The sequence below is a fragment of the Paeniglutamicibacter sp. ORCA_105 genome (assembly GCF_045798545.1).
In the GTDB taxonomy this organism is placed as follows: domain Bacteria; phylum Actinomycetota; class Actinomycetes; order Actinomycetales; family Micrococcaceae; genus Paeniglutamicibacter; species Paeniglutamicibacter sulfureus.
The window spans coordinates 1-47,062 of sequence record NZ_JBIXLM010000035.1 but is presented as its reverse complement, the minus strand read 5'-3'; the positions used below and the strand labels follow the sequence as shown (position 1 = coordinate 47,062).

The following is a 47,062-nucleotide window of genomic DNA, read 5'->3' as shown; positions in this document are numbered from 1 at the left end:
GAGGTCAAGGCAGCTGTCGACGCCGCCTTCGAGCAGGTCCGTGCCTTTGCCAAGGAATTCAACCCGGACTTGGTCGTCAACTTCGGCCCCGACCACTACAACGGGTTCTTCTACGACCTGATGCCCCCGTTCTGCGTGGGCTACGAGGCCCATGGCACCGGCGACTACGACTCCTGGTCCGGACCGATCAACGTCCCGACCAATGAGGCCGAGAAGCTGGCCCAGTACATCATCGACCAGGACATCGACACCGCGATCTCCCGCAAGATGGAGGTCGACCACGGGGCCGTGCAGCCCATGGAAATCATCTTCGGCGGCCTGGACACCGTCCCGGTGATCCCCATTTTCGTCAACTCCGTGGCCCGCCCCTTCACCAAGGTCTCGCGCGTGCGCAAGTTCGGCCAGGCCGTCGGCGAATACTTCAAGGACTCGGACAAGAAGGTCCTGTTCATCGGTTCCGGCGGCCTGTCCCACGATCCGCCGGTCCCGCAGATCGCCACCGCCACCGAAGCGCAGCGCGCCATGCTGACCAACGGCCGCAACCCCACCCCGGAGGCGCGGGCGGCCCGCCAAGCCAACACCATCAACACGGCCATCAAGTTCGCCGCGGGCGAGGCCGACATCATGGACCTAAACCCCGAATGGGATCGTGCCTTCCTGGATGTCTGCAGGTCAGGGAACGTCGAGGGCTTCGACGCCTACACGGCGGACGAGATGGATGCGGTCGCAGGGCACTCCTCGCATGAGGTCCGCACCTGGGTAGCCGCCTACTCTGCGCTACGTGCCTGCGGCGAATACGAGGTCAGCTACGAGTTCTACAAGCCGATCAAGGAATACATTGCCGGCTTTGGCGTCACCACCGCGGTACTGAAGAAATGAGCGAAACCATCATGAGCACCGAACGCAGACGGATACCTTCGGTTGGAAATTGGATCTTCTGATTTTCTGCCGGATTAACCCCAGAAGCGCATTCGTTAATGTAGCGCGAACCGCATGGAACAGGCCCCGGAAGAATTTTCCAGGGCCTGTTCCATGCGGTCAAATACGAGCTGGACCGCCATTTGCAACAACGCAAAACGCGGTCCGGATCGCAGTTGTTGAAAGAAAATCGGCCAGTTCCCTCAAGCGTGAAACGCGTGGCACCCCGAGTTCCGCTGAGGGCTATACCTTTCCATTGACGGCCCCGGGGGCCAGGACGATGTCGAAGCGTGCCTTCGACCATGTCTGGCCATCGAGCATGCGTCCGTCCGGTGTCTGCATTTCGTGCGGCTGCTTCTGGAAGTCCTTGATCAGCGATTGCTTGACGCCAAACACGGTGTCGTATTTCAGCAGCTCGTCATCCTCCACGAAGATGTGCGTGACGAGGGACCGCAGTCCTGGTGCCGTGACCATAAAGTGCAGGTGCGAGGCACGCATGGGCGAGCGGCCCACGGATTCAAGCATTTTGCCAACAGGACCGTCGTGCGGGATCGGATATGGCGTGGGGGTCAGGCCCCAAAAGGAGTAGTTGCCGTTCGAATCGGAGAACAGGTGTGCCCGCCCGGAGACCCGGTCATCTGTGTACTGCACGTCGTAGAAGCCGTCCTCGTCCGCTTCCCAGACTTCGATCCGGGCCCCGGGGACGGGGTTCCCCTCGGTGTCGCGCACGCTGCCTTCGACCCAACAGGGCTCGCCCGGCGCTCCGCCGGCGATGTCTCCACCGATCGGGATCTCGGGTGCATCATCAACGAAGAACGGGCCGAAGACAGTGGCCTCGGTGGCGTCCTTGTAGGCTGCGTTGTTCACGTTGATGGTTTGCATCGAGGCGCCGAGCACATCGGATAGCAGGATGAATTCCTGGCGCCGGTCATCGGTGATGTGGCCCACCGCGGTGAGGAACTCGATGGCTTTGTTCCACTCCGCTTCGGTCAACCGCACGTCGAGGATGAAGGCGTGCAGGTGCTTGACCAGCGACTGCATCACGTCCTTGAGCCGCGGGTCCTGGCAATCCTCGAAGGACTGCAGCACGTTCTCGATGAGACGTTCTTCCACATCGGCTTGTGCCGTGCCGGCGTGGGTATCCAGCGATCTGTTTCTCGTCGTCTCGCTCATCGGGATTCTCCTTCCAGCACCATCTCCGATGCGACCGCCGGGTCTTCCCCGCGCAATGCCGCCTGAAGCAGGCGGGTCAAGTTTTCCTCGGTCACCTGGCGCGGATTCGACGCCGGGATCAGCGGCAGGAGAACCGCTGCGGCCTCGGCGATGCCGTCGGCGGTGAATCCGTAGTCCGCCAGTGCTTTCGGCGCGTCCAGTCTCTCACGCAACTCTTGCAGCCCTTCAAGGGCAGTGCGCGAACCAAAGGCCGCCGCTATGCGTACTTCCGCTTCCGGGGCGGCCGCGGCGTTGAACGCCAATACGTAGGGCAGTACCGTGGCGTGGGTCTCTGCGTGTGGAAGGTTGAACGTCCCGCCCAAGACGTGGCAGATCTTGTGGTGCATTCCCGAACCGGCCGAGGCAAAGGCGACGGCCGAGAGGTAGGCGCCGTAGAGCGCCTGTTCGCGCCCGGCCAGGCCCTGCGGCTCGGCCACGATGGCAGGAAGCCCGGCTGCCAGGGCCCGGATCCCCTCGGCGGCCAGGGCCGAATTGATGGGATCCACGCGTGGTCCCCAGAGCGAGTCGATGCAGTGGGCCATGCCGTTGAGCCCCGAGGCCACGGACATCTCCACCGGAAGGCTTAGGGTCAACTCGGCATCGTAGATCACGGTGACCGGCAGGACCCGGTCATCGACCCCGGTGCTCTTGCGGGACGCTTCGGTCAGGCCCCACACGTTGGTGGCTTCCGAGCCGGCATACGTGGTTGGCACGGCAATAATCGGCAGCCCGCTGGTCATCGCAATGGCCTTGGCAAGCCCGGTCGTCGAGCCGCCGCCGACGCACACCAGCAGGTCTGCCTCGTGGGTCAGTGCGGCGGCCCGGGCACGTTCAGCCACCTCGAGTGGCACGTGCATCACCACTTCATCGTGGTTCAGAGCGATCTCGATCTTTTCGGTAACCTTTTTAGCGATTTCGGCTTCGAAGGGCGCGGCAATGACCATCACCCGGCGCGCATCCAGTCTTTCGACTTCTGCCGCCAGATTGGTGGCAGCCTGACCGGTGCCAAAGAGCACTCGCTGGCCCAACGTGATGTGTTCAAAAGTCAGCATTACGCTTCCACCTTTTCCAGTTCCACTACTACATCCGGGTCATACGAATAGATCCAACCGGCATTCACCAGCGCATCACCTTGTGCCAGTGACGCGTCCCGTTCGCGCTGTTCCGGTCCATCGGGCAAGTGGTTGATGTCCTTGCGTGCGTGGCTCATTTCCTGCAGCTTGGTGGCGCGTTCTATGCGCAGAGACTCGTAGGTAACCAGAGCGGCCTGCGGGTTCTCGGGGCGACGAGTTAGGCACGCCGACAATGTTGCAGCGTCCTCGATTGATTGGGCGGCGCCTTGGGCGAAGAACGGGAACATCGGGTGGGCGGCGTCGCCCATCAGGGCAATTCTGCCGTCGGTCCACTTTTTCAGCGGCGCACGGTCCAGCAGTGCCCACCGTCCTGGGCGTTCGGCAGCCTTAATCAACTCCTCGAGTCGAGGATCCCAGCCGGCAAACTCGGCGAGCAATTCGCTCAGGTCAGTTGTTGACGACCATGATTCGCGGGTGAATTCCCCGGCCGGGGCGAAGGCCACCAAGTTGATGAATTTACCGCCGGAAATCGGGTAATGAACTAGGTGGTGGTCCGGGCCGATCCACAACGTCTGCACCGGGCGCTTGGCAAATTCGGGTGCCTTCGCGGCTGGAACCAGCGAACGGAAAGCGCACATCCCCGAGTATTCAGCGGGCCCGGGCTCAGCGATCGTTTCACGCACCAGCGAATGCACACCATCGGCGCCAATCAAGATATCGGCGCGGTTTACGCTGCCGTCGGCCAACGTGAACTCAACCCCATCGTTGTCCTGTCGCACAGAGGTGAGCTTGCTACCCAGTCGAAGCAGGTCCGCTGGTACGACCGACTGGATAGCAGCCAGAAGTTCTGCACGGTGCAGAACGTAGGTGTCTTCGCCGTACAGTTCGGCACAACGCGTGTCGAGGTTTTCAACAGACAACACGGTTCCATCCGACCACCGGCGGAATTCCCAGCCGGCCTCCAGACGAACCGCCTTTTCCTGCATCTTGTCCAACGCGCCAATGCGACGAAGCAACCGGACGGCGTTGGGTGCCACGACCAGGCCGGCACCTACCTCGCCCAGTTCGGGTGCCTGTTCATAGACGGTGACCTGGTGCCCTGCCTGGTTCAGGAACGCCGCGGCCGAGAGGCCACCGATGCCACCGCCAATAATTGCAATGTTGAGGTTGGATTTCACGGTTGTCATGTCGAAACAGCCTTTCGTGTTGTTCATAATGAGTGATTGCTTTCCCGGGATTGATATCCATCATTCGTTGTCTCCCGTGGCCACAGGCACTAATGTTCATTGAGTGAACATCCATTTTTTGGTTAGTGCTGACCGATGAAACAGGGCAATAGCGAGAAGCGCAGTGTCATTCAGAAGACGGCGGACGTTCTTGGCAGTTTTCGTGCCGGCAGCGCCGAGCTGACGCTTGCCGAGCTCACCCGGCGCAGCAACCTTCCCCATGCCACGGCCCGAAGAATCAGCAGGGAACTGGTCGCGGCCGGATTCCTAGAACAGACTGATGATGGCGCATTCGTGGTTGGCTTAAAAATGTGGGAAACCGGATCACTGGCACCGCGCAGCCTGCCCTTACGACAAGCAGCGATGCCGTTCATGAGCGTGCTAAATGAGTCCCTACGCCAGCACGTCCAGCTGGCTGTCCGCGAAGCTGAGGAAGCAGTAGTGATCGAACGGCTTTCCGCCAAGGACGCGGTTGATGTTATCTCCCACGTAGCCGGACGGCTGCCCCTGCATGCCAGCGGGGTGGGCAAGGTCCTGCTGGCGTTTGCTCCGGAAGCACTCATCGCAAGCCTCCTTCAGGGGACCTTGCCAGCGGAAACATCTCGTACGATTATGGATCCGAGGATCTTGGCCCAGGAACTAGGGCAAGTCCGTGCCCATGGTTTTGCCATGGTCCGCGGGGAAACCAGTATTGGTGCCGACTCCGTGGCCGCACGCATCACCGCCCCCGACGGAACAGTGGTTGCCGCGCTTTCTGTCGTTGTGCCGAGCGGCACGGTGTCCCTGCCCAGCCTTGCCCCAGCCGTTGTATCCGCAGCGAAGGGCATTTCTGAGTCTCTGCGCCAACGCTCGTGAACGCCTGGAGCTAATCATTTTCGGCTCCAAGGTCGTATCCGCGCTTACCTTCGGTGAGAGACGACAAAGGCCCGGTTTCCTCAAAAGGAAACCGGGCCAAGATTCGGCTCAGAAACGTGTCTACTGGCCGGAAACGGAATCAGACATTTCCGACTCAGTGGATTCCTGCTGGCTCAGCTGTTGCGCACGTTCCTTGGCACCCCAAGCACCGGGAAGGGCAATGACCGACAGCACCGATATCAGTGAGGCGACCACCATGTAGATAACAATCGAGTTGCTGGACCCTGTCGAGGCCCACAGTGCTGTGGCGATCATCGGAGCGAAAGCTGCTCCGCACAGTTGGGAGATGGTGTAGCCGACGGAGGCTCCCGTGTAGCGCACCTGGGGACTGAAAGCCATGGCAAACAACGTACCCGTTACGCCAGCAGCCGGAGCCATAGAGATGCCGTAGGCAAGGATGATAGCGAGCGTGAAGTTCCACGGGTTGCCGGTGTTGATCAGCATAAAGGCTGGACCGATAGATATTCCCATGGCTGCCGCGCCCATGAGGTAAACAGTTTTGCGTCCTATTCGGTCAGAGAGAGCCCCGAAGAGTGGGCACAGCACCATTTGGATCAGCGCGCCGATAAACACGCCCAAAAGCGCATGGGTACGGTTGATTTGAACCACTGTTGTACCGTAGTTCACCAGGTAGGACATCGTGATGTAGGCAAAGATACCTTGGCTGAGGTAAATGCCAGCGGTGATGAAAATTTCTTTGGAATGAAGCCGAAAGGCCTCAACGACTGGTACTTTCACCAGAACTTGTTTCTTGCGGGCGGCCACGAAAGTTGGGCTTTCTGCCACCGAAAGTCGGATGAACATGCCAATGGCTACCAGCACGATGCTGACCAGGAACGGCACCCGCCAGCCCCACGAGAGGAAGGCCTCTTCGGGAAGCTGCGCGACCGCCAGAAAAACCACAGTGGCCAAGGCAACCCCAGCCGGCGCTCCAGTCTGCGGAAACGATCCGTAAAAGCCACGCTTGTTGGCAGGTGCGTGCTCGACCGCCATCAGTGTGGCACCACCCCATTCGCCACCAACCATGAAGCCCTGCAGCAGTCGAAGCAATGTGAGCAGAATCGGCGCGGCGACTCCAATTTGTGCGTGTGTAGGCAGGAGCCCCATCAGGAATGTGGCAAGGCCCATGCCGGACAACGAGATGATCAGCATCTGCTTTCGCCCGATCTTGTCACCGAAATGCCCGAAGACCACGCTGCCCAGTGGACGAGCGAGGAATCCGACACCGAGGGTGGCAAAAGCAAGTAAGGTCCCGGCCACCGGAGTGGAGGTTGGGAAGAACAACTGAGGAAAGACCAGAGCGGCAGCGGTACCGAAAATGAAGAAGTCGTAGTATTCGACAGTGGTTCCGATCAGGCTAGCCACGGCCGCCTTCCGATGATTTTGTGTTTTCATAACTTTTCCCTTGGATTGGTTCCAAGGCATATCGCCAAAATGGCATAGGCGTAGCCATGGATCTGTGAAGGCGCTTAATCTACGGACGTAATTTGGGGTGTCTGGGAGACGGGTTCAGGGGTTTGCAAGAAAGTCGGAATGCCATCTGGCACCCCGACTTCCCAGTGTTCAGTCCATGGTGCGTTGCCTCTGGCATTTCACGAATGCGGACTGTCGGCGACCTTGAGCTAGCGTGTGAAGGCGCTCAGTCCCGTGATGGCGCGCCCGACGATCAGAGTATTGATCTCGCGGGTCCCTTCGTAGGTATAAATGGATTCTGCATCGGCGAAGAATCGTGCCACATCGGTGTCCAGCAGGACGCCGTTGCCTCCAACGACCTCACGGGCGAATGCGACGGTTTCACGCATGCGTGAGCAGGTCCAAGCCTTCGCCATGGCCGAGTCCTGGTCTCGGTAAATCCCAGCGTCCTGCTGCTGTGAAAGCTGCACAACCATGCCCATCGAGGCGATAACGTTGCCCAACATGCCCACCAATTTGTCCTGGATCATCTGGAAACCGGCGATCGGTCGGCCAAATTGTTCCCGTCCGGTGGTGTATTTCAGCGCTGCCTCGTAGGCACCGGCCTGCACACCCACAGCAAACCAAGCGACTCCTGAGCGCATGGAGCGCAGTAGCTCGGCAACGTCCGCGAAGGAGTTAATGCGCTGCAGCCGGAATTCCTCGGAAACCTCCACATTGTCTAGGTAGATGTCCGAGTTCTGTACCATCCGCATCGAGATTTTGCCGCGGATGGTTTCCAGTTTCATGCCGGGGGCATCGGTTTTCACCAAGAAGGCCTTGATCTGCCCGTCCTCGGTGTCGCGGGCAAGCACAGCCTGGTAGTCGGCGAACTTGGAGCTGCCGATCCAGCGCTTCTCGCCGTTGAGGATCCAGCGGTCACCGTCCCTTCGCGCAGAAGTCTTCAGACCACCGGCGATGTCCGATCCGTGGTTTGCCTCCGTCAGAGCAAAGGCTCCGGTCATCTCGAAGGAATCCACCAGCGGCAGCCACTTCGCTACCTGCTCCGGGCTGCCGCCGCGCAGGATGGTGGTGCGGAAGAGACCTGATTGGCCGTTGAAGTAGGTGGCGATCGACGCATCGGCGCGTGCCAGTTCGAAGTTGCGGAAACCTTCGTAGAGGGAGCGTGGCCGGGTGCCGTTGGCCGTGAGTTCTGGCGGAGAAATCAGGTCCAGAGCAGCCATTTGCTTGATCAGGTGGGCCGGAAATTCTCCACGATCCCAATAGTCGTTCACGATCGGTTTGACGTGTTCTTCCAGGAATGCACGCAACTTGGACAGTTGCGTCTTTTCTTCGGGGGTCAGCAACTTCTCGTAGCCGAAGGGGTCACTGGTGCCATACAGCCGTTCGTCCACGGTCTGTGCTGTTGTTTCGGTCTCGATCGTATTCATCTCTTTTTCCTTCCTCAACGCCCGCAGGCGGTTTTCAGCGTTGTTCCCGGGGAATAGCTTGTAGTTCTCGGCGCAGCAGCTTGCCCACTGGGTTCCGCGGCAACTCTGCACGCATCTCCAACCGGCGCGGGAGCTTGAAGCGTGCCAAATGTGGCTTCAAGAATTCCTGCAAGTCCGAGAGCTGCAGTTCGTTTTCAGCGACGATCACCGCTGTGATCACTTCTCCCCAGACCGGATCGGGTCTGCCCACAACTGCGGCCTCGATGATGCCGGGGAACTGCGCTATCAGGTGCTCAACCTCGGCAGGATCCACATTTTCGCCACCGGTGATGATGATTTCCTTGGATCTCCCGGTGACGCATAGGTCCCCGTCTTTGTCGATGTATCCGCGATCCCCGGTTGCCAGCCAGCCATTGCGAAAGGTGTCGTTGGTGGCATTTTCGTTGCGCCAATAACCGGTCGCGATATGCGGTCCTCGCACTTGAATTTCCCCGGTTTCACCACCGGGCAGTTCCTCGCCGAGAAGGTCGACGATCCTGATGTCCGTCAGAAGTGCCGGGCTACCCGAGGAATCAGACTTTCCTGCGGCGTCGCCTCGCCGCCGGAAACTGATCGAGGGGCCACCTTCTGTCATCCCGTAGGAGGCAAGCACCGGAACGTTGCGGCCCGACCAGAGTGCGACCAGATCCGGGGGCATGGGGGCTCCCCCGCCCAGGATCCATCGCAGCGAGCTGGTGTCGGCCTGGTCGAATCCAGGTGATTGAATGAAGAGGGTCAGCATTGAGGGCACAGCAAACATTGTGGTGATGCTGTAGCGGCTGATCAGTTCCAAGCAATGTGCTGCGTCGAATCTAGGTTCGAGCACGACTTTGCCACCCTTGGCCAAAGTGGCGTAGGCAATCGTGTTCAGTGCCGCAATGTGGCTTAAGGGGGTGCTGACCAAGGTGGTGTCATAGCTGTCGATATCCAGTCCCAACAGCGTGTTGACGGTGTTATAGAAGAGCGCTCCGTGGCTGAGCACGACGCCTTTGGGATGCCCAGAGGTGCCGGAAGTATAAACAATCAGCGCGGGATCTTCTGCCTGCACCGGATGGGGCAAGACCGTAGCCGGCGCTGCCGGAGAATCCTTTCCAGCCTGTTGGGCGAGCGGCAGAATCTTGCACGCCGACCCCACTCCTAGTGCTTCGCTGGCCACAGCGGAAGCCGTCTCCGAGACCAGCAGCACCTTTGCCGATAGGTCATTAACTACGTACCTGACTTCCTTAGCCGGTGCGCTGATACCGACGGGGGTGAAAATCGCTCCGATGCGGGCGCAGGCATAGAGGCTCGTGAGTATCTCCGGACGGTTCTCACTCAGGCAGACGATCCGGTCGCCGGCCTGAACTCCCTGATCGAGCAGAAATCCTGCCGTGTGCTGTATTTGTTCATACAGCTCTCCGTAGGTAATTTCGTGCTCGTTGTAAAGTATCGCCGTAGCCTGGGGCTGGCGGAGCGCCCTGCGTTCGATTAATTCTCCATAGCGCAGTCCAGTGAACGGTTCGGTACCCGTCCCCTGCGTGGAGGCGCTGTCGAATGCTCCAGAAATACTCACGAGTCTCTCCATGTCTAGATTGGGTAGTGGCGTTCCTGCGTGGAAATGGTGATCCAGCGCAGTTCGGTAAATTCCTCGAGCGAGGCGGTCGACCCAAAACGTCCGTAGCCGCTGGATTTGACGCCTCCGAAGGGCATCTGGGCCTCGTCGTGGACGGTGGCGCCATTGATGTGCAAGATTCCGGAATGAATGCGACGTGCGATTTGCATGCCAAGAGATACATCCCTGGTGAACAACGCGGCGGAGAGACCGTACTCGGAGTCGTTGGCCACCTCAATGGCTTCCTCGACGCTATCGACCACAATGATCGGGGCCAGCGGCCCGAAGGACTCTTCGGTGTAAAGGCGTGCCTGTTTGTTCAGTCCGGAGATCACGGTCGCCGGATAGTAGAGACCGTTGGCTACGCCTCCGGATAGCACCTTAGCGCCACACTCCACCGCATCTTTGACGAGTCCGGCAACGTGGTCCACCGCGGCTTGGTGTACCAGCGGTCCAAGCTGCGAGGAAGGATTCTGTGGATCCCCCACCACCAGCTTGGAAGCCCGTTCGGCCAGCAGAGTGGCAAATTCATCGGCGACCTCGCGCTGAACAATGATGCGTTCGGTCGACATGCAGATCTGGCCCTGGTTCATAAACGCCCCGAAAGATGCCGCGGCAGCAGCAGCTTCGAGGTCCGCGTCCTTGAGCACTACGAAGGGCGCCTTGCCGCCTAGTTCCATCACGGTGCGCTTGAGGTGCTTTCCCGCCTTTTCCGCGATGATGCGCCCGACCTTGGTCGAACCGGTGAAGTTGATGACCCGAACGTCCTTGTGGGTCACCAGAGCATCAACGACCTCCGGCCCGTCTTCCGGCGCGTTAGTCACCAGGTTGGCAACTCCGGCCGGAATTCCGGCATCGATCAGGCATTCAATGATTGCGGCGTGCGTGGCAGGAGTTTCTTCCGAGGCCTTGAGCACCACCGTGTTGCCCAGCGCCAGCGGCATTGCGATGGCGCGCACCCCAAGGATCATCGGTGCATTCCAGGGGGCGATGCCCACCACAACGCCCACCGGTTCACGGACAGCCATCGCGGTCAGGCCCGGCACATCGGAGGGGATGACCTGTCCGACACTTGAGTAGACCTGTGCTGCAGCTTCCTTGAGCATGTTTGCGGCAAGGATTGCGTTAAAGTGACACCAGGCCGCGGCCGCACCCATTTCAAGGCCCATCGTCACGGCGATGTCGTGACTACGTTCAGTGATGAGCTCTGATGCCTTTTCCAGGATCTTGCGCCGCTGCGCCGGGGCCGTGTCCGCCCACTGCTGCGCGGCAGCGTGGGCAGCATCCACGGCAAGGCGTGCATCGTCGCGTCCTGCGGCCGCCACGGTGGCGACCAGCTCGCCGGTCAGTCGGCGGGTCTTCTCAAAGTAACGGCCGGCCGCCGGATCCACAGCCTCCCCGTTGATCCGCAAAGAAATTTTGAGGGTTTCGGTGCTCACAGTCATTTTTCTCTCCCTACTCGGCAGTGCTGTAGGTTCCAAGACCCGGACGGTAGGTCTTGTCATCCAGGAACTGGGTCATGCCCTGGGTGCGGGCATCGGTATCAAACAGGATCGCCTGGTCATGCTTGGCGTACAGGAAGTCCTCGGCAACTTCCCATGACATCAGGCGTGAATGGCGGAAGCCCATCTTGGCTCCGCGAACTACCGACTGGCTCAGGCTGGTCAGCTTCTTGGCCAGTTCAATGGTTCGATCTCGCAGTTGGTCGGCCGGAACAGCCTCGTTCACCAAACGCATCTGCTCGGCCTTACGGCCGTCGAAGTGATCCCCGGTCATGATGTAGTACATAGCATCGCGGGTCGGAATGGTCTCGGCCAGGGCGCGGGTCACCAGGTTGCCCGGGGTTACACCCCAGTTCACTTCGGACAGTCCAAAGGTTGCGTCCTCAGCGGCGATGGCCAGGTCGCAGGAGACCAACGGAACGAAGGCTCCTCCGAAGCACCAGCCGTTGACCATGGCGATGGTCGGCTTCGAGTAGCTGAGCAGCTTACGGAACTGCCAGTTGGTCCCTTCGGTGCGCACCTTGTTCTGTACCGAACGTGGCTGGCCGTCGGTTTCGCGGAAATATTCCTTCAGATCCATACCGGCGGACCAAGAGTCTTCCGAGCCGGTCAACACGAGCACTGCGCAGCGGTCATCCGTTTCCAGGAAATCCAAGGTCGCGTACATTTCCCGGTTGAGCGTCGGGTTCATTGCATTTCGCTTCTCCGGGCGGTTGAAGTGGACCCAGGCAATCTTGTCTTCATCAAATTCGACTCGGACGGTATTGCCCCACGGTTCGACTGCAGTTCCTTCTGAGGTGCTCATGGCATTCCTTTCAATGAGGGGCTAGGCGGAACACTGACTGTGCTCTACGCCTAAACTTTCTATGTCAGAGACTCTTATATAAGAGCTTCTGATAAAGAAGATATCAGTGACACTGATAACATGCAAGTATGACCGCAGAAAAAATTGAGCAATCTTCGAAAATGACGCCAGCGCCCGAAAATGAGCAGCCGAGGATTACCTACCTCGTAAAACGACTCGAGTCGGCAGTTCGCCGAGACCTCGATGCGATCATGCAGCAACAAGGGCTGACAACCCCGCAATATGCGGCATTGAGCATCCTGCTCACGAACCCGGGATTGTCCTCGGCCCAACTTGCGCGACGAGCCTTCGTTACCGCCCAATCCATGCAGGTCATGGTTGCTTCCTTTGTACGCAACGAGCTCGTAGAGCGACGCCCGGCAGAAGACAACCAGAGGATCCTGCGCAACTTCCTGACAGCGACCGGCCAAGACCTGCTGGCGCGGTGCGAGCAGGCAGCCGGCCACATTGAGGAACGAATGCTCGACGGCCTCACCGAAAAGCAGAAGATTGCCCTGCGAGAGACAATGGCGCACTGCGTCTCGAACCTGCACCGAACGCACGCCAACGCGTAGTCCATCCGCAGGCGATATGAGCCCAACGCCGTAAATCAACTGCCCCGCTAGGCGCCCGGCGCGATTTCCCGAGGAAAGGCCCTGGCCAGCGCCTGCGTGATCTGGCGCGCCGTGGAGCGAACGAGCGTGTTCATCTCCTGGGCATCGCGCGCACCCACCAGACTCAGGAGAGTTACAGCGGCCATCCCCAAGGAGGGAGGTCCATAGATGGGTGCCGAGCAGGAATAGGTTCCTTCGGCCAGTTCGCCGTCGGAGACCGCAACTCCCTGCTTCCGGATCCGCTCGAGATCCACCCGCAACACCTCTGGCTGCGTGATGGTCCGAGGTGTATAGCGGGCCATGGGCTGCGAAAGGTACTCGGACTGGACCGCGGGTTCCGACAGGGCCAGGAGCAGCTTGCCTGCGGAAGCCGCATGCAACGGCAGCCGTCCGCCCACCTTCCCCACAACCGGCACGGCATATTGCCCTTCGATCCGCTCGAGAAGCAAGACCTCGAAATCCTGCATCACAGTGAGCATCACATGCGCCTTGGTCGATTCCCACAAGGTCTGCAGATATGGCATGGCCACGTCCTTGAGTACATGACTGCGGTTCGCCCGTGCCGCAATTTCCCAGAGCTTGATCCCCACCACGTAGCCACCATCGGCTGTCCGCTCCAGACCACCCCACTGCAGCATTTCCTGCAATAGGCGATGGGTCGTGGAGGTGGACAGTCCGGTGGCCCTGGAAATTCCTGACATCGTCAGCGGCTCGCGCACACCCACGAAGACATCGAGAATCCGAAAGATCTTTGCCGATGCGGCCAACTCGGACGGGTCGTTGGTAGAAGACATGTCTCACACTTTCTGATGATCCGGCACGGATCGACATCCACCGGAATCCTTGCCCATCAGGCGGGAACCCCTCTGGGCAATGTTATCAGTATCACTTACATTATTGTGACCTACAAAACATTCCTCGATCTTCCGTTGAAGGAGTCAAACATGTCAAAAACCATGCTCGCAGCACGAATGCACGAGGTCGGCGCGCCGATGGTCCTGGAAGAGGTCCCCCTCCCGGAACCCGGTCCCGGCGACGTGCGAGTCGCAGTCAAAGCCTGCAACATCGTTCCAAACCTTGCCAACATCCTGGCCAACTGGACCACCTGGTTCCCACAAAACCCCTTACCCGTACTGCCTGCCATTTTCGGGCTGGATCCGGCCGGAATCGTTGAGTCTGTCGGCCCCGATGTCCACGACGTCAAGGTCGGTGACCGCGTCTACGTGAATCCGGGGCGCCACTGCGGCGGTTGCCGCGCCTGCCGCCGCGGTCAGCACATCAACTGCCGAAGCTTTGCCTTCTCCGGCTATTTCGGTTTCACCGCTACGGCGACCACCACCCTGGAACGCTACCCCTATGGGGGCTTAGCGGAGTTCATGATTGCCCCGCAGTACTCCTTGGTCAAGCTGCCCGACTCGATCAGTTTCGAGCAAGGCGCCCGCTTCGGATACATGGGCACCGCCTACTCTGCCCTTCGCAAGGCCAAGGTCGGTCCGGAGACCACCGTGCTGATCAATGGCATCAGCGGCACTCTGGGCATGGGTGCAGTGCTCTTCGCGCTGGGCATGGGTGCAACTACGATCCTCGGAACCGGACGAAACCAGGAGCTGCTCGACCGTGTGAAGGCCTTGGCCCCGGAGCGGATCCAGACCTTCTCCACCAAGATTGGCCCCATCGATGACTGGGTCAATTCCATCACCGATGGCGGTGTCGATGTGCACATCAGCGCTTTGGGTCCGGGTGCCCCACACGAGCCGTTCATCCAGGGCATGAAGTCCTTGCGCAGGGGCGGTGTGGCCGTCAATGTGGGCGCCACGTCCGGCGAGGTGCCGCTGGATGTCCACCACATGATGGACCAGCAGCACACCTTGATGGGTTCGGTGTGGTTCACGGCCGGCGAGGGCCAGGACATGGCCGAGATGGCCGACAAGGGCCTGGTCGATCTTTCGGTGTTCGAAAACGTCACCTACCCCTTGACCGAAGTCAACGACGCTATCAACGGGCTGGAGAACCGCTCGGGAGGGTTCAGCAACTACATCATCAATCCCGGAAATCAGGAGAACAACTAATGAGCGAGCAACTTCAGCGGGCCCTTTCGGGTCGCACGGCTTTGGTCAATGTCCACTGGCAGAACGACATTGCTGGCGGAAATGGTGCCTTTGCACCTTTCTTCTGGGAGTCGATCGTGCGCTCAGGAGCCACGCAGAGAACCGTTGAGCTGGTGGCCGATGCTCGTAAGTCGGGCATGTTGGTGATATGGGCTAAGGCCGAATTCCGGCCGGGCTACCCCGAGTTGCCGTTGAATAACGGGTTGAACGAGGCGATCAAGGCATCCAATGCACTGATCCACGGGAGCCACGGAGCGGAAAACGTCGCTGACCTTACTCCCCTGGAAAATGAGCTCGTCGTTGGGCATCCGGGCACCTCGGCCTTCCGCGACACTCTGCTGGACGCCGTGCTGCGGATGAACCACATCGAAACCGTCTTGTTTACGGGAGTGGCCACAAACATCACCGTCGAGGGCACCGCCCGCGATGCGGTCAATCTTGGCTACCGTGCCGTCATCGTCTCGGACGCCTGCGCCGCGGCCACCGACGCCGCACACGATGCGACGTTGGAAACTTTTTCAATGCTCGGGCAAACAGCCACCGTCGAAGAAATCCGTGCCGCAGAGCTAGCCGGCTCGGTCCACTAAACCAGCTCCTCATTCTCCTGCCGTCCACCATAGTGCGGTCCCCAACAGGGGACCGCACCCACTCGCCGATTCACTCCGCCGAAGGAAAAACCATGCCCAAAAATCGACTCAGGTCCTCCGCAATAGCACTGGGAGCCGCTTCCATGCTGGTCCTCTCCCTGGCCGCCTGCACAGGGCCCTCCCCCGCCCAGTCGGACCAACGCCTCGACAGCGCGGGCGAGCAGGCGCTGTCCCGGGCCAAGGACTTTGTCGAAAAGTCTCAGGCCAAGGTCACTGACGCGGCATTGGCCTCCGATTCGCCCGCTATCGCCACGGACATCTCCATCGTCGTCGTCCCCTGCACTTATGCGGCAGAAGGGTGCAAGCGCGTGGCCGATTCCGTGCAGGAGGCCGGCAAGACGCTGGGCTGGGACACTCGCATGGTCGACCCGGCCGGAGACCCGGAAAAGATGCGTCAGGCCATCCGCACGGCCACGCAGCTCAAAGTGGACGGCATCGTCCTCGGCGCGATTCCGGAGATCCTGGTCAAGGATGACGTTGCGCTCGCCCGCGCCGCAGGGATCAAGGTCGTCAACGCCATGGAGCCCAACTCTAAGGAGTTCTCCGACGCGCAGACAGGTACGGACAACGTCCTGGCCGGCCGCATGAACGCCGCCCTGCTCACCGTTGAAACCGGCGGCCTTGGCCAGGTCATCACCATCAATGATCCACAGTTCCCCGCCATCATTGGCTGGCATACAGGCTTCACCGAAGGGCTGAAGGAATTCTGCCCCTCCTGCACCATTGTCAAGGAGATGGAGTTCCAGTTGTCCGGACTGCAAACCACCCTGCCCCAGGAGTTCCAGGCCACACTGACAGCCAACCCCGAGGTCAACGCCGTCTGGGCAGCCTACGATCCAGTTGTCACGGCCATCACCCCCGTGATCGAACGCTCGTCCAATCCCGATATCAAGATCGTGTCCCACAATGCGGACCCCTCCTCCCTGAAAGACCTTAAGTCCGGGAACAAGCCCGTCGTCGGCTCCGTGGGGTATTCCATCGAATGGATCGGCTACAGTGCCATGGACCAGATGAACCGGCTGCTGAGCGATTCTCTCTCGGAGGATGACCGCCAGCGGACCGTGCCGAACAAGCTCATCACCTCCTCAAATGTCACCACGGTGCCATGGGATGGCGACGCCGACTGGAAAAACGCGTTCCTCACCGCATGGAAATCGGACAAGTAACAGTCGGCCCGGGATTCAGGACACCAACATGACCAACTACGCCGTCGCGTGCGAAGACCTAAGTATCTCCTTTGGCGCCACCAAGGCGCTCAAATCGGTGACCACCGGCTTCGAACGCGGCAAAATCACCGCACTGCTGGGCATGAACGGTTCCGGCAAATCGACCCTGATCAAGGTGCTCGCGGGAATCTACCGACCAGATCCCGGCTCACGGCTCACGATCGGCGGATCCCCGATTGCAGGGCACCTGACACCGCAACGTTCACATGCATTGGGGCTGCGCTTCCTCCACCAGGAAGTAGGTCTGGTGGAGGCCCTGACAGTGTCGGACAATTTCGCCATGGCCGGGCGTTTCAAAGCCCCTTTCGAGCTCGGTCCCATCGACCAGCGGGAGCAGGACGATTCTGTCGCCCAGGTCCTGGAGCGTTTCAACCTGCCGATCCATCCGCAAGCCAAGGTCGCCGACCTAAGCCCGACCATGCGGACCATGATCGGGATGGCTCGGGCATTCCAACACTCCGTCGATGACGAGGATGTGTTCACCAAGAACGTTCTGGTCCTGGACGAACCCACCGCGTCTCTTCCCACCGAGGAAGTCCACGCGGTCATGGCCACCGTTGAGCGTCTGCGCGAGAACGGCGGCACCGTCATCTACATCAGCCACCGCACCGAGGAAGTCAAGCGGCTGGCGGACAATCTCGTCGTCCTTCGGGACGGGGAAATCGTCGCGGAAGAGGCGGTGGCACACCTGCAGATCCCGGACATCGTTTCCAGGGTCGTAGGAAAAACCATCGCAGCCAAGGAACCCCGTCAGATCGACCTCACCGACACATCCGTCGTGCTCGAGGTCAACAATCTCCACGGGCCCAGACTCCGGGACCTCAGCCTGCAGATCCGGGCTGGGGAGATCCTCGGCATCGCAGGACTCGTTGGGTGCGGGCGCAGCGAGCTGATTCGCCTCCTGTCGGGCGCACAATCTCCAACACACGGAACCATGAGTCTCAATGGCCAGCCATACCACCCCACACACCCTGCAACCGCAGTGAAGCGCGGCGTTGTCTGCGTGCCGCAGGACCGCCGCACCGAAGGATGCGTTCTCGGCATGGCCACCACGGAGAACCTGACCATGGGCAGCCTGAACACCTTTTTCACAGGTGGACTCCTTCGCCTGAAATCCGAATCCCTCTCCGCCCAACGACTTGCCCAGACCTACCAGGTTAAAACCGGGGATATCCGATCCCCCATCAGCACCCTCTCCGGAGGGAACCAGCAAAAAGTCGTGATTGCCCGAGCCGCCAGCCGGGCCACGCAGGTGCTCCTGCTCGACGAGCCCACGCAGGGCGTCGATGCCTTAGCCAAGCAGGAAATCTGGAACATCATCCGCGGATTCGCAGCCACGGGAAAAGCCGTCATCGTCGCATCGACGGATTTCGATGAGTTCGTCGGATTGTGCGACCGCGTCATCGTCCTGGACCGCGGAGCCATTGCCGCCTCCGCCGACGGTCCCGATGAAATAACCGAAGAACAACTTGCACTCCTATGTGCCGGAGCGGACCGATGACGTCCCGCATCCCGTCACCCAACACGAAAGGGATCCCCACAGCCGTGGCTTCTACCATTTCTAAGGTCCATGCAAAGCCGGGCGCGGTACCCACCAGGCTGGGACCCGCCGCATTTCTCACACGCTACGGCGTGATCGTCTTCTTGGTCCTCCTGGTCGCCATCTTTGCATCCCTGCTGCCCCGGACTTTCCCGACGTCAGGGAACCTCATGGCCATCGTCGCCGACCAGTCCATCCCGATCATCCTTGCCCTGGCCGCCATACTTCCCCTGGCCGCCGGGGAATTTGATCTCTCCATCGCGTCGGTCCTGGGTTTTTCGTCGATTCTTTCCATCGCCCTTTCGAACGCCGGCATGCCGCTGCCTCTGGTGCTGGCGGGAACGCTCATTTTCGGCCTGCTGGTTGGATCCGTGAATGCCTTCTTCGTCGTCAAGATTGGCATCAACGCTTTCATCGGAACGTTGGCAATGGCCACCATCCTTGCCGGCCTGAACCTGTTGGTCACGCGCGGATCACTGATGACCCTTCAATCCGAATCGTTCGCCAGACTCACCACCGTGCCCGGCTCCCGGGTCCAGGTAGTCATCGCCTACGCTCTCGTTCTCGTTGTCGCCCTCTGGTATTTGCTGGAGCGCACACCTTTCGGTAGGTACCTTCGGGCCACGGGCATGGGCCGCCCGGCAGCCCGTCTTAGCGGAGTGCGGACCGAGCGTTATCTCACGTCCTCCTTCCTGCTGGCAGCACTGCTGGCCTCATTCGCGGGATTCCTGCTGGCGTCCCGGTCCGGAAGTGCCCCGCCCACTCTTGGACCGGAGTTCCTCTTGCCGGCCTACGCCGCGGCATTCCTGGGAGCGGCAACCATACGGCCCGGCTTTTTCAACGTGTGGGGCACCGTCGTTGGAGCATTCCTGCTGGCGGTCGGCAGTAACGGGCTGACTCTCATGGGCGCCCAAACCTGGGTCGCCAACGTGTTCAACGGAGTGGCTCTGCTCGCGGCGGTGTCAGCCTCCGTGATAGTGGCCCGCAGAGGTGCACGGGGCGCACGATGATCATGCGTGCCCCAAGGCTGGCCCTGTGCCGCGAGGCGTCAGGAACGGGGTTGGGCTAGCGCCTGGAAATCCGCCATGGATGCAACGTCGCTGCCCAGCCAGGCGCGGATCACCTGCGTGTGTTCGCCAAGTTGTGGCGGTGCCATGGTGGGGGCATCCAGCGTGGGGGTCCAGGTGATCGGGTGGCGCACCTGCCTGCCCACGGCGTCCCCCGCCGCGTTGCGCACCTCGATGACGGGATCCAGCCCGAGCGAATCGGCGTAGTCCAGACCCTCGTCGATGCCTGCGACCTTGCCTGCAGGCACGCCCACGGCGGTGAAGCGGGTCTGCCAATTCGCCCCCGTGTCGGCATCCATGGCGTCTTCGAGGAGCGGGATGAGCTCCCCGCGGTTGGCGACCCGTGCGGTGTTGGTGGCAAAGCGGGGATCATTGTCGAGCCCGGGCAAGCCGATCTCGGCGCAGAGCCTGGCGAATTGGGTGTCGTTGCCGCAGGCCACGGCCACGGACCCGTCGGCGCATGCCAGCAGTTGGTAGGGCACGATGGAGGGATGCTCGTTGCCCATGCGCGTGGCGACCTTCCCCGCCCCCAGGTAGGCCTGGCCCTGGTTGGCCAGCGCGCCCTGCAGGCTGGAGAGCAGGTTGACTTCCACGTGGGCTCCGGTTCCGGAGGATGCCCGGGCGGTCAGTGCCGCTAGCACCCCGATGCTTGCGTCCTTGGCGGTGAGTACATCCACCAGGGCCACGCCCGCCTTCATGGGCTCCTGGCCCTCCTCTCCGGTGATGGACATCAGCCCGCCCAGCGCCTGGACGATGAAGTCGTAGCCGGGCAGGTGCGCCCCGTTGGCGGAACCAAATCCGGAGATCGAGGCGTAGACCAGCCCCGGGTTGACGGCGGAGAGTTCGGCGTAGCCCAGGCCCAGCTTGTCCATGCCGCCGGGCTTGAAGTTTTCCACCAGCACGTCGGCGCGCAGCGCCAGTTCCCTGGCCAGCTCAAGGTCGGCCGGATCGGTGAGATCCAGCGTGACGGATTGCTTGTTGCGGTTCACCGATTCGAAGTAGGTGGATCCGGTCGCGGAGAACGGCGGACCCCAGGCGCGGGTGTCGTCCCCGGTGCCGGGGCGTTCGACCTTGATGACGGTGGCCCCGAGGTCGGCCAGCGTCATGGTGCACAGAGGCCCGGCCAGGACCCTAGAGAAGTCCGCGACGATGATTCCCTCGAGGGGACGGATGGAGTTCATGCTCGCTCGGATTCCTTCTCGTGTTCGTTGACCGGTGCCGCATCCTTGCCACTGCCGTAGCGCGCGGCCACCTTGGCCGACTTGCGCATGGCCAGGCGCGTCAGCAATTCCTCTTCCGCGTGGATGCCCGGTTCGATGCCGCGCGGCACCCGCAGCAGGAAGACGATGCCCAGCGCCCACCAGGCGGCGAAGAGCATCCACGGCTGGATGCCGATGGCAGCGGGCATGCCCGGCAGGTAAAGGCTGATCAGCGCGGCGCAGAAGATCACCGAGGTGACGCCGATGACCTGGCCGAAGTTGCCCTTCCCGCCGATGCGCAACGGGCGTTCCATCATGGGTTCGCGACGGCGCAGGATCACGAAGGCCACCCCGACCAGCAGGTAGGCGATCACGATCGATGGCGAGCCGGAATCGACCAACCAGCCGAGCATGGCCGAGCCGAAGAACGGGGCCAGCACCGAGAGCCCGCCGATGAACAGCAGGGCGTTGACCGGGGTGCCGTACCTGGGGTGCAGCTTCGCGAACCAACCCGGCAACATGCCAGAGCCGGCCATGGCGTAGAGCAGACGGGAGGCGCCCATCAGCAGCGAGTTCCAAGAGGTGAGGATTCCGGCGATGCCGCCGGCAATGAGGACCTTGGCCATCAGGTCGGACCCGAAGAGCGCGCCCATGGCATCGGCGGTGGCTAGTTCGGAGCCGGCCAGCGCCGCGGCGCCCATGCCGGAGGAGGTCGCCAGGATGACCATGACGTACCAGGCGGTGGCGATGAGCACGGCGACCACGACGTACTTGCCGATGCGCCGCGGTTCAATGTCGCATTCCTCGGCCGATTGCGGGATCACGTCGAAGCCCACGAACATGAACGGCACGACGATCATCACCCCGAAGAACCCGGCGACTCCGTTGCTGAAGAACGGTTCCATGGTTTCGGCGGATCCGCCCGTGAAGGAACCGAAGAGCAGCACCGCCCCGATGGCGAAGAGGAAGAGCACCACGAAGGTCTGCACGACACCGGCGGTCTTGATGCCGCGGATGTTGATGGCCGTGATCACCACCGCACCGAGCACACCGACCAGCGCCCAGGTCAGGTGGATCTCGGATCCTGCGATGTCCCAGAGGTGGACCCTGTTCAGGTCCGGGAAGAGATAGAGCGCTGTCTTGGGCAGGGCCACGGCCTCGAAGGCAATGATGGTGATGTACCCGCCGACAATGGCCCAAGACCCGGCGAACGACCAACGGGCGCCCATGGCGCGCAGCAGGTAGTTGTGCTCGCCGCCGGCCCGCGGCATCGCCGCAACCAGTTCGGCGTAGGTCAGCCCGACCACGGCCATGATGCCGCCGCCCACGACCATGGCCAGTGCGGCTCCGAAGGGTCCCGCCGTGGTGATCCAGTCGCCCGTGAGCACCACCCAGCCGAAGCCGATCATGGCGCCCACGCCGATGGCGAGGGTGTCCCAACGCCCCAGGACCTTCTTGAGTTTGGGTGTTGCGGTGGTGCCTTGCATGTGACTGCTGGTCATCGCGGTTCCTTCCATGAGTACGACGTAGGTCACACTACGGAGGGAAGGCGATCGGAGTATTCAGACGGATCGTCCAATCCATTGGCTGGTTCATCCAAAGACTGCCTCCGGGCCCACCTCGGCAATCGGACCGGGGTGCACCCTCGCCAAGGTGTTCGACAGCGCCGACCCCACGGGACATCGCGCCCACGGCCCTTTCCGCTAGTCGTCGTGGTCGATGTTGGCTGGACGAATAATCGGACATGGGCAACCTGCACACGCTGCTGCCCGTGGGGACCAACAATGGCACGCCGAGTGTAAATTTAGCTGGAATGCCGCAACGCTATGGGCGGTGCCCCTGCTCGGCCTTCTGGATCTCCGCGTAGACGTGGTGCCGCAGTTCGGTGAAGCGCTGCAGGGAGCGGGTCTCGAGCTAGTCGCGTTTGGCCGGAAGGTCGATCACGATGCCTTCCTGCACGATGTTGGCGAGGAGGACAGGATAATCACCCGCTGAATAGGCACGGGTTCTCGTGGTGCATACGACGTTGAACCCGCATTAACCTCAGTTGTGCTCAAGGCGCCATTGAACCAGGGTTCCGCACCGTCGGCCTGATGGATGATCGGGCCGAATAGCTGGTGCGACACTAGAGTCGGCAGCGGCCGGCTGAATAGTGCCAGAGGGAAATTGGCCGGTACTAGGCAGTTTCCTCCGGGGTTACCGACTGGACATTCTCTCGTTCCTCCAGAGCTCCGGTAACCGAGGCCGTGAGACTGTTGGCAATGTGGGTGCGGGCAAGTTCGGCGGCACCGGCACCGTCCCCGGCAATGATGAGCTCGAGAATCTGGTGATGTTGGTTCAAGTCGATCGTTCGCGGCTCATCCCCGGAAGGGAGCTCAAGGCCGATGCGGCGGTAGCGGTCGGACTTGTCCCACAGGTCATCCAGGAGCTTGATCATGACGTCATTGTGCGACGCAGCGTAGACGGCCCGGTGGAACTCCCGGTGCACCGTGATCGCACCCTCGCCCCAGACCCGTGTTACAGGCAGGAGCTTCTCGGCCGCCGAGCGCATTGCTGCTATATCGGCGTCGGTCCGGCGGGAGGCTGCCAGTTCGGTTGCCGATGGTTCGAGTGAGAGGCGGACCTCAAGGAGTTCGCGCGCTTCGGAGGCACTCATGTCAGCCACGCGGGAGTCGCGGTGGGTATCCATGATGATCAGCCCCTCGCTTGAGAGCCGGCGAATTGCTTCACGCAGGGGGGTGATGCTCATTTGCATGTTATCGGCCAGTTCGTACTGGGAGATGCGCGATCCCGGGGCAAGACCACCGGAGAGGATCAGCTGGCGGAGTTCGCTATACGCCAGACTGCCCTTACTGGAAAAGACATTAGTGGTGCTCATCTGCTGCTCCGAATCTCTTACCGAGGCATGGCCTCTTTGCTTACAGCATAGCGCCCTGGGAACATCTTATAAGAAATCTTCCCAAGGGGCTTGTGCTCCACATCACCCTCAGGCTAGCCTTTGATCCAAGGTCTTATAAGAAATAAGACATCAACCCAGGAGAGATCAAAGATGAAAATCGTTTCCGCTCACGTCGGCACCATCCCCATCAGTTCCTCGATCCGGAACGCCTTCATTGACTTCACCAAGATGGACTGCACGATCATCGCCCTCGTCTCCGATGTGTTCGTCGACGGTGAGCCCCTGGTGGGCTACGGGTTCAATTCCAACGGCCGCTACAACGCGACGGGCATCCTGAAGGACCGCATTCTGCCGCGCATCATGGATGCCCCCCACGAGGACCTACTAGATGAAGACGGACAGCTGTCGCCGGAGAAGGCATGGGACCTGATGATGTCCAACGAGAAGCCCGGCGGCCACGGCGAACGCTCGGTCGCAGTGGGCGTCGCCGACATGGCCCTACACGACCTGGCCGCGAAGATCGCAGGCGTCCCGCTGTACCGGTGGATCTCGGACCATTACGGCGACGGCAACCCCGACAAGGACGTCTTCGTCTACGCCGCCGGCGGCTACTACGCCCCCGGCAAGAGCCTCGAAGACCTGCAGAACGAAATGCGCGGATTCCTGGCCAAGGGCTACGACGTGGTCAAAATGAAGATCGGCGGCGCCGACCTCGCCGAAGACCTCCGCCGCATCGAAGCCGTGATCGAAGTCCTCGACGGCGACGGTTCCCGCCTGATGGTCGATGTCAACGGCAAGTTCGACCTAGAGACGGCGCTGGAATATGGCAAGGCCATCGACCAGTACGGGCTGTTCTGGTACGAAGAAGTCGGCGACCCGCTGGACTACGCCCTGAACGCCACCCTCTCCGAGCACTACAAGAATCCGATCGCAACCGGAGAAAACCTGTTCTCCCTGCAGGACGCCCGGAACCTGATCCGCCACGGCGGCATGCGCCCGGACCGCGACTTCGTCCAGGTCGACCCGGCCCTAAGCTACGGCTTGGTTGAGTACAAGCGGATCCAGGACATGCTGGCCCAGCACGGCTGGTCCTCACGCCGATGCATCCCGCACGGCGGACACCAGTTCTCCCTGCACATTGCCGCAGCCCTCAAGCTGGGCGGCAACGAGTCCTACCCGGGCGAGTTCCAGCCCACCGGGGGTTTCACCGACGACGCCGTCATCGCCAACAGCCGCGTGGCCCCGGGCGACCTGCCGGGCATCGGGCTCGAAGGCAAGGCCGAGTTCTACAAGGTCCTGCGCGCACTGCACAACTAAAGAGCCGAGTACAGCATTCTCACCGCACGCGAGTGGCGGTTCCCACACCAACCGTGAATAGGGGAACCGCCGCTCGCGACAATATTTAGCCCCCCTTGGCCTGCGCTATGCAAGGCCTTTCTGAGTGACTATCGCCAAAATCCAGGGTACTTACGCCCAACTGCCGGCCTTTCACTGTAGTCATTGCCCGTCCACGCCGTGCGGGTCCCATTGCCGACCTCTTTGGTCACTTCGCCAAGCTACTGCGCTAAACCTTCCCAGCAAACAACCCAAGAAAGTGCTGCCATGGAAAATCCTGCTCTGCATTCCCTTTGGGGAAACCTATGGAAGTCGCACCGCCAGACCAAAAATTTTCTATCCATTGCAAGACTCAGACGCCCCCTGGAGTCTCACATGACAATGAGCGATCAGACCACACAGACCAAGACTGTTGAGCGTCCGGAAGAAACAGTGCAATCTGGGTCCAATACCGGCCCTGACAGGCCAGGGCATGGTTATACGACGCCACGCATTATCGGTTTGATCCTTGGCCCAGTTTTGTTCGTCATGGCACTGCTCTTTTTTACCCCGGAGGGCCTATCCACGGAAGGGCGAGCGGTCCTCGCCGTGACGCTATGGGTGGCTACGTGGTGGATCACAGAAGCAATCCCGATACCCGTAACCTCATTGTTGCCCGTAGTGCTTCTACCACTCACGGGGGCAATGGATGGAGACGTTGTCGTCTCCGCATATGGCCATGACATCATTTTCTTGTTCATCGGCGGATTCTCCCTGGCGATCGCCATGGAGAAATGGAATCTCCACCAACGAATCGCCCTGACAATTGTCTCAGCCATTGGCACGAGCCCAAAACGCATCGTGCTCGGCTTTATGGTTGCAACAGCCTTCTTGTCAATGTGGGTTTCTAATACCGCGGCCACGATGATGATGATTCCCGTTGGGCTGGCCGTCGTCTACCAGGCTGCCCGCTCGCTACGCGGTGGAGAGCATGCAGCAGATTTGCCGAAATTCGAAAAATCTGTTGTCTTTGGTATCGCTTACGCGGCCACTATCGGTGGTCTAGGAACGCTCATTGGCACACCGCCATTGGCGATTTTCGCGGCGACCGCTGGGAAGCTTTTTGGCGAAACTGTCTCGTTTGGCGGATGGATGCTATTCGGCGTTCCAATAGTCATCCTATTCGTGGCCTTCACCTGGTTCTATCTGACGAATGTGGCGTTCAAGGTGCGTTTTAAGCACCTTCCAGGCGGTGCGGAACTCATCAAAAATGAGAAGAGTGCCCTAGGCGGCATGTCACGCGAGGAAAAGGCCGTCCTCGCTGTCTTTCTTGGTGTTGCTTTCCTATGGGTGACTCGCTCATTTATCTGGGAAGACGTACTTCCGGGGATCAGCGACGGAATCATCGCAGTCATGGCAACAGTGGTGTTGTTCATGTTGCCAACACGACGCACCGAACAACCGAAAATCCTTAATTGGGAAGATTCTAAGAAGATTCCGTGGGGAATACTTCTGTTGTTTGGTGGTGGCCTGGCGATTGCTGCCGGTTTCATCGAAAGTGGCTTGTCCGCATGGATTGGAGAGCAGCTACGTGCGCTCGACGGGATGAACATCATCCTCATCATCATCTTTGCCACGGCCCTTGTATTACTTTTGACCGAAATTACGTCTAACGCGGCAACGGCTACGATGATTCTTCCAGTCATGGCAGCCCTAGCCCTCGCTTTGGGAATCCATCCATATGCTCTTATGATTCCCTGCGCCATGGCTGCGAACTGCGCTTTCATGCTCCCCGTAGGAACCCCACCAAACGCGATCCTGTTTGCAACTGGGAAAGTAAAAATCATGGAGATGATCAGGACAGGGTTCTGGTTGAACCTGATAGCACTCGTCCTCATCGTGGCGGCTGTGCTTTACGTGTTGCCGCCGCTGTGGGGTATTGATCTCATGTCGATACCTCCGGCATTCCAATAGCCAATAGCGATCATTCAAAACCCGTCTAGAGGTTGCCGGCAACCAGCCCACCGGTCACCGGCAACCTCTGCACCGCGGCAGACCTTTCAAAGAAGATGACCCACTGACAGCTTTGTCAGTGCCTGACCAACATGCATTACGAAGCCCCACGACGCTCTAGACGAAAGATGGAGGGCAGCCAGAACATGGCGCGCATCCTAATCACCACCGATTATCTCGTCCCCGGGGACGACATCGACAAGCTACTCCACCGGCACGGCCACGAAACAATCTTTGCTCCCTTCACCGCAGCACGTGAATCCTCGCAACAGGACGCCCTGTTGAGTGGATTCGATGGTGCAATTATCGCCAGCGAACCAGTGACTGCCAAAATGCTTGCAGCAGCACCTACCTTGAAAATTTTGGCACGCAGCGGTGTTGGCTACGACTCGATTGATATACCTGCGGCCGCCGCCCTGGGGACGAGAGTATGCAACGCGCCAGGAACCAATCATCATTCCGTAGCGGAAATGGTGATCGGACTGATCATCATGTCTGCACGCCGACTTGCCGAAGTCACCACCGGTGTCCAGCAGGGACGCTGGCCACGAGAAGCAGGTCACGAATTACAAGGCTCAACGTTAGGAATCATCGGATACGGGCCCAGCGGACGCGCCACCGCAAGCCTAGGTATCGCCCTTGGCATGAGGGTCCTGGTCAGCACCGCCCACCCAGACAGCAATAACAACGGAGTTCAGTTCACCGATCTCGACACCGTCGTTCGTGACGCTGACTACCTCTCCCTGCACACCCGTGGAGGCCAGGGGATCGGCCGGCTCATGGACGAGTCCCGGCTGCGTGCGATGAAACCTACCGCTGTCCTCATCAACACCGCCCGCGGCTCACTCGTGGATGAAGGGGCACTGGCCACGGCACTTTCCGACGGCACCATCGCCGGCGCTGCACTAGACGTGCTCGAGAGCGAACCCCTGCCCGGTGACAGTCCCCTTCGAGGCCTGGACAACGTGCTCATCACGTCCCATCTCGCCGGACAAACGATCGAAGCACGGAGACGGGCCGGGCTGGCAGCCGCCCAGGCCGTCATCGACGTCCTCGAAAACCGCGAACCGGCACACCCGGTCGACCTCTAACCCAGAACACCCACCAACGACGAAGTAAGGATCCTGATGTCGAAACCCCACCGCATCGCAGTCATTCCCGGCGACGGAATCGGCACCGAAGTCGTGCCCGAAGGCCTGCGCGTTTTGGACGCCGCAGCCTCAGCCTTCGACCTAAACCTCACCTACGAACACTTCGACTACGCCTCGGCAGACTTTTACACCCGGCACGGAAAAATGCTGCCCGACGGATGGTTCGAGGAACTGAACCAGTTCGATTCCATCTTCTTCGGCGCCGTCGGCTGGCCCGACGTCGTCCCCGACCACGTTTCGCTGTGGGGCAGCCTCCTGCAGTTCCGCAGACATTTCGACCAGTACGTCAGCCTCCGCCCGGTCAAGCTGTTGCCCGGCGTGCCCAGCCCCCTGACCGGCCGGCTCCCGGGCGATGTCGACTTCTATGTCGTGCGCGAAAACACCGAAGGTGAATACTCCAGCATCGGCGGGAAGATCTTCGAAGGCACCGACCGCGAAACCGTTCTCCAGGAAACCGTCATGACCCGCACCGGTGTGGACCGGATCCTCAAGTACGCCTTCGATCTGGCGCAAAGCCGACCCAAGAAGCACCTGACCTCTGCCACGAAGAGCAACGGCATCTCCATCACCATGCCCTACTGGGACGAACGGGTCGAGGACATGGCCAAGCGTTTCAGCGACGTGAACGTAGACAAGTACCACATCGACATCCTGGCCGCTAACTTTGTCATGCACCCCGACTGGTTCGATGTCGTCGTCGCCAGCAACCTCTTCGGCGACATGCTCTCCGACCTCGGCCCCGCCTGCACCGGAACCATCGGTATTGCCCCCAGCGGCAACATCAACCCCGAACGCAGATTCCCCAGCCTCTTCGAGCCCGTCCACGGCTCCGCCCCGGACATCGCCGGCAAAGGCATCGCCAACCCCATCGGGCAAATCTGGTGCGCAGCCATGATGCTTGACCACCTGGGAGAACCCGAAGCCGCGGACGCCATCACCACCGCCATGGAAACCGTGCTCGCCCACGGGCAACAAGCGCTCACCCCCGACATGGGCGGCAACGCCACCACAGAAGAACTGGGCAAAGCGGTGGCGTCGGCCCTGAAGGCCCCATGACCTCATCAACCGCCACCACAGCCGGTCAGATCCTGCCTGCGGAGAGCGGATCATCCTCCGCAGGTAAATCCACTGGCACCTGACTGTCGGAGCGGGGTCCAAATCCGTCAGCATCGGGACCCGCAATGAGAATGCCATGGCGCACTCCACAGCGCTTGGGGCAACAGGCGACGCCGTCTAATCCTCCGGCATTTCCTCAGAGGGTTGAGAGTCAACGACGCACCCATTTCGGGACGTCTCTGCGACGGTGAAAGTCACCGTCCCCACAAACGTCCGGGGCTCCCCTGCGAGGGTTTGGTGCGGGCAGCCCCCACCAAACCCATCGGTTCGAAGGAGGAACCCCGGGCGCCGGATCCGGACCTAGACGGTCCGGCGCAGCGGGACTTCCTTGATGAACAGGATGCACACCAGACCGACGACAGCGACGATGGCCGAGGTCATGAACACCACGCCGGTGGCATCGCCGAAGGCCGTCTCGTACATCAGGCGCACGGCAGGAGGCATCTCCGTGAGGTTCAGCGACGTTCCCCCGGCTGCAACACCGGTGGACCCGTCGGGCGACACCAGGTGCGCGGACTTCAAGGCATCGAGCACCAGCGCCCCGACCTTGTCCGAGAGCATCGCCCCGAGCACCGCCACGCCCGCGGCGCCGCCGACGGCGCGGAAGAAGGCGACCGAGGAGCTGGCGGTGCCGATGTCGGTGACCTTCACGGTGTTCTGCACCGCAAGGACCAGGTTCTGCAGCATGAAGCCCATGCCCAGGCCGTTGAAAAACATGCCGGTGGCCAGGATCCAGTAGTTGGTGTCGTGGGCCATCATGCCCAACAGTCCCAAGGCGCCGACATTGACGATTCCGCCGATGACCAAGAAGATCTTCCAGCGCCCGAAGCGGGAGATCAGTTGGCCGGAGAAGACCGAACCGAAGAGGTTGCCCGCGATCATGGGCAGGGTCATGACCCCGGCCAGCGTGGGGCTCGCCTCGCGTGCCACCTGGAAGTACTGGCCCAGGAAGGCGCCGGAGCCGAACATGGCCACGCCGATGGAGATCGAGGCCAGGATCGCCAGTGCTGTGGTGCGTGTGGCGATGATGCGCAGCGGGATCACCGGTTCCGGAACCCTGCCCTCGACCCAGAGCAGCAGCGCGATGAGCACCAGTGAACCGCCGACCATCGCGTAGGTCTGCCAGGAGTTAAACTCGTAGAAACCTTCCTTGCCCACGTAGGAGACCCAGATCAGCAACACGGAAACCGAAATGGTCACCAGCACCGCGCCGGCCCAGTCGATGTAGACCTTGCGCGGGACGTGCGCGATGTGCAGCGTCTTGTGGATCAGCCACATGGAGATGATGGCAATGGGCACCCCGATGAAGAAGGTCCAGCGCCAGCCCAGAGGAGAGTCCACGATGAGCCCGCCCAGCAGCGGACCACCGGCGGTCGCCGCGGCCATGACGCCGCCGAAGTAGCCCGAGTACTTGCCGCGCTCGCGCGGCGGAATGACGGTGCCGATCACCGCCATTCCCATGGCGGTGAGCCCGCCCATGCCGATGCCCTGGATGACGCGAGCGCTCATGAGCATGGGGATGTTGATGGCGAATCCCGCCAGCACGGAACCGATCACGAAGATGACGATGCTGATTTGCAGCAACTTTTTCTTGTCAAAGAGGTCGGCCAGCTTGCCCCAGATCGGTGTGGTCGCGGCGTTGGCCAGCAGGGCCGCGGTGAGCACCCAGTTGAAGTCGGTCTGCGTGCCACCCAGGGCATCCATGATGGTCGGCAGGGCGATGGAAACAATCGTGGTGGCCAGCATCGCGGCAAAGAAGGAGGCGAGCACGCCGGTGATGGAGCGCAGCACTTCCTTCTGGCTCATCTGCGGCTGGTCCCCGGGACGCTCCCGCGTCCGGTCGACAGACTGCCGCTGCTCAGACAATGGGAGCCCCTTCCGGGCCGTTGGCCGACGGGGTGGTCTTTCCGTTGATGCCGTCCAGCCCGGCGCGCAGCACCTTTTGAATGTTGTTCACCGTGGCTGCCGCCGCGGAGATTTTCGCTTCGTCCCAGTCCTTGAGCAGCCCGGCCAGCACCGTTGCGCGCCTGTCGTAGGCCTTTTCGACCTCCTCGGCGCCCTGGGGAGTGAGGGAAATCAATTGGGCACGGGCGTCCGTGGGGCTCGGGCTCCGTACCAGCAATCCCGAGCTTTCCAGCTCAACGACCTGGCGGCTCAGCGCCGCGGGCCCGATGCCGATCCACTGGGCAATGTCGGTGGCTCGGGTGGGTTGGTTGCGCTGGACGTAGGCCAGGACGCCAAGTGCCGCGAAGCCCACCGGCTGCTTTCCTTCGCTCAGGTGCCCGACGCAGCGCAAGGTGCGCTGGAGGGCTGTCAGGCTTTCGACCAGTTCAAGTGTTGAGGTTTCACCGCGTTGCAACGGATAGCACTCCTTCGCAAATATGGTTGACCAAGGCAAATGTTGCCCACGGCAACCATATGGTCAATTTAGTTGCCTCGTCAAACCAATTTGGTACATCTCACAGCGGCTAGGCTGGTGGATCGTGAGCACCGAAAATTTCAGCACCCCCGATATCACCCTGGCTGCACGGCTGCGCTCGATCGCCCTGGATGCGGCGCGGCTGGCCGCACCGGTCCTGCGCGGGGCATTCCGCCAGGACGTGGCACGCGAAAACAAGACCAACGCCCACGACCTGGTGACGGCGTTCGACAGGCAGAGCGAAGAGATCATTCGCGGACACCTGCTGGCGGCCGAGCCCGATTCCCGGGTCCTGGGCGAAGAAGACGGCAGCACCGGCGCGGGAAGCATCGAATGGATCGTCGACCCCATAGACGGGACCAGCAACTTCACCCACGGGGTTGCCTTCTTCTGCATCTCCATTGCCGCGGCCCGCGACGGGGTGCTGCTGGCGGCAGTCGTGCTTGACCCCATCGCCGACCTGGAATTCACCGCCGACGCGCAACATGCCTACCTCAACGGCACGATCCTGGCGCCCGGATCCAGACCCGACCAGAAACATGCGAACATCATGACCGACTATCCGTCGGCCGAAGCCCTGGAAGCCGACGGGGAGGCGGGCCTGCGCGAGTTCGGCGCGTGGGTCGGGGCCTTTGCCACCGTCCGCCGCAAGGTCTCCGCCGCCATGGCCCTGGCCCATGTGGCAGCCGGATGGTGCGATGCAACCATTGGCTTCGACACCAAGCCCTGGGACGTTGCCGCCGGTGCGCTGCTGGTGCGTCGCGCAGGTGGCACGTACCTGGGCTTCCGCTATGACGTGCACACGCTGCCCGACCACGAGGCCCCGTGCTTCCTGGCGTTGGGCCCGGGTGCCGACTACCCGGTGCTGGACGAATCGATCCACCGGATCATCGCTGCCCGCAACGCGCGGGGCGCCCTCGGCTCAGCCTAGGCCGCGGGCGCTGATTTCCTCGGGAAAGTCCAGGTCCTCGACCTTGCGTACCAGGACGTCGCTGAGCATGCATTCGGCGACCGCATCGATGCCCACATCGGTGTTTTCCACCAACAGGTTTCCCGTCGAATCATAGATCCGGCAGCTGATGGTGCCGCGGTTGCCATCGAGATTCGTGACGACGATGCCGCCAAAGAGCGTCGAGGCGTCAACGGTGCTTCTGTACCGGCCGGATTCGTTGGTGGTCACGGGCAGGGCCGAGGTCGTGGTCAGCGAGAGCTCATATTCGCCGGTGCCCTCGGCCTCAAATTCAAAGCTCTGCGTATTGTCGTAAAACGAGAGGATCGTGGAAAGCAACACTGCGTAGAGAATCGAGACCAGCAGCCCGAATGTCCCCGTCACCAATGCCGTGACGCTGAATCCGCGGCTCCTGAACCGCTTGGCGATGCCGACGATGCCCAGCACCATGGCCAGTGGACCCAATACAAAGGAAATGAAGCCCAGGAAGGGGACCAGGGAAATCACGGCCGCCACGATTCCAGTCACCATGGCGAATGTCGTCATCCCATGCGTGCGCGGCGGCGGCTGGTTGCCACCGTTGCCGTAGTACCCGTAGTACCCGTTGGGCGGATATTGGCCCCCGTAGGGCTCCTGGCCGGATCCGGGTTGCCCCGGGTACCCGCCGGGAGACGACCACGATCCGTGGTGGGGATCTCCGCCCGGACGGGCATACGGGTCAGACATTTGGCTCCTGAAAGGTACGGGGCGGGGCGGCAGCTGCCGCAACCGTTCACCTAAGAAATTACTCCCTGTCGCGGGCAGGACACAATTGCCGGGCCTAGTCCGATCCGTCGGCCAGCCGATACGCCGACCCGTCACGCTGGCGCAGCAACATCCCGTAGTCCACGAGATAGCGGCGCAGGAGCACCGGATCATCGCTGAACGCTTCCAGTTTCGAGGTCAGTTCGGCCTCCGTGAGTCGTTCCCCGTGCCGCAGCACCTTACCTGCCACCACACGCAGCAAGCCCAGACGTTCCTCGTGCTTCTTGGGATAGCGGTCGATACGGCCCTCGTTGTCGAAGAAGCGGTCGTTCCCCGTCCGCGGTTCCCGCGGTGCACCCGCGGCCAGGATGCGGGCAAAGACCTCGCCGTCAATCTGGCCCTGCCCATCGAGCAGGCCCGCGTTCGCCAGGTTCAACTGAGCCCTGGCCTGGCGTTCGGGCCGCAGATCGCTCTCCAACCCCAGGACTTGTTGGGCGTAGAAACGGCGCGTTTCCTCATTGGCCAATGCGCCAAAAACCTGGCGCCAGTCGCCCGCGGATTCCTGCACTGGATCCTTCATGTTCCATCCCTCGTTTTTCCTAGTTACTCGGCCTACCCTGAGGATATGGCTACTCTATTTCATCGACATGCGCAGACTGCTGTGCATCACCACGGTGGCGGCTCGGTCATCCTTGGCGGAATCCTGGCGGTGTTGCTCTTTGCGGTCTTCGCCGTCTTTATGTTTGCCGCCCAAGGCGCATGGGAACCCATGTTGATCGGTATCGCCTTCGGCCTATCAGCGGTCCTTTTTGGCACTGTCTACCACTTCAAGCACTGACCGAATCGCCCCACGCCGAGCCACGAACTTACTGCTCCCCCGACAAGGGACGAGACGTTGGTGGCTCGCACTATGTTCGCTTCCAAGCCTCGCCGGCGTGGCGGCCTGCAACCCTGCCGCTCATGAGGCAGCCACCCAGGAACGTCCCCTCGAGTGCCCGGTAACCGTGCATGCCACCGCCGCCGAAGCCCGCAGCCTCACCGGCAGCGTATAGGCCCGGGATCGGATCCCCGGCGGCATCCAGCACCCGGGAATCAAGGTCGGTCTGGATCCCGCCCAACGACTTGCGCGTCAGGATCCTCAATCGCACCGCAATCAGCGGGCCGGCCTTTGGATCCGCGAGGCGGTGAGGCTTCACGCTGCGCACCAGCTTGTCGCCCAGATAGTTCCGGGCCGACGTGATAGCCGAGATCTGCCCGTCCTTGCCGAAGCTGTTCGCCACCGCCAAATCCCTGTCATCGATGACTCCGGCGACCTGCGCCGGATCCAAGAGGTCGTCCCCGGTGAGCCGATTCATCTTTGCCACCAGCTCGCCGATCGTGGCTGCCTGGATGAAGTCGTTGCCGTGGTCCAGGAAATTCTGGACCGGGCCGGGGACATCCACGCGTGCCCGTGCCAGCACCGCGCGGATGTCCTTGCCGGTGAGGTCGGGGTTCTGCTCGGAACCGGAGAGCGCGAACTCCTTGCCGATGATGCGCCGGTTCAAGATGAACCAGCTGTAATCGTGCCCGGTGCCGCGCAGGTATTCGAGGGTTCCCAGCGTGTCGAAGCCGGGCCACAGCGGAGCCGGCAGCCGCCGGCCGGTGGCATCCAGCCACAAGGAACTGGGCCCGGGCAGGATGCGGATTCCGTGGCGCTCCCATAACGGGTTCCAGTTGGCGATTCCCTCGGTGTAGTGCCACATACGGTCCCCGTTGACCACCCGCGCCCCTGCCCGCCGGGCGATGTCCAGGCCGCGTCCGTCCACGTGGGCGGGCACCCCGGAGACCATGTCCTGCGGCGGGGTCCCCAAGCGTTTCGGCCACGCGGCGCGCACCTTGGACAGGTTCCCTCCGATGCCGCCGGTGGCAACGATGACCGATGGGGCAGAATATTCGAAGTCCCCGGCCTTGGTGCGGGTGGTTGCAACCCCGCGCGGTGCCGGATCATCCGTAAGTACCGTGCCGCGCACCCCGGTGATTGCACCGTTGTCGGTGACCAATTCATCGAGTTGGTGGCGCCAAAGCATAGTCAGCTGCCCCTTCGCCTCTGCGGTGCGGGCGGCCAGGATGAAGGGTGCCAGCAACCCCGGCCCGGTCCCCCACGTGATGTGGAAGCGCGGCACGGAGTTTCCCGGACCTTGGGCCCCTGCCCCGCCGCGTTCGGCCCACCCGACCACCGGGAAGAAGCGGATGCCGCGTTCACGCAGCCATTCGCGCTTACCGCCGGCAGCCCATTGGACGTAGGCGCGGGACCACTTGCGGGACCACTCATCCTCGTCGCGGTCGAAGCCCGCGGTGTTGGCCCAGTCCCGCAGCGCGAGGTCCGCGGAGTCCTTGACACCCAGCCGGCGCTGTTCCGGCGAGTCGACGAGGAAGATGCCGCCAAAGCTCCAGTGGGCCTGTCCGCCGAGGTTCGCCTCGGATTCCTGGTCCAGTAGCAGCACGCGTGCCCCGGCCGCGGTGGCCTCGGTGGCAGCCACCAGTCCGGCCAGGCCGGCACCGACGACGATGACATCGAAGTGTTGCGAATGCGGGATGTTCGACATGGATCCACCCTAGCGCCGAAGTGGCGCGGGCCACACGCGCCGCTTCATCGGAGGCGCGGCATGTGCCGCGACGGCGCACTCGACGACCTGGCCTCTCGGGCCGCACCCCGGGCGTCCCGGCGTGGCCGTGCGACAGGTGGCCGTCGTGGCGTGGTGCTAGCGTTCAAGGGGTGCATTTTGTCGAGATTGGTTCCGGGACCCCGCTGCTGGTGATCCATGGCTTCTGCGTGGACCACCGCCTGCTGCTTGGGCTCGACCCGGCGCTTGCCGCGCGTGGGGGCTGGCGGCGGGTCTACATCGATCTTCCGGGCATGGGTCTATCCGCCGCCGGACCGGACATCCGCAGCGCCGATGACGTCGCGGCGGCCGTGGCGTCGTTCGCCCGCAAGGCCTTTGGCATCCAGCGATTCGCGGTTCTCGGGAATTCCTTCGGTGGAATAATCGCGCGCCACCTCGTGGCGGAATTCGGCGACCAGGTCCTTGGCCTTGCCCTGCTTTGTCCGGTGGCAGTGGCCGAACACGGACGCCGGAGGGTGCCGCCCCGGACGGTATTGCACACCGATGAGGACCTGTTGGCTTCCCTGGACCAGGAGGACGCGGCGGCCTACCAGGAAATGGCGGTACTCCAAACCCCGGAGAACTGGGCCCGTTTCCGCGATTCGGCCCTACCGGGGCTGCGGAGTTTTGACCGCAAGGCGATCGGCAGGATCGCCGGAAGATACCCCCTGGCCATCGAGCCCGAGGACCGTGCATCGACTTTCAGGGGGCCCACCCTGGTCATCGCGGGACGGCAGGACCACGTGGTGGGATACCAGGACCTGGCAACGTTGGCGGGGCGCTATGAAAACTCCACGTTCTCGATCCTCGAGCGGGCAGGACACAACGCGCACCTGGACCAACCCGAGCTCACCGCCGGCTTGCTCGAAGCATGGCTCGCCCGCATGGACGAACTGCTTCCCCTCCTCGGCGGCACCTCGACCTGAGCATTGCCGCGCGGTCAGTCGTTTCCGGCCCGGGCTTCCCGCGCCGCGGCGAGGGACCCGAAGGCGGAGAAGTCCTTGTGCCCTTCCTCGCCCCACACCACCAGGACGCGCAGCGTGCCGTCCCCGGTGTTGCGCAGATCGTGCTCCACCCCGGCCGGGGCCAGGACGCTGTCCCCCGCCTTCAACTCGTGGTGTTCCTGGCCCACGCGCATGGACGCGGTGCCCTCGAGCACCAGGTAAAACTCCTCGAGGGCCATGTCGTCCCGGTGGTGGGCATGCATGCCTTCGTGTCCGCCGGGTTCGAGTTCCCAGGTCTGGATGGCGACGGGCATGCGCATCTCGTCGGCGAAGTGGAATTGCATGCGGGTGTCGGTGCCCTCGTGCAGGGCGTAGTCAAAGGTGTGTGCACCACGTGGTTCAAACATGTGTGTCCCCTTCTTCGTCGGTTCTGCCGTGCCTCAGTTAGGCCGGCGATGCTCCCAGGCGCGTGCTGATTTGCCGGGCCGCCTGCACGCAGGCGGCCCCGAGTTTGCCCAGTTGTTCCTTCGAGACGCGGTAGTAAGGGGCGGCGACCAAGGCACAAGCCACGACCGTGCCGCGGTGGTCGAAGATGGGCGCGGCCACGCCGACCTCCTCGCCGGAGGTCTCCCCGTAGTTGGCCGCGTAGCCCCGGACCCGCACCTCTTCCAGGCGCTTGAGATAGGCAGCGCGGGTGCCGGCGGTGTTCGCGGGCAGAACCACGGAACCGGATTCCAGGAGGTCCGCGGCGCGGTCCGGTTCCTCGTGGGCCAGAAAGACCTGGACCGAGGCACTCAGCGCGGTGTTGTAGCGGCTGCCCATGGCCGAGGTGTGCTTGACCTGGTGGAGGCTGGGGATCTGCTCGACCGAGACGGATTCGATGCCGTCCCAGATGGTCAGCACCGCGGTTTCCCCGGTGTCCCGCGCCAGTTCCGCCAGGAAGGGGTAGGACACCCGGCGCACGTCGAGGTTTGCCAGCAGCGGGCCGGCAACGGCGATCAGCCCCAGTCCCAGCGAGTACTTCCGGGTGGCCTCGTCGCGGGCCACGATGCGTTCCTGTTCGAGCGTGGCCAGGATCCGGGAGATGCTTGATTTGTGCAGGCCCACCTGCGCGGCGATCTCCGTGACGCCCAGCACCGGTTGCTCAACGGTGAAGCACCGCAACACGTCGATGACGTTGACAATGACCGAGGCGCCGCGCGGTTCCGCGGTGGTGGTTTCGGCCGCTTGGGCAACCATGGGAATTCCTCCGGTGGGTGGGGTGCTGGTGGGTGCGTTCACAGTTGTACGCTACCGCGCCGGGGCGGGCGGGGCCTCGTCGACGCCGATGTCCTCATTCCAAAGGCCCGGATTCCGCGTGGCGAAGTCCTCCATGAGTGCGGTGGCCTTCGGGTCGTCGATGACCACGACCTCCACGCCGCGGGACCGCAGCAGGTCGAGTTCCCCGGGGAAGTTCTTCTGCTCGCCGACCACCACGCGCCGGATGCCGAAGAGGATGATCGATCCGGAGCACATGGCGCAGGGCGCCAGCGTGGAGTACAGGGTGGTTCCGGCGTAGGAGGCCCGACGCCCGGCATTGCGCAGCGCGTCGATTTCGCCGTGCGCCGTCGGATCCCCGTTTTGCACGCGGCGGTTGCGGCCGGCACCCAGCAGCACCCCGTTCTCCAGGATGCTCGAGCCAATGGGCACCCCTCCCTCTCCGGCACCCAGGCGGGCCTGTTCAAGGGCGATGGCGTATCCGGCGCGGTCGTGTTCATCCAGTGTCATGGCGTGGGGCTCGATTCTTCGTCGGGATGCGACGTTCGGGTGAAATGCTGAGGGCGGGTGGAGTGCACGCATGCGCCCCACCCGCCCCCATCATGCCAGCTTGATCCTAGGCGTCGATGATGTTGTTTTCCGGACCGAAGCCGAACTTGGTGATGTTCTCCACGCCGCCGTCCTCGCCGATGACCAGGATGTCGTGCTCGCGGTAGCCGCCGGCACCCGGCTCGCCGTCAAGAATGGTGACCATCGGTTCCATGGAGACAACCATGCCCGGCTCCAGCACCGTGTCGATGTCCTCGCGCAGCTCCAGGCCGGCCTCGCGGCCGTAGTAGTGCGAGAGCACTCCGAAGGAGTGGCCGTAGCCGAAGGTGCGGTTGGGCAGCAGGCCGTGGCCGATGAAGATCTCGTTGAGCTCGGCGGCGATGTCCTTGCAGACCGCTCCTGGCTTGATCAGCTCCAGGCCGCGCTTGTGCACCTCGACGTTGGCATTCCATACCTGCAGCGAGCGCTCGTCCGGCTCGCCGAGGAACAGGGTGCGCTCCAGTGCGGTGTAGTAGCCGCTGGTCATCGGGAAGCAGTTCAGCGAGAGGATGTCCCCACGCTCCAGCTTGCGGGTAGTGGCCCAGTTGTGGGCTCCGTCGGTGTTGATGCCGGACTGGAACCATACCCAGGTGTCGCGCACTTCGCGGTGCGGGAAGGTCTTGGCGATCTCGTGCACCATCGCCTCGGTGCCGATCAGTGCAACCTCGTACTCGGTGATGCCCTCGCGGATCGCGGCCTTGATGGCTTCGCCGCCGATGTCGCCGATGCGTGCACCGTGCTTGATGACCTCTATTTCCTCGGCGGACTTGATCATGCGCTGGCGCATGGCATCCTGCGAGACATCGACCAGGGTGGCTCCGTCGAAGGTGGCCGCGATGGCCTGGCGGGTCATCAGCGGAAGGGCGTCGTCTTCGACGCCGATGCGCGAGGCCTTGACGCCGTTGCGCTTCAGGGCTTCCTGCAGACCGAAGTAGAAGTTGTCGCGCTTCCAGTCTGTGTAGACGATGTTGTCGCCGTAGCTGGTGCGCCATGGCATGCCGGCATCGATGTTCGCGGTGATGGTGGTCGAGCTTTCGGCGGTGACCACCAGGGCGTAGTTGCGGCCGAAGGTTGTGTACAGGAAATCAGAGTAGTACTTGATGCCGTGGTAGCTGGTCAGGATGACAGCGTCCAGTTCCTTGGCGGCCATGATCCGGCGCAGACCGGCCAAGCGGCGCTCGAACTCGGTGTCCGAGAAGGTCAGCTGCTGCTTGGTGCCGTTGTGCAGCGTCTTGAGGCGCTCGAGCTCGGAAACGTTCGTTGCGTTGGCAGGTGCAATGGTCATGGTTTTCTCCTTTGGGTTGTTGATGTGTGGTGTTGGTCTGGGGGAAGGATGGGGGTGGCGCTATGCCAGGGCCTTCTTGCTGGTTTCCACCGAGCAGGCGACGGCGACCAGCGAGATGGCCGCCGCGCCCATGAGGTACCAGCCCGGGGCAAGCAGGCTGCCGGAGGTGGCAATCAGCAACGTGGCCACGAAGGGTGCGGTTCCGCCGAAGAGCGCGTTGGACAGGTTGAAGCTGACGGCGAATCCGGAGTACCGGACCCGGGTGGGGAACATTTCGGCCAGGAAGCTGGGGAGCGTCCCGTCGTTGAGGCTGAGCATGCCACCGAGCAGGATCTGCACCAGGATGATGACCATGAAATTGCCCGTGTCAAGGAGCATGAAGGCCGGCACGGTCAGCACCACGAAGAGGATGGAGGCGCTCATCAGGACCTTCTTGCGCCCGAAGCGGTCAGAGAGCATTCCGGTGAGGAAGATGAATCCGATGTAGGTCGTCAGCGCCACGGTGGTTGCCACATAGGAAGCGGTTTCGTCTATTCCCAATTCCTGGGACAGGTACGTGGGCATGTAGCTGAGGATGACATAGAATCCGACCGCATTGAGCAGCACGGCGCCAACGGCCTGGATGAGCTGGCGCCAGTGGTTCCTGAACAGCGCGCTAACCGGTGCCTTGACGACGTTGTCTTCCTTGGCCAGTTCCTTGAAGACCGGGGAATCCTCCAGCCTGGTGCGGATGTAGCGTCCGATCAGGCCCATGGGGGCGGCCAGCAGGAACGGCAGGCGCCAGCCCCAGGACTGCATTTGCTCCGGCTCCAGCAGGCCGGTCAGCAGAGCCGCCAGGAGCGAGCCGAGCAGCAGGCCGGCGGCGGTGCTGGCCGGAACGACAGCGGCGTAGAGGCCTCGGCGGTTGGCCGGGGCATATTCCACCAGGAAGGCGGAGGCCCCCGCATATTCGCCGGAGGCGGAGAACCCTTGGACGACGCGGATGATCAGCAGCAGGATCGGTGCCCAGATGCCGATGGTGTTGTAGGAGGGGATCAGTGCGATGCAGAAGGTTGCCGCGGACATGATCAGGATCGACCAGGAAAGTGCCTCGCGGCGGCCGATCTTGTCGCCGAGGTGGCCCCAAACGAATCCGCCCAGCGGACGGACCAGGAACGAGATCGCGAAGAGTGCGAAGGTGAGCATCAAGCCGGTTGCCGGGTCGGAGTTGGGGAAGAAGACCGCGGTGATGGTTACCGCGAGGTAGCCGTAGACGGCGTAGTCGAACCATTCCACGAAGTTGCCGATGAAACTTGCTGCCACGACCTTGCGGCGGGTTTTCTTGCCGATCCCGGTTGGATCCGGACGCTCCTGGCCACTGAGCGTGGGACCGAGATTGGATGCCGGAAGATCGGTGAGCGTGCTCGGTGCAGAACGCGCGTTGGCATCAATGCCGTTCGCGGGGTTTTTGCGCTGAATCATTTGGGAACCACCAGAAGGTTTCTTGAGTTGCATTCATTGCAACGCTGTTGCACTCACTGTATTTGTGCGCTGGGTCACTGTCAAGGGTGGGGTTTGATACGGGCCACATCCGGATTTCCCGGGCTTCCCGGGGGCTTGGCAAAGTCGGCCCCGGTGCGTACCCGCAGCCATGCCTGTGCCGCTATTTCATGCCGAGCACCTCCAGGGTCAGTGAGTACTCCGCTTCCACGGCCCGGGCCACTGCGCGGGTCACCGCATCCAGCAGCAGCTGTCCGCGTTCGGCGCTGGCGCCGGTCGGCGATGACAAGCACCCGCTTGCCGGCGTGCGCGCCGGGTCCTCGGGGAAGATGTCGTACGGCTTCAGCTGCGCCGGCGGATGGTCGACGGCACGGGACATGTCCACCTTCTCCGGATGCAGCAGCATCATCAGGGATGTCTCCAACACGCCTCCATGCTCAATGTCCCAACCCAGGAAACCGTCGGGGAAGACCCGCTCCAGGGTTTCCTCGTCGACGAAGTCCCAATACGAGAGGAGCATGGCCCGGGCGTCCAGTCCGATCTCCCGGGAACGACCCACCGCCATTTCCAGCCCCTCATAGATGAACTGGTAGTTCTCGAAGTGCCCGTTGAGGATTACGACCCTGGTGAAGCCCTGGCCGATAAATGACCGTGCGATGTCCTCGATCTGGCCCGTGAGCGTTGATCCACTCAGGCTCGTGGTTCCGACCCTGTGGTTGCCGCCGCCGGAGCGCGGCTGCGACTTGTAGCCATAGGAAATTGTTGGGGCGACCAGGGCGCCAATCTTCGACGCAACGGCCCCGGCAATGGCCCGCGACAGCATGGCGTCGACGCCCAATGGCATGTGCGGGCCGTGCTGCTCCGTGGCACCGGCGGGAATGATGACGGTTGCATGGGGCTGGGCCACATAGGCGGCGTAGGTGTCAGCATCGACATCTTCAAGAAAAACCGACTGCATCGAGATGCTCCTTGTGGTGTTGGCGCGCGGGAATCGACGCCCGGCGGCTTGGCGCCGGTTGCGTCAAGGGGGGAAGGGAAAGAGGAAGGACAAGTCAAGGCGGCGATGAGTGCCCTGTTCCGCGGGACTTCGCCGCCCCGCGGAACAGACCGGCCGCTAGGATCCGATCGGGTGGCGTTCGGGATTCGGCTCCTGCGCCGAAGGATCCGGGGTCGCCGCGTCATCGATCCGCTGTTCGGCGAGCAGGAACTCCGCGCTGCCGTGCTGGCGAATGAACTCGGCGTCCGAGCAGTCGATCTTCAGGCCCAGCGGGACGCCCTGTTCGATGCGGGACTTGAAGCGGCGGTAGCCCAGTGCGTAGTAGAGCCCTGCGCTGGTGCCGGTCCCCGCCAGCCAGGAGAAGTCGATGCCGCCAACCGCGGTGGCGATCGGGCCCTGGAGAGCAGGGACCGAGCCGTACATGCACATCCAGGTCATGAGGATGCCGCCGGCGAAGGCAATGAATGCCGCGGGGTTGATCGACTTGAGCTTGGTCGACTTGGGGTCCATGAACAGGTAGGAGAAGTCCTTGTGGCGGCGCTCGAAGACGAAGTAGTGGACCGCCATGATGCCGCCCCAGGTTGCCACCCAGGCGGCAATCGCAATGATCCAGTTATGCAGGACCTCGGCGAAGTCGTGGGCGAAGAGGAACGCGATGACGGCACCCATGGCCAAGACGCCGACCAGGATGCACAGCTTCTTGCGCGAAACGTTGATGTCAAGCGCCTGCGTGGCGACACCGAAGGTGTACATGTTGATGATGTTGGTGGCGATCGGACCGTGGATGACCAACAGGATCACCGGGATCGACAGGGTGCCGAAGGACTCGACGATCAGTTGGCCGGGGTCGGCGGTGCCGTTCTTCGTGGCGAGGCTGGCACCCAGTATCCCGAGCCAAACAACCGGGAGGAATTGGCCGAGGACGCTGACGATGTAGAGCTTGTGCGACTTGATGCGCTTGGAAACGAAGCGGGAGTAGTCCGGCGCGTAGGTGAACCAGCCGATGCCCCAGCCAATGCCGATCGCGGTCATGATCGAGGACATGGCCGCGATGCGCGGCATGCCGGTGAGCACCTCTCCGACCGGCCCCTGGTAGGTCCAGTCGATGTCCAGCTGCGTCCAGGCGAGGATCGACATGGCGATCAGGACGATGATGGTCGGCGGCATGGTGATGCGTTCGAAGCGTGCGATGGCCTTGTATCCGCGGTAGCAGATAGCCACCTGGATGGTCATGATGACAGCTGCAGTGGCGATGCGCCAAAGCATGTTGCCCGCTGTGGGATCAACCCAGCCGATCATGCCGAACAGCGCCATAATCAGGTCCAGGATGACCCATGTGTTGACCGCGGACCAGCCGATGGCAATGATGGCCTGGATAGCGGCCGGCAGGTAGGCTCCGCGGCGGCCGAAGGCACCGCGGGCCAGCAACATGCCGGTAGCCCCGGTTTTCTGACCCAGGATGACAAAGAATCCGAAGCCCAGCATGCCGATGACGTTTCCGGCAATCAGGACGGTCAGGGTATCGGCTAGACCAAGACCCAAGTGGATGCCCAAGGCCCCAAGGATCCAGTTGATCGGGGCGACATTCGCCCCGGCCCAAATCCAAAACTGCCCGGAAAGTTTCGTAGTCCTGGCAGATTCGGGAATCGGCTGCAGGGAATCCTCGACCTCATGGGTCACGCTTTCAGATGAACTGGCAACATCTCTACTCATGGGTTCACTCTCTCGACTGCGGGGGTTCGATAAGAACTTACGCCCCAGCCTAGGAGTGATCTACGCCACCCAGTACACTCAAAGTGGATGTTTATTTCTCGATTATGGCGACGAAGTGTCACCTGCTCTCCTTATCGCCAATCAGGCGCCCTTTTCACCGCAAGGATCCACGCATGCTTCTGAGCCTCAAGGACGTTCTGGCCCTTCCACTGTTCGCCAAGGCACGACCTCGCATCGTCGCCGGCGCCGAACAGGTCACCCATAATGGGGTGCGCTGGGTTCACTCAAGCGAGGTCCTCGAGATCGCGCCGCTACTGCGCGGCGAGGAGCTTTTGCTTAGCGGCGGCCAAACGCTCCTGGCACTGCGTCCCGAGGCGCAGGTCCAGTACGTCCAGAGCCTCGCGGAACGCAGGGTCGCGGCACTCGCAATTGAGACCGCCGGACTGAACAAAAGCCTCTCCCCCGCGCTCATCGCCGCGGCTGACGCCGCCGGGCTGCCCCTGATCGAATTGCGCGCCACGGTTCCGTTTGTCGAATTGGCGGAAACAATCAACCGCGGCATCGTCTCCGCGCAGGCGATGGCGTTGCAGCGTGCCGACGAGATCTCCCAGCGCCTGGCGCAACAGATCGCAACCTCCGGTCCCAATCTGGATCCCTTGATTGCATTGATCGCGGAAGCCCTGGAGGCGAACACCCTCCTGGTGGACCCGGGCGGCATCACCCTGGCCAGCAGCCGAGGGATCCCCGAGGACGAAATCGGGATGGAAATCGTCTCGGACATCTTCGTCAGCGACGTGGTCGGCGCCAGGCTGCATCTGGAAAGCCGGCATCCGTCCGAGCGGGAACTGCTGACCACGGTTGCCGAGAGGCTGGGCAGCATCCTGGCGCTGGCTCTCTCCCAGCACCACCGGCCCACCCGCTCACAAATCGCCGATTCGGCACTGATGCAGGCCATCATCCGCGACTCGGGCGACGGCAAGGTCAAGGACCTGTGCACGAGGGTCGGGCTCGAGGCAAGTGTCCCGGTGGCCGTGGTCATTTTCCGCGGCGTCGAGCTGGGCCGGATGCGCAGCGCCCTGGAGCGGATCCTGCGGCGCAATAGCCCGGACATCAAGACCTACCTTGATGGCGACTATCTCTATGGACTCATCCCGCTCAGGGGCCGTTCGCCGAAAGAGGACAGGCGGAAAATCCTCAGGGGGCTGCGCGGGGAAATCGGTGCGATCCCCGTCCAGGGCGTCATGGGCCCATGGGTCGCCGACGCCACGCACGGCTCATGGTCACTGCAGGAGGCGTTCCTGACTGAGCGGCTGGCCCTACCCATGCCGGACTCCGGCGGGTTGCGTGATTGCGAGGACGTGGTCCTTGAACGCCTCTGCGTCCGGGAACTCGGGCGCGAGTCAGCGGACCGCTTCGTCCAGGAGATGCTCTCGGACTTGATCAGCCACGACAGCATGCGTGCGGGCGACCTGGTGGCGACCCTGGATGCATGGCTTTCCTCGGGGTGCAATTCCACGGCCGCCGCTGCGTCCCTCTTCATGGAACGTCAGACGCTGCACAAGCGCCTGAACAGGATTTTTGAGCTGCTGGGCGGCGACCCCCGCGGCAGCTCGCGCATTGCCGCCCTGCAACTGGCCACCAAGCTGGCCACGTCGAACCTGTCCACCGTCAAGTAGCTAACTCACCGCGCGGACCTGACTCCCCACGTCCGCGTGGAAGGTAACGCCCTACAGAACCGCGCGGATCGTCCGTTCGAAGCTGGTGATGTGCGCCAGCGCCATGGCCTCGGCCGTCTCGGCTTCGCCCGCAACGATGGCATCGAGCAACTCGACATGCTCTTCGATATGCCCGGCAACCGTTGGAACCTTGTCCAGCACCAGGCACCAGATGCGGGTGGCCAGGTTGTCCAGGCGGATCAAGGCTTCCTCAAGGTGCGGGTTTCCGGCGGCCCTGTAGATCAGTCGGTGGACACTGAGGTCGTATTGCATCAGACCGCGCTTGTCCACGTGCCGGTCCCCCAGCAGTTCGATGTCGCGAGCCAGCGCTCCCAGCGCTTCGCGGTCCGCGCTGGAGGCGCTGAGCGCGGCTTTGCGGGCGGCCATCGGCTCGAGCGAACGGCGAAGCTCGGAAACGTCCGCCAGTTCGGTGATGTCCACGATGGTGGCAAAGGTGCCCCGGCGCGGATACGAAACCACCAGGTGGTCGATCTCCAGGCGCTTGAGCGCTTCGCGCACCGGCGTGCGCCCCACTCCGAGCTCAAGGGCAAGCTGCCCGTCGTTGATCGGCTCCCCGGGACGGATGTCGAGCATGATCAGGCGGTCGCGGATGTCGCGGTACGACTGCTCGGCCAGGGATACGGGCTCGCCCAGCACCTCCGGGTTTGCGGAGATAGTACTCATGCGGATGTCTCCTTCACATAGCCGGGGTACGGAATCACTGTAGTTCGATGGCCTTCACTGACTTATTTGAGCCAGCCATTGACACTATGTGATCCCCATCATAGCATTGCAACCAGTTCTGATATATCAATCATCAACAACTTGTACTTCAAGGAGTGAATACCGGATGACGGCCACGAACACCACGCTTGTCGAATCGACGTTGACCGAGAGCATTGCCACCCTGGATCCGGAGATCGCGGAGCGGATCGATGCGGAGCTGGCGCGCCAGCAGCGTGGCCTGGAGATGATTGCCTCGGAGAACCACACGGCCCTGGCCGTGATGCAGGCGCAGGGTTCGGTGTTGACCAACAAGTACGCCGAGGGCTACCCGGGCAAGCGCTACTACGGCGGCTGCGAGGAGGTCGACGTCGTGGAGACCTTGGCCCTGGAGCGCGTCAAGGCGCTCTTCGGTGCCGAGTTCGCCAATGTGCAGCCGCACTCCGGCGCGCAGGCCAACGCCTCGGTGATGCACGCGCTGATCCGCCCGGGCGACACCATCATGGGCCTGAACCTGGCCCACGGCGGGCACCTGACCCACGGCATGAAG

Annotated in this window: 41 protein-coding genes and 1 pseudogene; 17 read left to right on the top strand and 25 right to left on the bottom strand. The window is 62.2% G+C overall.

Translation table 11 applies throughout. From position 1 onward, the window contains the following. On the top strand, positions 1-879 hold an 879-nt coding region (locus ACIPUB_RS15695; RefSeq protein WP_407608218.1), incomplete at its 5' end, for a 3-carboxyethylcatechol 2,3-dioxygenase. A gap of 282 nt (positions 880-1,161) precedes the next feature. Here ACIPUB_RS15695 and ACIPUB_RS15690 read toward each other — a convergent pair. From ACIPUB_RS15690 to ACIPUB_RS15680, 3 genes are read right to left on the bottom strand one after another with little or no spacing between them, the layout of a single operon-like run. Beyond that, complete coding sequence (locus tag ACIPUB_RS15690; protein ID WP_407608217.1) at positions 1,162-2,091, bottom strand: dioxygenase; 930 nt, start codon at positions 2,089-2,091, stop codon at positions 1,162-1,164. Continuing rightward, entirely contained in the window at positions 2,088-3,182 is a 1,095-nt protein-coding gene (locus tag ACIPUB_RS15685) for a maleylacetate reductase (RefSeq protein WP_407608216.1), read from the bottom strand. Before ACIPUB_RS15685 ends, ACIPUB_RS15690 begins: the two co-directional genes overlap by 4 nt. After that, positions 3,182-4,417 carry an FAD-dependent oxidoreductase gene (locus ACIPUB_RS15680; RefSeq protein WP_407608215.1) on the bottom strand — a complete coding sequence of 412 codons (1,236 nt, stop codon included), beginning with the start codon at positions 4,415-4,417 and terminating at the stop codon, positions 3,182-3,184. Before ACIPUB_RS15680 ends, ACIPUB_RS15685 begins: the two co-directional genes overlap by 1 nt. A gap of 108 nt (positions 4,418-4,525) precedes the next feature. Between ACIPUB_RS15680 and ACIPUB_RS15675 the strand changes: the two genes are divergently transcribed. After that, the gene (locus ACIPUB_RS15675; RefSeq protein WP_407608214.1) at positions 4,526-5,284 is read left to right on the top strand and encodes an IclR family transcriptional regulator; all 759 of its coding nucleotides are present in this window, start codon (positions 4,526-4,528) and stop codon (positions 5,282-5,284) included. Between the two features lie 120 nt (positions 5,285-5,404). On the opposite strand, the gene ACIPUB_RS15670 is transcribed toward ACIPUB_RS15675, so the two are convergent. From ACIPUB_RS15670 to ACIPUB_RS15650, 5 genes are all read right to left on the bottom strand, one after another. Next, positions 5,405-6,739, bottom strand: coding sequence for an MFS transporter (locus ACIPUB_RS15670; RefSeq protein ID WP_407608213.1), 1,335 nt, complete (start codon positions 6,737-6,739; stop codon positions 5,405-5,407). 227 nt (positions 6,740-6,966) lie between these two features. Next, positions 6,967-8,205: an acyl-CoA dehydrogenase family protein gene (locus ACIPUB_RS15665; RefSeq protein ID WP_407608212.1), complete on the bottom strand. Its 1,239-nt coding sequence runs from the start codon at positions 8,203-8,205 to the stop codon at positions 6,967-6,969. Between the two features lie 16 nt (positions 8,206-8,221). Next, positions 8,222-9,778, bottom strand: coding sequence for an AMP-binding protein (locus ACIPUB_RS15660; RefSeq protein ID WP_407608211.1), 1,557 nt, complete (start codon positions 9,776-9,778; stop codon positions 8,222-8,224). Positions 9,779-9,792: 14 nt separating this feature from the next. Further along, entirely contained in the window at positions 9,793-11,262 is a 1,470-nt protein-coding gene (locus ACIPUB_RS15655; protein ID WP_407608210.1) for an aldehyde dehydrogenase, read from the bottom strand. A 10-nt stretch (positions 11,263-11,272) separates the two neighbouring features. Then, positions 11,273-12,124 carry a p-hydroxycinnamoyl CoA hydratase/lyase gene (locus tag ACIPUB_RS15650; RefSeq protein ID WP_407608209.1) on the bottom strand — a complete coding sequence of 284 codons (852 nt, stop codon included), beginning with the start codon at positions 12,122-12,124 and terminating at the stop codon, positions 11,273-11,275. Positions 12,125-12,252: 128 nt separating this feature from the next. On the opposite strand from ACIPUB_RS15650, the gene ACIPUB_RS15645 reads away from it, so the two are divergent. Continuing rightward, a complete protein-coding gene (locus ACIPUB_RS15645) occupies positions 12,253-12,738 on the top strand; it encodes a MarR family winged helix-turn-helix transcriptional regulator (protein ID WP_407608208.1) in 486 nt (161 codons plus the stop codon). A 47-nt stretch (positions 12,739-12,785) separates the two neighbouring features. Here ACIPUB_RS15645 and ACIPUB_RS15640 read toward each other — a convergent pair whose 3' ends face one another. After that, entirely contained in the window at positions 12,786-13,571 is a 786-nt protein-coding gene (locus ACIPUB_RS15640; RefSeq protein ID WP_407608207.1) for an IclR family transcriptional regulator, read from the bottom strand. A gap of 150 nt (positions 13,572-13,721) precedes the next feature. Here ACIPUB_RS15640 and ACIPUB_RS15635 point away from each other — a divergent pair, with 150 nt between their 5' ends. The 5 genes from ACIPUB_RS15635 to ACIPUB_RS15615 all read left to right on the top strand — a co-directional run bounded on the left by ACIPUB_RS15635 (position 13,722) and on the right by ACIPUB_RS15615 (position 19,308). Further along, complete coding sequence (locus ACIPUB_RS15635) at positions 13,722-14,846, top strand: alcohol dehydrogenase catalytic domain-containing protein (protein WP_407608206.1); 1,125 nt, start codon at positions 13,722-13,724, stop codon at positions 14,844-14,846. Further along, the gene (locus tag ACIPUB_RS15630; RefSeq protein ID WP_407608205.1) at positions 14,846-15,472 is read left to right on the top strand and encodes a cysteine hydrolase family protein; all 627 of its coding nucleotides are present in this window, start codon (positions 14,846-14,848) and stop codon (positions 15,470-15,472) included. The genes ACIPUB_RS15635 and ACIPUB_RS15630 overlap by 1 nt, the downstream gene beginning before the upstream one ends. Positions 15,473-15,564: 92 nt before the next feature. After that, positions 15,565-16,698 (top strand): sugar ABC transporter substrate-binding protein, encoded by a 1,134-nt coding sequence (locus ACIPUB_RS15625; RefSeq protein WP_407608204.1) that lies wholly within the window; start codon positions 15,565-15,567, stop codon positions 16,696-16,698. Between the two features lie 28 nt (positions 16,699-16,726). Continuing rightward, positions 16,727-18,259, top strand: a complete 1,533-nt coding sequence (locus ACIPUB_RS15620; protein WP_407608203.1) for a sugar ABC transporter ATP-binding protein — start codon at positions 16,727-16,729, stop codon at positions 18,257-18,259. 44 nt (positions 18,260-18,303) lie between these two features. Beyond that, the gene (locus ACIPUB_RS15615; RefSeq protein WP_407608202.1) at positions 18,304-19,308 is read left to right on the top strand and encodes an ABC transporter permease; all 1,005 of its coding nucleotides are present in this window, start codon (positions 18,304-18,306) and stop codon (positions 19,306-19,308) included. Positions 19,309-19,346: 38 nt separating this feature from the next. Here the strand turns inward: ACIPUB_RS15615 and ACIPUB_RS15610 are convergent, their stop codons facing one another. The 3 genes from ACIPUB_RS15610 to ACIPUB_RS15600 form a co-directional block, all read right to left on the bottom strand. Further along, positions 19,347-20,546, bottom strand: a complete 1,200-nt coding sequence (locus ACIPUB_RS15610; protein ID WP_407608201.1) for a CaiB/BaiF CoA transferase family protein — start codon at positions 20,544-20,546, stop codon at positions 19,347-19,349. Then, a complete protein-coding gene (locus ACIPUB_RS15605) occupies positions 20,543-22,066 on the bottom strand; it encodes an APC family permease (RefSeq protein ID WP_407608200.1) in 1,524 nt (507 codons plus the stop codon). Before ACIPUB_RS15605 ends, ACIPUB_RS15610 begins: the two co-directional genes overlap by 4 nt. 674 nt (positions 22,067-22,740) lie before the next feature. After that, positions 22,741-23,442 carry a GntR family transcriptional regulator gene (locus tag ACIPUB_RS15600; protein WP_407608199.1) on the bottom strand — a complete coding sequence of 234 codons (702 nt, stop codon included), beginning with the start codon at positions 23,440-23,442 and terminating at the stop codon, positions 22,741-22,743. A 171-nt stretch (positions 23,443-23,613) separates the two neighbouring features. Here ACIPUB_RS15600 and ACIPUB_RS15595 point away from each other — a divergent pair, with 171 nt between their 5' ends. The 4 genes from ACIPUB_RS15595 (at position 23,614) to ACIPUB_RS15580 (ending at position 28,997) form a co-directional block, all read left to right on the top strand. Then, on the top strand, positions 23,614-24,780 hold the full coding sequence (locus ACIPUB_RS15595) for a mandelate racemase/muconate lactonizing enzyme family protein (protein WP_407608198.1): 1,167 nt from the start codon (positions 23,614-23,616) through the stop codon (positions 24,778-24,780). A gap of 399 nt (positions 24,781-25,179) precedes the next feature. Continuing rightward, complete coding sequence (locus ACIPUB_RS15590; protein ID WP_407608197.1) at positions 25,180-26,751, top strand: SLC13 family permease; 1,572 nt, start codon at positions 25,180-25,182, stop codon at positions 26,749-26,751. Between the two features lie 185 nt (positions 26,752-26,936). Beyond that, entirely contained in the window at positions 26,937-27,881 is a 945-nt protein-coding gene (locus ACIPUB_RS15585; RefSeq protein WP_407608196.1) for a phosphoglycerate dehydrogenase, read from the top strand. Between the two features lie 36 nt (positions 27,882-27,917). Further along, positions 27,918-28,997 (top strand): tartrate dehydrogenase, encoded by a 1,080-nt coding sequence (locus ACIPUB_RS15580; RefSeq protein WP_407608195.1) that lies wholly within the window; start codon positions 27,918-27,920, stop codon positions 28,995-28,997. A gap of 360 nt (positions 28,998-29,357) precedes the next feature. On the opposite strand, the gene ACIPUB_RS15575 is transcribed toward ACIPUB_RS15580, so the two are convergent. Together ACIPUB_RS15575 and ACIPUB_RS15570 are read right to left on the bottom strand one after the other, a co-directional pair. Continuing rightward, a complete protein-coding gene (locus ACIPUB_RS15575; RefSeq protein ID WP_407608194.1) occupies positions 29,358-30,863 on the bottom strand; it encodes an MFS transporter in 1,506 nt (501 codons plus the stop codon). Between the two features lie 52 nt (positions 30,864-30,915). Beyond that, on the bottom strand, positions 30,916-31,416 hold the full coding sequence (locus ACIPUB_RS15570) for a MarR family winged helix-turn-helix transcriptional regulator (RefSeq protein WP_407608193.1): 501 nt from the start codon (positions 31,414-31,416) through the stop codon (positions 30,916-30,918). 124 nt (positions 31,417-31,540) lie between these two features. On the opposite strand from ACIPUB_RS15570, the gene ACIPUB_RS15565 reads away from it, so the two are divergent. Beyond that, positions 31,541-32,407, top strand: a complete 867-nt coding sequence (locus ACIPUB_RS15565; protein ID WP_407608192.1) for an inositol monophosphatase family protein — start codon at positions 31,541-31,543, stop codon at positions 32,405-32,407. Here ACIPUB_RS15565 and ACIPUB_RS15560 read toward each other — a convergent pair. Then, a complete protein-coding gene (locus ACIPUB_RS15560; RefSeq protein WP_407608191.1) occupies positions 32,399-33,151 on the bottom strand; it encodes a hypothetical protein in 753 nt (250 codons plus the stop codon). The two genes, ACIPUB_RS15565 and ACIPUB_RS15560, sit on opposite strands and share 9 nt — an antisense overlap. Before the next feature lie 94 nt (positions 33,152-33,245). Continuing rightward, entirely contained in the window at positions 33,246-33,749 is a 504-nt protein-coding gene (locus ACIPUB_RS15555; RefSeq protein ID WP_407608190.1) for a DUF2087 domain-containing protein, read from the bottom strand. Positions 33,750-33,794: 45 nt separating this feature from the next. Between ACIPUB_RS15555 and ACIPUB_RS15550 the strand changes: the two genes are divergently transcribed. Continuing rightward, on the top strand, positions 33,795-34,007 hold the full coding sequence (locus ACIPUB_RS15550) for a hypothetical protein (RefSeq protein WP_407608189.1): 213 nt from the start codon (positions 33,795-33,797) through the stop codon (positions 34,005-34,007). A 70-nt stretch (positions 34,008-34,077) separates the two neighbouring features. On the opposite strand, the gene ACIPUB_RS15545 is transcribed toward ACIPUB_RS15550, so the two are convergent. Beyond that, on the bottom strand, positions 34,078-35,754 hold the full coding sequence (locus ACIPUB_RS15545; RefSeq protein ID WP_407608188.1) for an FAD-binding dehydrogenase: 1,677 nt from the start codon (positions 35,752-35,754) through the stop codon (positions 34,078-34,080). Positions 35,755-35,924: 170 nt separating this feature from the next. On the opposite strand from ACIPUB_RS15545, the gene ACIPUB_RS15540 reads away from it, so the two are divergent. Continuing rightward, positions 35,925-36,737 carry an alpha/beta fold hydrolase gene (locus ACIPUB_RS15540; RefSeq protein ID WP_407608187.1) on the top strand — a complete coding sequence of 271 codons (813 nt, stop codon included), beginning with the start codon at positions 35,925-35,927 and terminating at the stop codon, positions 36,735-36,737. A 14-nt stretch (positions 36,738-36,751) separates the two neighbouring features. Here ACIPUB_RS15540 and ACIPUB_RS15535 read toward each other — a convergent pair whose 3' ends face one another. From ACIPUB_RS15535 to ACIPUB_RS15505, 7 genes are all read right to left on the bottom strand, one after another. Next, positions 36,752-37,162 carry a cupin domain-containing protein gene (locus tag ACIPUB_RS15535; RefSeq protein ID WP_407608186.1) on the bottom strand — a complete coding sequence of 137 codons (411 nt, stop codon included), beginning with the start codon at positions 37,160-37,162 and terminating at the stop codon, positions 36,752-36,754. 37 nt (positions 37,163-37,199) lie between these two features. Further along, a complete protein-coding gene (locus ACIPUB_RS15530; protein WP_407608185.1) occupies positions 37,200-37,994 on the bottom strand; it encodes an IclR family transcriptional regulator in 795 nt (264 codons plus the stop codon). A 51-nt stretch (positions 37,995-38,045) separates the two neighbouring features. After that, positions 38,046-38,522 (bottom strand): nucleoside deaminase, encoded by a 477-nt coding sequence (locus ACIPUB_RS15525; protein WP_407608184.1) that lies wholly within the window; start codon positions 38,520-38,522, stop codon positions 38,046-38,048. 106 nt (positions 38,523-38,628) lie between these two features. After that, positions 38,629-39,885: an aminopeptidase P family protein gene (locus tag ACIPUB_RS15520; protein WP_407608183.1), complete on the bottom strand. Its 1,257-nt coding sequence runs from the start codon at positions 39,883-39,885 to the stop codon at positions 38,629-38,631. A gap of 60 nt (positions 39,886-39,945) precedes the next feature. Further along, positions 39,946-41,346, bottom strand: a complete 1,401-nt coding sequence (locus ACIPUB_RS15515) for an MFS transporter (RefSeq protein WP_407608182.1) — start codon at positions 41,344-41,346, stop codon at positions 39,946-39,948. Between the two features lie 181 nt (positions 41,347-41,527). Next, entirely contained in the window at positions 41,528-42,322 is a 795-nt protein-coding gene (locus tag ACIPUB_RS15510) for a creatininase (RefSeq protein ID WP_407608181.1), read from the bottom strand. Positions 42,323-42,478: 156 nt separating this feature from the next. After that, positions 42,479-44,074, bottom strand: a complete 1,596-nt coding sequence (locus ACIPUB_RS15505) for a purine-cytosine permease family protein (RefSeq protein ID WP_407608180.1) — start codon at positions 44,072-44,074, stop codon at positions 42,479-42,481. 173 nt (positions 44,075-44,247) lie between these two features. Between ACIPUB_RS15505 and ACIPUB_RS15500 the strand changes: the two genes are divergently transcribed. Further along, positions 44,248-45,750 carry a PucR family transcriptional regulator gene (locus ACIPUB_RS15500; RefSeq protein WP_407608179.1) on the top strand — a complete coding sequence of 501 codons (1,503 nt, stop codon included), beginning with the start codon at positions 44,248-44,250 and terminating at the stop codon, positions 45,748-45,750. Between the two features lie 51 nt (positions 45,751-45,801). Here the strand turns inward: ACIPUB_RS15500 and ACIPUB_RS15495 are convergent, their stop codons facing one another. Further along, on the bottom strand, positions 45,802-46,473 hold the full coding sequence (locus ACIPUB_RS15495; protein ID WP_407608178.1) for a GntR family transcriptional regulator: 672 nt from the start codon (positions 46,471-46,473) through the stop codon (positions 45,802-45,804). Between the two features lie 166 nt (positions 46,474-46,639). Between ACIPUB_RS15495 and ACIPUB_RS15490 the strand changes: the two are divergent. Continuing rightward, a pseudogene (locus ACIPUB_RS15490) lies at positions 46,640-47,062 on the top strand (serine hydroxymethyltransferase); the annotation flags it as partial.

What these genes read in the sequence shown, in the direction of transcription:
- ACIPUB_RS15690 (WP_407608217.1), bottom strand. Translation starts at nt 2,091, where the DNA reads ATGAGCGAGACGACGAGAAACAGATCGCTGGATACCCACGCCGGCACG.
- ACIPUB_RS15685 (WP_407608216.1), bottom strand. Translation starts at nt 3,182, where the DNA reads ATGCTGACTTTTGAACACATCACGTTGGGCCAGCGAGTGCTCTTTGGC.
- ACIPUB_RS15680 (WP_407608215.1), bottom strand. Translation starts at nt 4,417, where the DNA reads ATGAACAACACGAAAGGCTGTTTCGACATGACAACCGTGAAATCCAAC.
- ACIPUB_RS15675 (WP_407608214.1), top strand. Translation starts at nt 4,526, where the DNA reads ATGAAACAGGGCAATAGCGAGAAGCGCAGTGTCATTCAGAAGACGGCG.
- ACIPUB_RS15670 (WP_407608213.1), bottom strand. Translation starts at nt 6,739, where the DNA reads ATGAAAACACAAAATCATCGGAAGGCGGCCGTGGCTAGCCTGATCGGA.
- ACIPUB_RS15655 (WP_407608210.1), bottom strand. Translation starts at nt 11,262, where the DNA reads ATGACTGTGAGCACCGAAACCCTCAAAATTTCTTTGCGGATCAACGGG.
- ACIPUB_RS15650 (WP_407608209.1), bottom strand. Translation starts at nt 12,124, where the DNA reads ATGAGCACCTCAGAAGGAACTGCAGTCGAACCGTGGGGCAATACCGTC.
- ACIPUB_RS15645 (WP_407608208.1), top strand. Translation starts at nt 12,253, where the DNA reads ATGACCGCAGAAAAAATTGAGCAATCTTCGAAAATGACGCCAGCGCCC.
- ACIPUB_RS15640 (WP_407608207.1), bottom strand. Translation starts at nt 13,571, where the DNA reads ATGTCTTCTACCAACGACCCGTCCGAGTTGGCCGCATCGGCAAAGATC.
- ACIPUB_RS15635 (WP_407608206.1), top strand. Translation starts at nt 13,722, where the DNA reads ATGTCAAAAACCATGCTCGCAGCACGAATGCACGAGGTCGGCGCGCCG.
- ACIPUB_RS15630 (WP_407608205.1), top strand. Translation starts at nt 14,846, where the DNA reads ATGAGCGAGCAACTTCAGCGGGCCCTTTCGGGTCGCACGGCTTTGGTC.
- ACIPUB_RS15625 (WP_407608204.1), top strand. Translation starts at nt 15,565, where the DNA reads ATGCCCAAAAATCGACTCAGGTCCTCCGCAATAGCACTGGGAGCCGCT.
- ACIPUB_RS15620 (WP_407608203.1), top strand. Translation starts at nt 16,727, where the DNA reads ATGACCAACTACGCCGTCGCGTGCGAAGACCTAAGTATCTCCTTTGGC.
- ACIPUB_RS15610 (WP_407608201.1), bottom strand. Translation starts at nt 20,546, where the DNA reads ATGAACTCCATCCGTCCCCTCGAGGGAATCATCGTCGCGGACTTCTCT.
- ACIPUB_RS15605 (WP_407608200.1), bottom strand. Translation starts at nt 22,066, where the DNA reads ATGACCAGCAGTCACATGCAAGGCACCACCGCAACACCCAAACTCAAG.
- ACIPUB_RS15600 (WP_407608199.1), bottom strand. Translation starts at nt 23,442, where the DNA reads ATGAGCACCACTAATGTCTTTTCCAGTAAGGGCAGTCTGGCGTATAGC.
- ACIPUB_RS15595 (WP_407608198.1), top strand. Translation starts at nt 23,614, where the DNA reads ATGAAAATCGTTTCCGCTCACGTCGGCACCATCCCCATCAGTTCCTCG.
- ACIPUB_RS15590 (WP_407608197.1), top strand. Translation starts at nt 25,180, where the DNA reads ATGAGCGATCAGACCACACAGACCAAGACTGTTGAGCGTCCGGAAGAA.
- ACIPUB_RS15585 (WP_407608196.1), top strand. Translation starts at nt 26,937, where the DNA reads ATGGCGCGCATCCTAATCACCACCGATTATCTCGTCCCCGGGGACGAC.
- ACIPUB_RS15580 (WP_407608195.1), top strand. Translation starts at nt 27,918, where the DNA reads ATGTCGAAACCCCACCGCATCGCAGTCATTCCCGGCGACGGAATCGGC.
- ACIPUB_RS15575 (WP_407608194.1), bottom strand. Translation starts at nt 30,863, where the DNA reads ATGAGCCAGAAGGAAGTGCTGCGCTCCATCACCGGCGTGCTCGCCTCC.
- ACIPUB_RS15560 (WP_407608191.1), bottom strand. Translation starts at nt 33,151, where the DNA reads ATGTCTGACCCGTATGCCCGTCCGGGCGGAGATCCCCACCACGGATCG.
- ACIPUB_RS15555 (WP_407608190.1), bottom strand. Translation starts at nt 33,749, where the DNA reads ATGAAGGATCCAGTGCAGGAATCCGCGGGCGACTGGCGCCAGGTTTTT.
- ACIPUB_RS15550 (WP_407608189.1), top strand. Translation starts at nt 33,795, where the DNA reads ATGGCTACTCTATTTCATCGACATGCGCAGACTGCTGTGCATCACCAC.
- ACIPUB_RS15545 (WP_407608188.1), bottom strand. Translation starts at nt 35,754, where the DNA reads ATGTCGAACATCCCGCATTCGCAACACTTCGATGTCATCGTCGTCGGT.
- ACIPUB_RS15535 (WP_407608186.1), bottom strand. Translation starts at nt 37,162, where the DNA reads ATGTTTGAACCACGTGGTGCACACACCTTTGACTACGCCCTGCACGAG.
- ACIPUB_RS15530 (WP_407608185.1), bottom strand. Translation starts at nt 37,994, where the DNA reads ATGGTTGCCCAAGCGGCCGAAACCACCACCGCGGAACCGCGCGGCGCC.
- ACIPUB_RS15525 (WP_407608184.1), bottom strand. Translation starts at nt 38,522, where the DNA reads ATGACACTGGATGAACACGACCGCGCCGGATACGCCATCGCCCTTGAA.
- ACIPUB_RS15520 (WP_407608183.1), bottom strand. Translation starts at nt 39,885, where the DNA reads ATGACCATTGCACCTGCCAACGCAACGAACGTTTCCGAGCTCGAGCGC.
- ACIPUB_RS15515 (WP_407608182.1), bottom strand. Translation starts at nt 41,346, where the DNA reads ATGATTCAGCGCAAAAACCCCGCGAACGGCATTGATGCCAACGCGCGT.
- ACIPUB_RS15510 (WP_407608181.1), bottom strand. Translation starts at nt 42,322, where the DNA reads ATGCAGTCGGTTTTTCTTGAAGATGTCGATGCTGACACCTACGCCGCC.
- ACIPUB_RS15505 (WP_407608180.1), bottom strand. Translation starts at nt 44,074, where the DNA reads ATGAGTAGAGATGTTGCCAGTTCATCTGAAAGCGTGACCCATGAGGTC.
- ACIPUB_RS15500 (WP_407608179.1), top strand. Translation starts at nt 44,248, where the DNA reads ATGCTTCTGAGCCTCAAGGACGTTCTGGCCCTTCCACTGTTCGCCAAG.
- ACIPUB_RS15495 (WP_407608178.1), bottom strand. Translation starts at nt 46,473, where the DNA reads ATGAGTACTATCTCCGCAAACCCGGAGGTGCTGGGCGAGCCCGTATCC.